General features: G+C 42.6%; 37 protein-coding genes (1 of these 37 only partly in view). 25 read left to right on the top strand and 12 right to left on the bottom strand.

Annotation, left to right across the window (positions count from 1 at the left end; genetic code table 11):
• Positions 1-33 carry the end of an FAD-dependent oxidoreductase gene (locus FQ608_RS01620; RefSeq protein ID WP_158856053.1) on the top strand. The gene continues 1,320 nt to the left of window position 1, outside the view, so 33 of the gene's 1,353 nt are visible here — the last part of the coding sequence; its start codon lies off the left edge, out of view; its stop codon occupies positions 31-33.
• An 8-nt stretch (positions 34-41) separates the two neighbouring features.
• Here FQ608_RS01620 and FQ608_RS01615 read toward each other — a convergent pair whose 3' ends face one another.
• Complete coding sequence (locus FQ608_RS01615; protein WP_158856052.1) at positions 42-956, bottom strand: 1-aminocyclopropane-1-carboxylate deaminase/D-cysteine desulfhydrase; 915 nt, start codon at positions 954-956, stop codon at positions 42-44.
• Positions 957-1,019: 63 nt separating this feature from the next.
• Between FQ608_RS01615 and FQ608_RS01610 the strand changes: the two genes are divergently transcribed.
• The 5 genes from FQ608_RS01610 (at position 1,020) to FQ608_RS01590 (ending at position 12,037) form a co-directional block, all read left to right on the top strand.
• On the top strand, positions 1,020-2,063 hold the full coding sequence (locus tag FQ608_RS01610; protein ID WP_158856051.1) for an RluA family pseudouridine synthase: 1,044 nt from the start codon (positions 1,020-1,022) through the stop codon (positions 2,061-2,063).
• 464 nt (positions 2,064-2,527) lie between these two features.
• Entirely contained in the window at positions 2,528-6,868 is a 4,341-nt protein-coding gene (locus tag FQ608_RS01605; RefSeq protein ID WP_158856050.1) for a hypothetical protein, read from the top strand.
• A 103-nt stretch (positions 6,869-6,971) separates the two neighbouring features.
• Positions 6,972-8,000, top strand: a complete 1,029-nt coding sequence (gene pheS / locus FQ608_RS01600; protein WP_158856049.1) for a phenylalanine--tRNA ligase subunit alpha — start codon at positions 6,972-6,974, stop codon at positions 7,998-8,000.
• Positions 8,001-8,294: 294 nt separating this feature from the next.
• Entirely contained in the window at positions 8,295-9,173 is an 879-nt protein-coding gene (locus FQ608_RS01595; RefSeq protein WP_158856048.1) for a sugar phosphate isomerase/epimerase family protein, read from the top strand.
• 14 nt (positions 9,174-9,187) lie between these two features.
• The gene (locus FQ608_RS01590; protein WP_158856047.1) at positions 9,188-12,037 is read left to right on the top strand and encodes a PVC-type heme-binding CxxCH protein; all 2,850 of its coding nucleotides are present in this window, start codon (positions 9,188-9,190) and stop codon (positions 12,035-12,037) included.
• A 7-nt stretch (positions 12,038-12,044) separates the two neighbouring features.
• On the opposite strand, the gene FQ608_RS01585 is transcribed toward FQ608_RS01590, so the two are convergent.
• The 4 genes from FQ608_RS01585 to FQ608_RS01570 form a co-directional block, all read right to left on the bottom strand.
• Positions 12,045-12,806, bottom strand: coding sequence for a LytR/AlgR family response regulator transcription factor (locus FQ608_RS01585; protein ID WP_158856046.1), 762 nt, complete (start codon positions 12,804-12,806; stop codon positions 12,045-12,047).
• A 7-nt stretch (positions 12,807-12,813) separates the two neighbouring features.
• On the bottom strand, positions 12,814-13,806 hold the full coding sequence (locus FQ608_RS01580) for a sensor histidine kinase (protein WP_158856045.1): 993 nt from the start codon (positions 13,804-13,806) through the stop codon (positions 12,814-12,816).
• 181 nt (positions 13,807-13,987) lie between these two features.
• The gene (locus FQ608_RS01575) at positions 13,988-16,381 is read right to left on the bottom strand and encodes a TonB-dependent receptor (protein ID WP_158856044.1); all 2,394 of its coding nucleotides are present in this window, start codon (positions 16,379-16,381) and stop codon (positions 13,988-13,990) included.
• A gap of 152 nt (positions 16,382-16,533) precedes the next feature.
• On the bottom strand, positions 16,534-25,251 hold the full coding sequence (locus FQ608_RS01570) for a GH36-type glycosyl hydrolase domain-containing protein (RefSeq protein WP_158856043.1): 8,718 nt from the start codon (positions 25,249-25,251) through the stop codon (positions 16,534-16,536).
• Between the two features lie 546 nt (positions 25,252-25,797).
• On the opposite strand from FQ608_RS01570, the gene FQ608_RS01565 reads away from it, so the two are divergent.
• The 6 genes from FQ608_RS01565 (at position 25,798) to FQ608_RS01540 (ending at position 33,141) form a co-directional block, all read left to right on the top strand.
• A complete protein-coding gene (locus FQ608_RS01565; protein WP_158856042.1) occupies positions 25,798-27,951 on the top strand; it encodes an alpha-glucuronidase family glycosyl hydrolase in 2,154 nt (717 codons plus the stop codon).
• Positions 27,952-28,050: 99 nt separating this feature from the next.
• Positions 28,051-28,494, top strand: coding sequence for a DinB family protein (locus FQ608_RS01560; protein WP_158856041.1), 444 nt, complete (start codon positions 28,051-28,053; stop codon positions 28,492-28,494).
• Positions 28,495-28,526: 32 nt separating this feature from the next.
• On the top strand, positions 28,527-29,384 hold the full coding sequence (locus tag FQ608_RS01555) for an N-acetylmuramoyl-L-alanine amidase-like domain-containing protein (protein ID WP_234364005.1): 858 nt from the start codon (positions 28,527-28,529) through the stop codon (positions 29,382-29,384).
• A gap of 144 nt (positions 29,385-29,528) precedes the next feature.
• Positions 29,529-30,611, top strand: coding sequence for a hypothetical protein (locus tag FQ608_RS01550; RefSeq protein ID WP_158856040.1), 1,083 nt, complete (start codon positions 29,529-29,531; stop codon positions 30,609-30,611).
• A gap of 204 nt (positions 30,612-30,815) precedes the next feature.
• Complete coding sequence (locus tag FQ608_RS01545) at positions 30,816-31,655, top strand: alpha/beta hydrolase (RefSeq protein ID WP_158856039.1); 840 nt, start codon at positions 30,816-30,818, stop codon at positions 31,653-31,655.
• Positions 31,656-32,010: 355 nt separating this feature from the next.
• Complete coding sequence (locus FQ608_RS01540; RefSeq protein WP_158856038.1) at positions 32,011-33,141, top strand: PAS domain-containing sensor histidine kinase; 1,131 nt, start codon at positions 32,011-32,013, stop codon at positions 33,139-33,141.
• A gap of 217 nt (positions 33,142-33,358) precedes the next feature.
• Here FQ608_RS01540 and FQ608_RS01535 read toward each other — a convergent pair whose 3' ends face one another.
• Both FQ608_RS01535 and FQ608_RS01530 read right to left on the bottom strand, forming a co-directional pair.
• Positions 33,359-33,766, bottom strand: a complete 408-nt coding sequence (locus FQ608_RS01535; RefSeq protein WP_158856037.1) for a hypothetical protein — start codon at positions 33,764-33,766, stop codon at positions 33,359-33,361.
• Positions 33,767-34,074: 308 nt separating this feature from the next.
• Complete coding sequence (locus FQ608_RS01530) at positions 34,075-35,028, bottom strand: zinc metalloprotease (protein ID WP_158856036.1); 954 nt, start codon at positions 35,026-35,028, stop codon at positions 34,075-34,077.
• A 339-nt stretch (positions 35,029-35,367) separates the two neighbouring features.
• Between FQ608_RS01530 and FQ608_RS01525 the strand changes: the two genes are divergently transcribed.
• From FQ608_RS01525 to FQ608_RS01510, 4 genes are all read left to right on the top strand, one after another.
• Positions 35,368-36,543 carry a serine hydrolase domain-containing protein gene (locus FQ608_RS01525; RefSeq protein ID WP_158856035.1) on the top strand — a complete coding sequence of 392 codons (1,176 nt, stop codon included), beginning with the start codon at positions 35,368-35,370 and terminating at the stop codon, positions 36,541-36,543.
• Positions 36,544-36,629: 86 nt separating this feature from the next.
• Positions 36,630-37,199, top strand: coding sequence for an RNA polymerase sigma factor (locus tag FQ608_RS01520; protein WP_158856034.1), 570 nt, complete (start codon positions 36,630-36,632; stop codon positions 37,197-37,199).
• 1 nt (position 37,200) lies between these two features.
• Positions 37,201-37,929, top strand: a complete 729-nt coding sequence (locus FQ608_RS01515; protein ID WP_158856033.1) for a tetratricopeptide repeat protein — start codon at positions 37,201-37,203, stop codon at positions 37,927-37,929.
• On the top strand, positions 37,926-41,153 hold the full coding sequence (locus tag FQ608_RS01510; protein WP_158856032.1) for a CHAT domain-containing protein: 3,228 nt from the start codon (positions 37,926-37,928) through the stop codon (positions 41,151-41,153). Before FQ608_RS01515 ends, FQ608_RS01510 begins: the two co-directional genes overlap by 4 nt.
• A 196-nt stretch (positions 41,154-41,349) precedes the next feature.
• Here the strand turns inward: FQ608_RS01510 and FQ608_RS01505 are convergent, their stop codons facing one another.
• From FQ608_RS01505 to lysA, 4 genes are all read right to left on the bottom strand, one after another.
• Positions 41,350-42,642, bottom strand: a complete 1,293-nt coding sequence (locus FQ608_RS01505; RefSeq protein ID WP_158856031.1) for a hypothetical protein — start codon at positions 42,640-42,642, stop codon at positions 41,350-41,352.
• A gap of 32 nt (positions 42,643-42,674) precedes the next feature.
• Entirely contained in the window at positions 42,675-44,204 is a 1,530-nt protein-coding gene (locus FQ608_RS01500; RefSeq protein ID WP_158856030.1) for a cryptochrome/photolyase family protein, read from the bottom strand.
• 146 nt (positions 44,205-44,350) lie between these two features.
• Complete coding sequence (locus FQ608_RS01495; RefSeq protein ID WP_234364004.1) at positions 44,351-44,590, bottom strand: hypothetical protein; 240 nt, start codon at positions 44,588-44,590, stop codon at positions 44,351-44,353.
• Positions 44,591-45,084: 494 nt separating this feature from the next.
• Positions 45,085-46,320 (bottom strand): diaminopimelate decarboxylase, encoded by a 1,236-nt coding sequence (gene lysA, locus FQ608_RS01490; protein ID WP_158856028.1) that lies wholly within the window; start codon positions 46,318-46,320, stop codon positions 45,085-45,087.
• A 191-nt stretch (positions 46,321-46,511) separates the two neighbouring features.
• Here lysA and FQ608_RS01485 point away from each other — a divergent pair, with 191 nt between their 5' ends.
• From FQ608_RS01485 to FQ608_RS01445, 9 genes are all read left to right on the top strand, one after another.
• Positions 46,512-48,227 (top strand): sensor histidine kinase, encoded by a 1,716-nt coding sequence (locus FQ608_RS01485; RefSeq protein ID WP_158856027.1) that lies wholly within the window; start codon positions 46,512-46,514, stop codon positions 48,225-48,227.
• Complete coding sequence (locus tag FQ608_RS01480) at positions 48,224-48,919, top strand: response regulator transcription factor (protein WP_158856026.1); 696 nt, start codon at positions 48,224-48,226, stop codon at positions 48,917-48,919. The genes FQ608_RS01485 and FQ608_RS01480 overlap by 4 nt, the downstream gene beginning before the upstream one ends.
• Positions 48,920-49,009: 90 nt before the next feature.
• On the top strand, positions 49,010-49,393 hold the full coding sequence (locus FQ608_RS01475) for a RidA family protein (RefSeq protein WP_158856025.1): 384 nt from the start codon (positions 49,010-49,012) through the stop codon (positions 49,391-49,393).
• A gap of 28 nt (positions 49,394-49,421) precedes the next feature.
• Positions 49,422-49,919: a hypothetical protein gene (locus FQ608_RS01470; protein ID WP_234364003.1), complete on the top strand. Its 498-nt coding sequence runs from the start codon at positions 49,422-49,424 to the stop codon at positions 49,917-49,919.
• A gap of 175 nt (positions 49,920-50,094) precedes the next feature.
• Positions 50,095-51,495, top strand: coding sequence for a class II fumarate hydratase (fumC, locus tag FQ608_RS01465; protein ID WP_158856024.1), 1,401 nt, complete (start codon positions 50,095-50,097; stop codon positions 51,493-51,495).
• Positions 51,496-51,674: 179 nt separating this feature from the next.
• A complete protein-coding gene (locus tag FQ608_RS01460) occupies positions 51,675-52,292 on the top strand; it encodes a hypothetical protein (protein WP_158856023.1) in 618 nt (205 codons plus the stop codon).
• 100 nt (positions 52,293-52,392) lie between these two features.
• Positions 52,393-54,093 carry a single-stranded-DNA-specific exonuclease RecJ gene (gene recJ, locus FQ608_RS01455; RefSeq protein WP_158856022.1) on the top strand — a complete coding sequence of 567 codons (1,701 nt, stop codon included), beginning with the start codon at positions 52,393-52,395 and terminating at the stop codon, positions 54,091-54,093.
• A 3-nt stretch (positions 54,094-54,096) separates the two neighbouring features.
• Positions 54,097-54,828, top strand: coding sequence for an LPS export ABC transporter ATP-binding protein (lptB, locus tag FQ608_RS01450; RefSeq protein WP_158856021.1), 732 nt, complete (start codon positions 54,097-54,099; stop codon positions 54,826-54,828).
• Between the two features lie 13 nt (positions 54,829-54,841).
• A complete protein-coding gene (locus tag FQ608_RS01445; RefSeq protein WP_158856020.1) occupies positions 54,842-56,359 on the top strand; it encodes a GH3 auxin-responsive promoter family protein in 1,518 nt (505 codons plus the stop codon).
• A gap of 492 nt (positions 56,360-56,851) precedes the next feature.
• On the opposite strand, the gene mazG is transcribed toward FQ608_RS01445, so the two are convergent.
• Positions 56,852-57,658: a nucleoside triphosphate pyrophosphohydrolase gene (gene mazG / locus FQ608_RS01440; protein ID WP_158856019.1), complete on the bottom strand. Its 807-nt coding sequence runs from the start codon at positions 57,656-57,658 to the stop codon at positions 56,852-56,854.
• Between the last annotated feature and the right edge of the window lie 13 nt (positions 57,659-57,671).

The following is a 57,671-nucleotide window of genomic DNA, read 5'->3' as shown; positions in this document are numbered from 1 at the left end:
CTTAACAAAGTAGAGACTTCAAAGGCAGTTTAACAGTGTTGTCAGGGGTAAAGGGAGAAACCAAACCGGGCTTCGAATCCCTTTATCCCTTGCAATCCCCCTGAATGAATGATTAGAATTTTACTTTTAGTGGGAAAGTATCCACCCCGGATCTTATCAAATAGCCCGTAAACCATTTTACCTGTGTATATTGGGTCTAGGGGTATACCTGTGTGCTTGTAAAAGTCCTGCATGAACGTTATTAAGTATCGGCTATGTTTTGCATAGCCACCAAAATGGTAATCAGTTACAATATCCAAGGAACACTTTGGAGTTATATTGTGCGTCTCCAATAACTTTCGGATTGATTCCTTTATAAAATCTCCTTTGAGAGCTGAAAAACCCAAAACCGATTGATGTGCCAAGGCTGATGCGGTTATCCCGGCAATCGTTCCCCCAGTGCCTACGCAGACGGCTACATGTGTGGCGTCAGCATGTTCTGTATGAAGAATTTCTTTACACCCCAAGATGGCAAGGGAATTGGTGCCTCCTTCAGGAATCACATACACGGGACCAAACCTTCTGCGTAAATCATCCAATATTTGGGCCTCTTCCTTTTTCTTATAGGTATTTCTATCCATGGGATATAGCACCATTCCAGACTTCTCAGCGGTGTCCAATGTGGGATTGAGGGGGCGGATTATTTCTCCCCTAATGACTCCGACCGTATCCATATTGAAAAGTTTGCCGGCCGCCGCCATAGCATAAATATGGTTGGAATACGCTCCTCCAAATGTTAGAATCCGCCGGAAGCCTTTGTCTTGGGCGTCCATTAGGTTATGGCGCAGTTTGAAAAATTTATTTCCTGATAAATCGGGATGTACCAAGTCTAACCGAAGAATAGATACTGAAACATTTTTTTCATGGAAAAGGGGGAAGGACAGCGTCTGGGTTGGGATTTCGTTGGTTTTCAGCACGGGTTCGAGGGAATATTATTCAAATTTATAAAAATCTCAATGATCAAGGGTTAATTTTGCATTATGGTTGAAGATTTTGAATCAGACGATGACGGTGGAGAAGAAGAGGAATCTTTTGTATCCCAACATACAATTACAGTGGACAAGGGTCAGGATGCAATAAGACTGGACCGATTCCTTACAGACAAAACAGCCAATGCCAGCCGAAACAAAATTCAGCAGGCCATTGATTCTGGAGTGGTAAAAGTGAATGACCTCCCTTCGAAGGCAAATTATAAAATTAAGCCCGGGGACGTAATAACCTACTGGGTTGCACGGCAAAACAAACATACCGATGTTCTTCCTGAGCCTATCCCGTTGGATATTATCTACGAGGATGATGAATTGCTGGTTGTCAACAAACCTGCAGGCATGGTAGTCCATCCGGCCCATGGAAACTGGACTGGGACATTGGTAAATGGTCTAGCTTACCATTTTAAACAGCTGCCTGAGCTGCCTGGCAATTCTGGACGTCCCGGCCTTGTGCACCGTATAGACAAAGATACAAGCGGACTATTGGTAATTGCAAAATCAGAGGTGGCAATGGCCCATCTGGCCCAACAGTTTTACGATCATAGTATAGAAAGGACTTACTTGGCGCTGGTTTGGGGAGAACCGGCTACAGAATCGGGAACGGTAGATATGCCAGTAGGTAGAAGTGCGAAAAACCGAAAATTAATGGACACCTTTCCAGAAGGTGACTATGGAAAACATGCCATTACCCATTGGCAGGTTGTTAAACGCTTGCGTTATGTTTCGCTCCTTTCCTGCAAACTAGAAACAGGTAGGACCCATCAAATTCGCATTCACCTCAAACACCTTGGACACCCACTTTTCAATGATGCCGCATATGGAGGGGATAAAATTCGAAAAGGAACTCAGTTTTCCAAATACAAAATGTTTATCCATAATTGTTTTAAAATAATCCCCCGTCAGGCTTTACATGCCAAATCCTTGGGGTTTATTCACCCAAAAACTGGAGAATTTATGTATTTTGAATCCCCACTGCCTCAAGACATGGAGGATGTTTTACAAAAATGGGAGGAATATGTACAGCATGTGCCTTAATATGGGTTATGGAATCAATAAAAAGATCTCCTTAAAAGATTGACTAATTATTGAATTAATAATAATCAATCGGTTTTATTCGCTATCCTGTAAAAAATTGTCTTTTTTTATCAAATAATTTTCTTAAAAAGAAGCTTTTGTTACATTTGGAGCATCAAAAGCGGATGCGCTTTACATACTGTAGGATGTTGAAATTGGCAGACAAGCCCTCCTGTCTCGGGGGTGAAGGATCCGGTAGCTAATACTGGTGTACAGGATAAAGCACACATCGAGCTCAATGTGTTGCCTAACTGCTTCGTGGAGGTTCGAGTCCTTCTCCTACAGCTAACTAATAGTCAAGGGAAACGTTTAGGACTGAAAGATAGCTACCTTTCAAATAAATGTTTCCTTTTTTTTGTTGATCAAAAGAGAATGAGTGTTTTTTTGAATTATATTAATTTAATTTTGTGCTTCATTGATCTCTTATGCGTATTTCCCCTGAGCAAAAACTCTTATTTACCAATCGGCTAAAGAAGTACCTGAAAGTTGCAGCAGTAGCATTATCGATTCTTCTTTTGCTTCAGGTTGTAGTATATTTTGGGTCGAATTTTTTGTTAAGAGGATATATTCAGCAGCAAGTCGAAAACGTTTCGGATGGAAAATACAAAGTGGATTTTGAAGAGTTTCACCTTTCCCTGTTTGAAAGAGGCTTCTATATCAATGGATTTACCTTAGATCCGGTGGATCCGGTTCTGTTTGAAAAAGAAGACATCCCTTTTTACCGAGTCAGCACGCCAGAATTCAGTATAAAGAAGATCGGATTTAGCTTTAAGAATCGGATTCTTACAATTGGCGAAATCCGTCTTCAAAAACCAGTTGTTGAGTCACGGCAATCCACGGATGAATTGGAAATTACTTCGGAGACAACTCCTCTTCGACAACTTGAGATTGAAGTTCAGCGTTCGCTGGGGGAGAATTTAAAAGATATCGTCATAAAGGAAATTTTTATTGACAATGCGGATTTGTTGTTGGTGAATTTTATCAGTCAGAAGTCAATCAAGGCAGATGAGACCAACCTGTACGTACGAAATTTAAAACTTGCCCAAACGGCCCAACCCATTCCATTCAATGCGGACGGTTTTGTGTTCGACCTGAAAAATTTCGAAATTCTCCTCGCTGACAGCATTCATACCGTTTCGGCTACAGCGGTTAGCATATCTTCACTGGACAATAGAATCACGGCAGAGCGAGTAATCATTTCTCCGGACTTTGATAAACCTTCCGACACATATTACGAAATTGAACTGGACAATTTAGAACTGACTGATGCAGATATTGATCAAATGTTCTATACTTCAGATGTAGGTATCGGTACCTTAAAGCTTGAGGGTCCCACATTTACGCTATATACAGACAGAATCAACAGTGGGGAAGTGAAAAGTGATACCCAGCTGTATGAATTGATTGAGGATATTCTTGCTTCGATTTCCATCAATAACCTGAATATCCGATCTGGAAATTTTCTTCAGCGGGGAATTTCTGATCCCAATAAAAACAGGATTGAGGCAGAAGACATTTGGTTTAAAATGCAGCGGGTTTACATAGGCCCGGATGAATTGCGGCGCCAAAATCAGTTTTTTTATGCCGGGGACGCTGAGTTGGACATTTCAAAAGTTCGATTGGCCCTTGCTGATGGCATACATTGGGTCTCAGGAGAGAATATGTACATCTCTTCCATTTCCGATAAAGTTTCGATGGAAAAAATTCAGTTGACTGGAATTTATGATGAAAACAATATCCCGGACATCACCCTTTTTGAGATTGAAGTCCCTTACCTTAATTTCACCAAGGCAAATTTGAGGAAGATTTACAATGAAAACATAGTTGATATCGAGGAAATGACCATTACCTCGCCAGATGTTATTCTGAAAGACCTCCAGGGCAGTGGGGCAAAAAGCAGTGGCAACCCCCTTCGTGACCTTACTAAGGATTTCCTAACGGGCGTTTATGTCAAGCGCCTTGAAATAACAGAGGGAAGCCTGATTCTCGACAACCATATTCGTGTCCGCCAGGATAGTCTTTCCTTTGGAAAGATCAACCTCGTTTTGGAAAATTTCCAGTTAGACGAAACCATTATCACAGAACAAACCGATAAAATCTTTTTTGCCGATGATTTGAGGCTGGAGATTGAGGACTACGCACTGAAACTCTCCGACAACCTACATCTATTTTCATCTGACAGGATCCTGATTGATACCCAGCTGGACTTAATTGATATTGAAGGATTTCATTTAAAGCCCTCCGCAACTAACGATGTAATTGGATTATTGTCCCGGTATGGGCGAACAACTATGTTGGATATCGAAATCCCCCGGTTTACCGCAAAAGGCGTAGACATCAATAAAGCGTACTTTGACGAAGAACTTTTGGTTAAACACATAGATATTCCCTCCCCAGTCATACAGTGGATAAAATACATTCAAAAATCTGACGAAGAAGAAGACACTGAATCCGTCAAAATGGAGCGCGCAGATATTTTGAATTTACTTACTGCATATTTCAATACCGTCAAAGTGGATTCATTAACACTGGAGGATGGCTCTTTTATCTATGACAACTTCGCCAACGAAAATTTCCGATCCTTTGCCGAAAACGATATTTCCATAAGCATAAAAAATTTCTACCTGGATGAAAACGTTGACCTCTTAGATTCCCGGACGCTTTTTTCTGAGGAAGTGGACGTGAATTTAAACAATTATGTTTTTAACATCGCTGATGGAAAGTATACCGTAGTTGCGGATCGTATAGCGTTCAACTCAGCCAAAGAAGAAATCAGCACATTCAATGTACGCCTTCGTCCCCAACGGGATATTGATTCTAAAGTTTCCATTAGCGCAACCATTCCCAACATGAGTATAACGGGTGTGGACCTGGAGGCGTTTCTTTTTGAAAACACGCTTGCACTTGATAAACTCAGCTTATCAGAAGCGGATGTTAATCTAATTATAAATAGGGAAGTTGACGAGGACAATGAGGGGGAAAGAACAGTAAGACGAAGTACGCGAAACCTCCCCAAGACTATAGATATTGTAAAAGTAGATGAGATAAATGCAGAAAACGCCAAATTGAATATTTCTTATGATGAGGAGGGTAAGAATATCGAACTCATCAAAACGGGCTTAAATCTGACTCTTTTTGGATTTATGCTCGACTCTGCAAAACTAGCTCAGGGAGATATCGCCGCGTTTTTTAATAACATGGCCATGGACGTGGATAATTTTACCCTCGCTTTAAGAGACAGCATCCATACCGTAAACTTTTCTAAAATTGAACTGAATACCCAGGGCGATGAAATTACCCTCGAAAACCTCAACATCATCCCGCAAAGCCTTATCGGGAACATAGGTATTCCCATTATTGCCGCAAGCATACCTAAAGTCACCATCCGAACCCAATCGTTAAAGAGTTTCCAGCGAACCGGAGATCTAGATATTACAAGCATCATATTTACGAATCCCGATGTCACCTTATATCTAGACCGAAATGAAGTTACTTCCATAGTAAAACCCGAAGAGGCGGAAGAAAAATTAAGACAAAAAATCATTGAGGTCCTCAATATTGACTCCTTTGAAATTTTGGGGGGTAAACTTAGCATCCGTGAAAAAAATTCGAACGAGTCCCTGAATTCCTTTGGCAACATCAGCATTTTGTTGAAAGACCTCAATTTCAACTTGACCGAACAACAAACCATTGACAGCAAATTTCTACTTAACAATGACTATCAATTTGAGCTGACCGACTATGAAATCAAATTGCCTGACAGCCTGAACCTGATTTATATCGGTAAAATTCTCCTTTCCGAGAAACAGCTTGAGCTCCAAGATTTTTCCTATATGCCTCGTTATGGTAAGTTCGAATACAGCAGAAAGGTAGGTTTGAGTGTGGACGTTGCCGAGCTACAGGTGGAAAAAATCCTGCTCGACGAGTTTAATTTGGACGAATTTATCAACCATAAAAAAATCATAGCCAACTCCATGCAGGTTTTCAACCCGAAGGCGGTAATTTTTAAAGACAAACGTATGCCGCCAAAGGAGGAGGTTCTGAAAAAGATGCCCCAAGAATTACTGATTGAAATATCCTCGGAGGTCAATATAGGTCACATTGAGGTGTTTAATGGGAATATCCAATATGAAGAATTTCCCGAAAAAGGGATGATACCGGGACTGATCGAATTTGCCAATCTCAACGCAACTCTTGATCCGTTTATCTTGGCAAACGGGGATATGGAAAATAACAAGATGCACTTGAATGGGTCCCTACTTCTCAATGGACAGGCCCAACTCAATGTAAATTCCGTCTTTGGGTTTAAAGCTCCATATCCTATACATGTGGAAGCTTCAATCGGTGAATTTGAACTCTCACTCATTAATTCGATTTTAGAAAGCAATGCCTTTGTGACTGTAGAAAGCGGGATTATACGTGGAGGCGAATGGAATTTTACGGCTGATGATAATCATGCTATCGGTTCTATGTCCTTACGTTACAATGACTTGAAGGTGCGACTTTTGGACGAAAGAACCTTGGAGCATGGAACAGGCAGGAAAAAAATCCTCACCTTTGTGGTCAATGCATTGGCCTTAAGGAGCAATAACCCACGGAAGCTCTTTAATAGACTGATTACTTCAACGATTTATGAGCCAAGGGATAAAACCAAATTTGTGTTTAATTATCTCTGGAAAGCAACTTTCTCGGGATTGATGGGCAGTTCTGGGATTTCCCAACCCAAAATACCGCGGAAGGAGGAGGAAGAATCGCAAGAGCCTTAAAAACAGACTTTATCCTGTAAATTCGCACACATGTGACCATTAAAATAGCTGTCCCCAATTTTTTTTTTTTAGATTTGCACCTTATATAATATGCCGTTGCTCTATGCCTACTGATAAGATTAAGCAAATATTAGCTGAAATATCCTCTGCCACTGTCACTTCCCCGGACGAATTAGAAGCTTACCGGATGCGCTTTATCAGTAAGAAAAGTGTGGTAGGAGAGTTGTTTGCCATGATGCGGGACATACCCAATGAGCAGAAAAAGGATTTTGGGCAGCATATAAATGGTGTAAAACAAGCAGCTGAGGACAAATTTCAGGAGCTAATACAAGCTTTGAATCAGGGTACAAAAAAAGGTAACACCGAAGGCTTGGACTTGACCCTTCCACCAAGTAATTTACCCGTTGGGGGAATACATCCTTTGACAGCCACGCGGCAGCGGATCATAGAGATATTTGAAAGGATTGGTTTCAATCTTTCCGAAGGTCCGGAAATTGAAGATGACTGGCACAACTTTACGGCATTAAATTTTCCAGAAAATCACCCGGCAAGGGAAATGCAGGATACATTCTTTATAGAAAAAAATCCAGATGTGGCCCTTCGTACTCACACCTCTTCGGTGCAGGTAAGGGTCATGGAAAACGAAAAGCCCCCCATTAGGACGCTTTCCCCCGGAAGGGTATTTCGTAACGAGGCCATATCTGCCCGGGCACATTGCATCTTCCATCAGGTTGAAGGTCTCTACGTGGATGAAAATGTAAGCTTTGCGGATCTTAAACAAACCTTATATCACTTTGCCAAAGAAATGTTCGGCAAGGAAACCAAAATAAGGTTTCGCCCCTCTTTTTTTCCATTTACCGAGCCCAGTGCGGAAATTGACATTTCCTGCCTAATCTGCGGAGGGAAAGGTTGTAATATTTGCAAGGGTTCTGGATGGGTTGAAATCGGTGGATCAGGGATGGTTGATCCCAATGTGTTGGAAAACTGCGGCATAGATTCTGAAAAGTATACTGGATTTGCTTTTGGGATGGGTATAGAGCGAATTGCCATGCTCAAATATCAGATCAATGATTTAAGGCTATTTACGGAAAACGATATCCGCTTTTTGCAGCAGTTCCGGCCCTTGCTATAGAAAAAATTTAACCGTGCGATAACACCAAAACGGTAGCAACTGATTCGTCTTGTTTTTACATTCCATTAGTCCGCCAACCTTCCAGGTTTTGGCGATTATCAGCTCGTTGTTCGAATTAAACCGGTGAAACCTAGAAGGTTTTTCTTGATATGTTACCTAAAATACTGCGGATTTTAGGTGTTCATTAAATCTTATGCTGAAAAAGCCGTTAAAGGAGAATTTTGGGTAGTTTCGTATGATCCGGGTGTTATCTTTCACGGGATTTTTCTATATTAAGGGAAATTTGATAGTAAGATGTCACTTAACGTAAACCCTTCAAGAAGATCCTTTCTCAAACGCAGTATGATCCTTAGCTTGGTCTCTACCACCCCTTGGATTAATGCAGTGGCAAGACCAATCAATCCACATTACTTGTTTGGAGCCTGCGATTGGTCCATCGGCAAGACCAGCGATGTCACCTCCTTTGCACTGGCCAAAGAAATAGGGTTGGACGGACTGCAAATCAGTTTGGGACAGGTTAGCAACAACATGCACCTCCGTCAACCTGCAATTCAAGAGGCATTTTTAAAAGCATCCCGAGACACAGGTGTTCAAATTGCCAGTATGGCTATTGGCGAATTAAATAGCGTACCGTACAAATCCGAAGCAATCACCCAGGAGTGGGTACATGACTGCATAGACGTTGCCGAAGTTTTGGGATGTCAGGTTATTTTGTTGGCATTTTTTGGAAAGGGGGATTTAAGGGATGATCCTGAAGGAAAAAGGGAGGTAATTCGCAAATTAAAAGAAGTCGCTCCAAAGGCGGAAAAACAAAACATTTACCTGGCCATAGAATCTTGGCTGAGTGCTGAGGAGCACTTGGAAATCATTGAGGCCGTTGGGTCGCCTAACGTTCGGGTGTATTATGATGTGGCCAATGCTACAGAGATGGGATATGATATCTATCGGGAAATGCGGCTACTGGGCACCCAACATATCTGTGAAATTCATGCTAAGGAAAATGGTTACCTGCTAGGGCAAGGCAAAGTTGATTTTCCAAGGGTAAAGGACACTTTACAAGAAATCGGATACACCGACTGGATTATTATCGAAGGTGCAGTTCCCAAAGGAGCCGATATGTTCCCTTCCTATGTCAGTAACAGGGCCTACCTGCACCAACTTATGAATACCTAAAATAACCACCCCTAATGAATAAGATCGCTGTTTTTGCTGCGTCCATCCTCCTATCGCTTGCGTCCTGCGTTACCCCATCAGACGAAAAGCCTCTACTATTTGTACCGGATGATTTGGAAGTGACTCTATGGGCATCCTCTCCCCAATTTTATAACCCGACCAACATAGACGTAGATATAAGGGGTAGAATATGGGTAACCGAAGCGGTAAATTATCGGGATTTCAGAAATGCAGATGGGCATATGGTCCATGAATCCGGCGATCGGATTGTTATTTTGGAGGACAGTAATGGTGACGGTAAGGCGGATGTCTCCAAGGTTTTCGTGCAGGATGAAGACCTCAGGTCTCCCTTGGGTATTGCAGTGGTAGGCAATCAGGTGATCGTTTCCTGTTCTCCCTCCATCATCATTTACACCGATGAGGACGGTGACGATATTCCGGACAAAAAGGAAGTGTTTTTGACCGGTTTTGGTGGAAGGGATCATGATCATGGATTGCACGCAGGAGTGTTGGGACCCGATGGAAAATGGTACTTTATTGCCGGTAATGCCGGGCCACACGAAGTGACTGACAAATCCGGCTTTACCTTAAGGGCAGGGAGCGTTTACAATGAATACACGCCTTACTCTACCGAAAATATCCCCAATCAGCTAAGTGACGACGGACAGGTGTACACAGGAGGTTTGATTATTCGGGTCAATCCGGATGGAACGGGTATGGAAGTGCTCTCCCATAATTACCGGAATGCATTTGAAGTGGCGGTGGACTCGTTTGGAAATATGTGGCAGAGCGACAACGATGACCAAACCGCATCTTGCCGGACCACCTGGATCATGGAAGGCAGTAATGCCGGGTTCTTCAGTGCAACTGGTGAGCGGACATGGCAGGCAGATAGAAGACCGGGTCAGACTGTGCCGGAGGCACATTGGCACCAATATGATCCCGGAGTCCTTCCAGCCGGAGATATCTACGGGGCTGGGTCTCCTACAGGTATCGTCCGAATGGAAAGTGACGCATTGGGAGAAAAATACCGGGGATTGTTGCTAGCCGCCGATGCGGGAAGAAATATCATTTTTGGGTACTACCCAACACTTTACGGTGCGGGATACCCCTTAGCCGATAGGCAAAATTTTATCTCATCCGTAGATACCGATAATATCAACTATATCTGGCACGAGGTGGAGGATGATGATACCAAATGGTTTCGCCCCAGTGACGTTGCCATAGGTACCGATGGGGCAATTTATGTTGCGGACTGGTACGATCCCATAGTAGGAGGGCATCAAATGATGGATAAGGAAGGCTATGGTAAAATTTATCGCATTGCACCGAAAAAGAAAAAGCTCTATGCGCCGACCATCTCGTTGGAAACAACAGCAGGTCAGGTACAGGCCCTGCTAAGCCCTGCCATTCACGTCCGTGCTCAGGGATATCAGGCCCTTTTGGTAAAGGGTGTACCTGTTATTCCAGAAATACTTCCTATACTCAAGGATTCAAATCCTTTCCATCGGGCTAGGGCTGTCTTTTTATTAGCAGCTTTGGGAGAAGATGGGAGAAAATATATACTTCCTTTACTGAAAGATCCGGATCCGGAGATTGCTGTGGCAACTTTTAGGGCCTTGCACCAGAATGACCGTATGCCGATCCGGGAATTGGCAAAAATAGGCTCCGTTTCAGAGCACCCGGCAGTGAGAAGGGAAGTGGCATTAGCTCTCAAGGACCTTCCTCTTACGGAATCGTTGCCTCTATTTCAGAAACTGTTAGAGGGGTATGACGGCAAAGATCCTTGGTACTTAAATGCGCTGGGTATAGGGCTACAGGGAAAGGAAAGTGAAATTTACTCGCATTTATTGACCCATTATGGCCACCCAGATCCGGAACAGTGGCCAGATGCTTTGGGCAATTTAATATTTGAACTCCATCCTGCTTTAGCATTGGATGCCATAAATGAACGAATTCATTCCCCAAAGGTAGGAAAGCAGCAGAAAGACAAAGCATTGACAACTTTAGCTTTTATGGATCATCCCCAGGCGGCAGAAGTGATGAGGCAATTGGCAGCTATAGGGGAACCTAGGCAGAAAGAGGAGGCACTTTGGTGGCTGCAATATCGCAAAACCAATAATTGGCAAGCGTATTTGATGGATTGGGAGGCTCCGGCTTCTATACTCCCGGCATCACAAGATGCTGCTTTAGCCCTAAGTCATCAAGTTGCAGATACTTTGGCATCTATCGAATCCCGACTTGAATCCGCCTCCGTTTTAGCTGAAAGTTCTCAAGGAAGGCTGCACCTTGTGTGGTTGGCCCACACCGGAAAGCTGGATGACTCCCTTAAGGAACAATTACAGCCATTGTTTGATCAGGAAATGTTTCCAGCCCATCAGGCTTTAATCCGCCAATTTTTCCCAACCCCATCAGCGTCAACTTATGAGCTGGAGAAAATCACTGCTTTGAGGGCTGATGCATCAGCAGGCAAAACCCTGGCTATTCAGCACTGCAGCGTATGCCATACAATCGGCTCCTTGGGGAATGAAATTGGTCCAGACCTGAGTAATATCCATCTCAAACTTGATCGTAAGACGCTTCTAAGTGCAATCATCCATCCCGATGAGGCGGTAGCTTTCGGGTCAGAGGCCCATCTCATTCAGTTGAAAAACGGTGCCATGCTATATGGGATTTTATTGTCCGCCGGATCTGTAGTGACGGTAATGGATAGTAGCGGTAAGCGCTATACCTTGCCTTCCTCGGCCATTGCTGCAAGGCGGCAGCTGAAGCCCAGTTTGATGCCTTCTCCGGATATTTTACAGCTTAGTTCCCAAGACATTGCCCATATTACTGCCTTCTTGTTACAACAGGGAAATGCTTAAAGATTGATCATCTGGAAAGCCAGCCTTTGAAGTCCGGAGTCCTTTCTGTGCTTACAATGCATTCTTTGGGACAGGGGGGATTCAGCTCTATTTTGATCCTGCTTCGGGAATAACTGTGCATTTGTTCGATGGCGTCAATTCCAACCAAAAAAGCCCGATTTACTCTGAAAAACCCATTTGGGTCTACCGCTTCTTGAAGATGATCCAAGGTCTCGTCCAGCACATATCTACAGCCTTCCCTGTCAACCAAAAAAACCGCTCTGTCAGCAGCAAAAATATACGCCACTTCTGCGGTTTTTATGGTTTTAATCTTATTTCCAAAAGCTACTAAAAACCGCTGTCTATACGAAATTTCCTGCTTTTTCATCATCGAAATAAGTGCCTCAATTTCCCCCATCGGACTAGCGTTTGACTCAGTCTTTAATTGCCTAAGCTTGTCCAAGGCGGCTGAGAGCGCTACTTCGTCGATTGGCTTAAGGAGGTAATCAATACTGTTTACCTTAAATGCTTTCAATGCATACTCGTGATAAGCTGTAGTAAAAATAATGGGTGAGGTGACATGTATCTGATCAAAAATCTCAAAACTGCTCCCGTCTGATAAATGGATATCCAAAAGAATCAAGTCAGGAGTGTGGCTTTGTAAATAATTGACTGCCTCTTCTACACTTCTAAGGATAGCCACGACCGTAACGTCTGGAGATACTTTCATTATCAACCGATTCAGTCGGTCAGCGGCTAGCTTTTCATCTTCTATTATTATTGTCTTCATACCTAAATTATTCGCCTAAAACCAAGGGTATCTCAGCAAAGAAGTACCCGTCTTTTTCATAAAATTCTGGAACTCTGTTACTAACCAGTTTCATGCGCTCCCGTATATTTTTAAGCCCCGTTTTGGTGGAGTCTACAATTCCCTGTCTGGCCTGAATCCGATTTTTTACCTGCAAAATATCCCCAACAAGCTGAATCTGAATATGAAGGGGATGTTTTTCGCTGATACTATTGTGCTTTATGGCATTTTCCACCAGGTTTTGCAAAATAAGTGGTGGGATATAATAGCTTTTTCCCGATGAATCGATGTCTTCTGAAATGATCAACTGATCTTCAAATCGAATTTTCTGAAGGTAGCAGTAGGATCTGACAAATTCCAATTCTACCTCCAACGGTACAAACGACTTATCCTTCACCTCCAGCACATACCGATAGTTTTTGGCAAACTCCTGTACAAAACGCTCCGCCCGCACTGGGTCCACGGGAATTAGTGCCGAAAGGGTATTCAAACTGTTAAACAGAAAATGCGGGTTAACCTGGTTTTTAAGGCTTTCGAATTGCAATCGGGCCTGATTTTTTTTGAGCCGTTCGCTTTCCAACAGGGATTCTTTCCACAATTGAAAATAGTAAACTGTTTCGTATATCATGGATATTATTGCCGTAATGATCAATCCTTGAATAACTAAGCTTTTATAATAGTCTGGTCGTTCAGGTGCTAAATCAAACCATTTAAGTAGAAATCCGAGAAGTAAACCTACAGATACCGTATAGATCAGTGCCATTCCTCCTTGAATTCGTATTCTCTTCTGAGAGTCTTCAAATAGCGGGAATTTGATACGGGCAAAGCTCACAATCTGATAGTTTCCTTCCCAGTAGGCGAACGTAAACAGGAGGGTAACTCCCACCACATCAAGAAAAGGACCATCGGAAATAAATACACTAGACAAAAGAGACAAGCCAAGCATCATCAGGTAACGGTCATAGGGTTCCTTGATTTCCATCCTGATACAATTCTTTGTGATTATTCATGATATTTCATTTTTGTTAGATAAATATGTTGCCAATTAACTTATTATTAACCCCAATCCCAAAATAACGAATACTTGGCATGGTTAATAAAATTACTCCGGTCATTAATTTTGCTGCCGGCGTCATACTAAGTTGTTATTTAAGTGAATTTGGTTAAAATGTCAGTCGGTATTGTGGGATGGGAAAAAATCCCAATTGGTAGCTTTTTACAATTTGTTGGGTCATGGGATTGTAGGTTTGGCGAAAGAGATTCTGATTATTGAATACATTTTGGATATCCAATGCCCATTCATGGGTTAACCCTTTTTTATTAACCCGGTAATTGATTTTCAGATCGGTGCGGAAATAGGCTGGGTTTTTTTCTGAATAAGCTAAGTTCTCTTGAAATACAGTCTCATTTGCCAATTGACTTGCTGCAAGATCAATGGGTGTGATGTATTGTCCACCGGCAAGGGTGCTTTTCAGGTCAAGACCCAAGATTCGATTCTTGGATCCGATTTGCCATTCTTTACCGAATAGTCCATTAAAAACATACTGACTGTTAAAAGCCGTGTTTCGCCATACTTGGTCACTCCCCTTATATTTGGAGTCAAAGAGCGATGCAGTTGCCAGAAAATAGGAAGATCCGCTGAAGCTTTTTTCCAAGGTTAATTCCAACCCGTAGTTTCTTCCGCAACCTTCATTGACGAGGTTGTCCACATTCGGAATGCCGAAATCGGCTCCTGCATTCAGCATGGAAAAACTACTGGATTGGGATTCCACCGCCACATCAAAAAGGTGCTGGTAGTATATTTCCGCTTTGAGACGGATATCCGGAGTAACTTGGTGCTGATAACCGCCTACGAAATGATGGGATTTTGTAAAATCAAGGTTTTCATTGGTCCGCATGCCCGGCGTTGCAGTGAGTTCTGCTTCGAGAAAATAGATTGGAAGGGTTTGCAGTTGACTATGCAGGCCGTAACCCAACTGAAACGAGCTGCGTGGAGTGTGTTGGTAGCTCAATCCAGCACGTGGTTCTAGTTGCTGGGATTCATTCAGCATAAAATACTGGTAGTGCAAACCACCTGTGGCACTCCAAGCTGCATTGAACCGATGCTGCCACTGCACAAAGCCCTGCGCCAAACCGGAGTAATCCTGCATATCCCGTAAGTTCACGAACTGGCCTGATGCTCCCCGGTAAATGCTGTCCTGAAGGTTAAAGCCGAGCAAGTCATAGTTCATCCCTACGCTGAAATTGTTTTTACTGTCTACTTTGCTATGCAGATGGTACTGCGCCCGGTATTTTGAAAGGCCATAATGATTTCTATAAAAGGGAACCGCTGCCCGGGTTTCCATACTGAGGGAATCCACGACATTTCCGGAAAAGGCATAATCAGCCGAAAGGGAAAACACCCCATAGGTATTGTTTGAATAGTATTGGGTATGTGAGATTCCAGCCACACCCATTTTGGCGGAGTTATAAATGTTTTGTGAGAGTTCCGAATACAGGTCGGTACTACTGCTGTCCATATCGGAGCCTATCAGGTCTATGTTACTTTTTCCGCCTACGGCAAAAAGGGTGAATCGTCCAGCACGTATTGTTGGTATATCGACTTTGACCGAAAGGTCTTGGTAATAGGGTACGGCATCGCCGGTACCGGGGGAAAAACCGAGACCCTGCATCATGGCCAAAGTTGAATATCTGTAATTAATTAGATAGGAACCACCATTTCCTATACCCAAAGGCCCTTCTGTTCCCGCTTCCACGCCATTAAAGCCCATTTGAAATAAATGTTCCCGCTTGAAGGCATTGCCTTTGCGCATGTTCAAGTCAAATACGCCTGCACTGGCATTCCCAAATTGTGCGGGGAAAGCTCCAGTTAGGAAATCACTTTTGCCAAGAAGGTTATTGTTCAAAATACTGACAGGACCTCCGGTAGTACCCAAGGCACCAAAATGATTTGGATTGGGAATGTCAATGCCTTCCAGTCTCCACAAAACTCCGGTTGGAGAGTTGCCGCGTATGATGATGTCGTTTCGGGAGTCGTTGGCGCCACTTACCCCGGCAAAGTTTTGCGCCATCCTTGCGGGGTCATTTCTGCTACCGGCATACCGGTTGGTCTCTTCCATATCAAATCCCCTTGCTGAGACGACTGCCCATTCGTTTCCTGCGTCCTGGGGATTTCCGGAATCGGTGATAACTACTTCATTCATCTGTGCCAAACTTTCGGCAAGTGAAATTTCGAGCACGACCTCCTTGCCGGAGGTTACTACTAGCTCCCGAATTGTAGTTGGCTCATATCCCAAGAAGCTAATTTTCAAATTCACCCTTCCAGTAGGTACTTTGGCCAAATGAAAATTACCATCCTCATCGGTAGTTCCTCCGATCAAGGGGTCTGTGCCCGGAATCAGGATGTTAGCTCCCGGAAGGCCTACCTTAGAAACTTGATCAAACACTCTACCTCTCACCGCCTGATATAGGTCAGCCGATTTGGTTTCTTGGGCGAGAGATAAGATGCTGCTTGTTGATAAGAGACAAATTGTAAATAAAGTAAATAGATTTTTCATTGTACATGTCGTTAGTTTGATGTTTCAAATGAACAACACTAAGCCAACAGGATAAAAAATAATGAAATGGACAGTGGAATTTAGCTGACGAACCCGTAATGGAAGCGGATGGAAATTATTTGCCGGAAGTGGTTTCCGGCAAATTCCTCCCATTACTCAACTCCCATAGCAACAATGTCTTTTACTCCAATGGTAAGTAATACTTCATGAATCCTACCATCATCGGGTATAGAGATGATGTTGCCCTCTCCATGTAGCTCATCTATTTCCCAAGAAGAAAACGAAATTAATACATCTTGAACGACTGTCAGGTTATATAAGGCATTGCCCACCCTATAGGCAACTTTGACCGAAGGCCAGTGAAGGGGGAAGCAGGGTTTGAAGACCAGTGTGTCCCCGATTTTTCTTATTCCCAACAGGGAACCTAAGATAAACTCATACATCCAGCCAGAGGATCCGGTATACCAAGTCCATCCCCCCCTTCCTTCATGGGATATGTTTGCATAAACGTCTGCTGCCATGACATATGGCTCTACTTTGTACGTGGTGATGGATTTGCTGTCTGAACCGTGGCCAATGGGATGTATCATGGAAAACAATTCCCAAACTTTTCCCCTGTCCTGCAGGGCTGCAAAAGCCATTAATGACCAGATGGCGGCATGCGAATACTGTCCACCATTTTCCCTGACTCCGGGTACATATCCCTTAATATAGCCGGGATTTAGTTCACCCGTATCAAAGGGTGGATCCAACAGTTGAATAAGGTCAAGTTTTCGGTTGACCAGATATTTATCCAAGGATTCCATTCCCTCCTTTGCTCTTTCGGGATTACCAGCCCCTGACAATACCGCCCAGCTTTGGGCGATCGCATCGATTCGGCACTCGGAATTTACCTTTGATCCAAGGGGAGTACCATCATCAAAGTACGCACGCCGATACCACTCGCCGTCCCAAGCAGAGGATTCCAGGTTTTTCTTCAAAACGCCGGCTTCTCTTAAGCAATCCTCTTCGAAGTCGAAATCCCCGTACTGTGACGCAATAGGAGCAAACTGCTTCAATATGTCATAGAGAAAAAATCCCAGCCATACACTCTCCCCCAAACCCTCATGCCCAACTCGATCCATACCATCATTCCAATCTCCAGAACCAATTAATGGCAAGCCATGCCTGCCAAATCGGAAGCTATAGCGGATGGCTTTTACGCAATGCTCGTAAAGAGTACCTGAAGCATTGGCAACTATCGGTAAATCGTAGATTGAATCCTCCTCAAGTGTAAGCTCTCTCGCATCCAGATAACCAACCATTGCGTCCAATAGGGTGTCATCACCTGTGGCCTTTAGGTATCGACAAACTACAAAGGGAAGCCAAAGCATATCATCGGAGCATTTGGTCCTAACACCTCTCCCCTCAGGAGGATGCCACCAATGTTGCACATCTCCCGCCAGAAACTGCCTAGAAGCATGTAAGAGGATTTGGTTTTTTGCAATCTCCGGCCGGGTATGAAGCAATGCCAAAACATCCTGTAGCTGATCCCTAAATCCAAAGGCACCTCCGGATTGGTAAAAGCCGCTTCTTGCAAAAATTCTGCATGCAAGTGTCTGGTAGGTCAACCACCCATTAGCGAGTACATTAAGCGCGGCATCTGGTGTGGTCACCTGAACTGCCTCCATCGTTTCCTTCCAGTATTCATGAACTTCGGCCAATGCCTGCTTAGCGGATCGGGAATTTTGGAATCCATCAAGAAGTTCCCTTACTGCAGCCAAATTTTCCCCACTTCCTAATCGGAAAATAATTTCCCTCTCCTCCCCAGCTAGCAGGTCTACTTTTACTTGAAGCACCGCACAGGAGTCTAGGCCAGCGCCGACCCTGCCGGATAATTTGCTTCTGCTCATGCCTTGTGGTATGGCGATGTTCCCATTACGTCCCAAAAAAGCAGTCCTGTCGGTGGTATAGCTTTGATTACTTCCTCTGACCACCGCAAAGGTCACCTTGTCCGTAAAAGCAGAGTTGTATTTGTTTCTAAAAAGTAGCGCGCCGGTTTCGTGGTCTCTTTCAGATACTATATGTAGATTTGTCTTGGATTTCAAGTCCCCCAAAATCATTTCGAAGTAGGCAGTGGCAGATAATTTCCGTTCCCTCTCCGTATTATTTTTTATTTTTAGGATGAGGTATTTTACAGGAAGCAACTTATCGACAAAGACTGTCAGATTCGAACAAATGCCACCTTCCTCATATTCAAACGTCGAAAATCCAAAGCCATGGGTAACTATATATGGTTGCTTTCCCCGGGTAGGAAATGGAGACGGAGACCAATAATGTGCACTTTCTTCATCACGAATGTATAATGCCTCGCCTCCCTGATCACTAACCGGATCATTTTTCCAAGGGGTAATTCGGTATTCATGTGCGTTGGTTGCCCAAGTGTAGGCCGATCCGGAATCGGAAACTACAGTTCCAAAGTCGGGGTTAGCCAATACGTTCACCCAGGGTGCCGGCGTGGTTTGTTTTTCGGTGAGAATGATTTTGTACGTTTTTCCATCCGGAGAGAATCCTCCCCGTCCGTTAAAAAAAAGTAGATCAGAAGTATCTGGCTGCTGGGCGAAATTACTGTTGGATGGGAATAACAGTGGCTCTATTAAAGCCGGTAATGGAACCGACTTTTGGATTTGATTAACTTGTTCAGTCAAGGTCCCTTTATGGTCGTGCAGAATGACACGTGCCACACTTTCAAAGAGTATCCGATCCTCATAGGATAACTGATCCGCAGTTTTGACAAAAATATTCCCCTGCTTGCCGTAAGGATGGGGATGGGCACCCTCCGTATTAATTAAACCCAGAATTTGCTCCTGTAGTAGCTGTCTGTAGGAGCCATGGTCCTCATTCCAAATTACCAGATCTACAGAAAGCCCTTTTAAGCTCCAATAGGCATGGGCTTGAATCAACTGCTTGATCAATGTCAGGTTTTTTGGATCAAAAACATGTACAAGGACAATGGGTAGATCCCCGGAGATGGAATGACTCCAAAGACTAGACTGACCTCGGGAATTGGATTGGATAACTGTACCGTCTGCCCTGAGCTTTGGGTGGGGATAGATGATGAACGAAGCCAAACTATCAAAAACAAGTGCATCGGCCTCTGTAGCGTTGATCTGACGAAGCATGACCTGCATATGTGTCCACGAAAGCTCTAATGCCCGCTTTCTCAAATTGTGATCCTTATATTTTCGCAGCAATCCCTCACATCCCTCCCGAGTCTCGGCAATGCCAAAAATCAAATCAAAGGCTACTGTTTGCTCAGGCTTCAAGTGGATTCTATATCGGATAGCTAAAATTGGGTCGAGAACAGCTCCGGATTTTCCGGTCAGTCGTGGCGTGTCAAGACTTTGTGGGTGGACCAAGGTGTTGCCCCTACCGATAAATTCCATCCGGTCTGTTTCAAAGGACACAGCTTCCACTTCTGCGCCATAGACATCCATCAAATGAAACATCCAAGGAGGGGTTTCGTTTTTGGAACGTGCTCTTCTGGTACAAAGAATAGCCTTTAGGTCTTCTAGAATTTCAGTTTGTACAAATAAGTTACTGAATGCCGGATGGGCTTCGTCGGAAGCCTGACTAGCCAATACTATTTCGGCATAGCTCGTTACTTCCAATACCTTTGTAACTGTTGACTTGTTCGTGAGTTTGATCCTACGTAGCTCCATATCATCTTCCGGAGAGATGACAATTTGAGTCTTGGTGATGATGCCGTCATCCATTCTCCTGAATTCGACTTGGCCTTGGGAAAAAATGGCTTCATAACTTTGAGGGACCTGGAGGGTAGGTTGGTAGGTATTGGACCAGAATTTCCCATTGGATATATCTTTGATATAGCAGAATATACCCGTATTATCCAAGCTGGTATCTTCTCTCCATCGGGAAACAGCCATGTCTTTCCACCTGCTGTATCCCCCGCCTGCGTTGGTCAACATGACCACATATCGGCTGTTACTTAACAATTGAATCTCCGGCAAGGCCGTGTGAGGTGTGGGAATGGAGCGGGAGAAATTCTCCTCCCTTGCCTGTGGTACAATGTTAAGCTCAGCCGTATGGGCGAAAAATTGGGTAGCTCTTGGGATCTTTTCCTGAAGCAGTAATATCGTAGCCTGAAAGCGTAGTTCTGATAAGAACCTTCTATGCATCGGTTTGTCCAGCAAGGCATACGAAAGAGATAGGAATCCCATTCCCTGGTGGTGAACCATATAGGATTGGATAATTCCGTAATCTTTTCCTCGGGGTATTCGGCTGGGAGTGTAATCAATGGCTTCGTAAAATCCGAGCTCTCCTTCAAATCCATTGGCAGATAAAACTTGCAAGTTTTCGCAGGATTTCCCCAGAGAGACCATGAGTGCCATCATTGAGGCATAAGGAGCAATGACGAGCTCCTCTTCCAGTCCCCGTTTCAGACCTAGACCTGGTACGCCAAATGCTTTATACTGATAATTGAGGCTGGCATCCACGGCATTATAACCGGATTCCGAAATTCCCCAAGGGACGCCCCGCTTCCTTCCATATTCAGCCTGCAACTTCACCGTGGCCTTGGCACTTTGATTTAGAAGGGTATTTTTATAACTTGGCATAACTAAAAGCGGCATGAGGTACTCAAACATGGATCCACTCCAAGAAAGCAAAATCGGGTCACTTCCCGAATTGGTCAGTAATCTTCCTAGAGAAAACCAGCTTTCCTGTGGAAGCTTGCCCTGTGAGATACCCACGAAAATACCCAATCGAGCTTCAGAAGCCAATAGATCGTAAAATCCGTCGTCCCTGCGTTGATCTTCTGTATTAAATCCAATACTTAACAAACTGGTGTTTGAGTCAAACAAAAAATCGTAGGAGACCGTACTTAATTGCTCACATTGATGTCCCAACCGGGTTACATTCTCGATAGTTCTTGCGGATTCTACCGTTCCTTTTTCAATGGATTCTCGGAGTTGAGTTAGGTAGTTTTTAATTGAAACCGGAAGGGTAATCCTTTCAAGTTGATCGATTGCTTGGATAGAGGTAGATACGAGAGGGATTATGGATTTTATCGAAGGTATTTTATCCAACTGTTGAAGTTGGACGAGATCTTTTGGTATAGGCAGTAGGTGCATCCAAGGAATCTGAATATAAAGATCTTCTTTTATATCCCTTAGTTGGCCTATCAACCTGTCGAGCCAAATAGTAGCCAAAATCCCCAAATCTGTAGATCGGGATAGATTCCCAGCCAGCTCAATGAGGTGATTGAGGTGTTGATCCATGGTTGAAAGTGAATATACCTCCTCTGTCAACATACGCTCTAGATAAGCAGAAATATCTAGCAGCATGGCACCATTCTTCGTATTTAGGTAGCGTTCCACGACCTCGACTGTTGTTTTAATGCCCTCAAAATTCTGGTTGGAAATGACAGGTTGGGAGGGAAGTTCAAACAAACCTTGCCGCAAGGTGAGTAAGTGGCCTAGCAGATTTCCACTGTCAACAGTGGAAATGTATCTTGGCATAAGTACGTTCAGCGTTCTTGTATCATACCAATTATAAAAATGCCCCAGATATCGCTCCATGTCTACCAGCGTAGTTACGGTTTGATCAATTTTTTCAATCGCCTTTCTGGCTGAAATATACCCGAAATCGTAGGCAGTGAGGTTTGCCAGCAGTGCCATTCCAATATTAGTGGGAGATGTGCGATGGGCAATTTTTTCAACGGGAGATTCCTGAAAATTGTCTGGCGGAAGCCAGTTTTCTTGGGCTGTTACAAATTTTTCAAAAAAGGCCCAGGTTTTTCGGGCGGTTTGGTGAAGAAATTTTCGTTGATCTTCACTGATTTTCTCCGTTGTTTCATTCAATGTACAGCTTAGCTTCCAAGAAAGGTATGGAGACGCAGCCCACAGGAGTAAAAATGGTGCAGAAACCAACAGGGTCCAAGGTTCAATATACAAATGGCCCACTAAAGTTACAATGGCAAGCCCAGGAGATATCCACATAGTTTTATATCCATACCAGGTTTTATAAGTAGAATTCTGGGATACGGTAGCAGAAGGCGTCCATTGGAGTAGGTGCTTGTGCGTTACCAGTAGACGAAATAGTGTAATTATGATGGCAGATGTAAATCTTAAGGCTTCATATGGCAATACTGAAAGGCCGAAGATAAACCGTAGCAAAGTAAGTCTAACGTTGCCCCATACTTCCAATAGATGTATTTTTAAGGAGATGTCCTTGGGCTTATGTACCATTTGCCATCCGGCCGCAGCCATGGCGGCAAGCAGGATTATCATGGTGACGATTAAGGTCCACAGCCACGGATAAGGCAACACAAACCAGCCCATCAATAAGAGAGAGAGCAAGGCCACAGGCAATAAACTGCGGCGAAGGTTATCAATTATCTTCCATTTGGATAGCGCGGAAAGTCTATTTTTTACAAGAATATGATGGCTGTTCTGTACTAAAGGCAACATCCAAGCTCCGATTTGCCAATCTCCACGGATCCATCGGTGGCTTCGTTTTATATCCGATTCATAGATTGCCGGATTGTCATCATACAAGAACACATCACTTACCATACCAGAGCGGACGTAGCATCCCTCGAGTAGGTCATGGCTTAGGATTCTGTTTTCCGGAAATGCCCTGTCCATGGCCTGTTCAAAAACAGCAACATCGTAAATGCCCTTTCCTATAAATGAGCCTTGGCCAAAAAGGTCCTGATACACGTCTGATGAGGCCTTGGTATATGGGTCCACACCGCTTACATTGCCCTGCATGCTCAAATAAAGAGAAGATACCGGTGGAATGGCAGAGGCCATTCTAGGTTGTAAAATACCGTATCCATCTGTTACCCGTCTTTTGGTAAAATCATAGATGGGACGGTTTAGCGGATGGGCCATGGTGGCGATAAGCTTCCATGCGGCATCTCTGGGAAGTTGGGTGTCTCCATCCAAGGTGATAATGTATTTTACAGATGAGAGCAAAGGCAAGTCTCCGATCATTAGACTGAAATGTGTTTTATCCCTTCCCAAAATCAGGCTGTTAAGCGCTGCGAGTTTCCCCCTTTTGCGCTCATAACCCATCCATTTTCCTTCCTGCTCATTCCATGTTCTAGGTCGGTGCAGCAAAAAGAAATTACCTTGGTCCGAATCCTCATATTTCAGGTTGAGGGACTCAATCCCATTTTTCACTTGATTTAGTAAGCATTCATCAGTTGACATTTTTTCAGTGTCAGCATCCAAGAAGTCCGTCAGCAAGCCATAATAAATATTCGATCCTGAATTAGCCAAGAAACGTACTTCCAAATCCTCGAGTAGCGAATCTATGGCCTCAGGATCAGTTAACATCGAAGGTACAATGACAAGGGTACGCCACGTATCGGGAACTCCTTTTGAGAAATCCATTCGAGGCAAGACTCGCGGAACCACCCAGATCGTAGATAACCAATTGACCAAAGAAACGGCCAGTTGCGATGCCCCTAAGATAAAAAGTGGAATAAGAAATATTAATGCCAGGGTACTAGAGACACCCTGAAGAACCGCATAAATAAACAAGCTGCCGGAAATGGTTACAGTCAAAAAGATGATGGAAAACAAATACAAAAATACGGGCATTTTGCCTGCCGCATTTTTTAGTCTATCCTTCCAAGGATTTTTGGTATTAAAGTATAATTCAATTTCATGCAGCCCCTTGCCAACCAACCAATATCCCAAATGCTCTTGCTTCGGGATTGTGTTTCCGCGTTGCTTTTTTTCTTTAATGTATGCCAGCAGTTTATGTGCCACCTCGGTCTCAGAGTACGCACTTGCTTTAGAAATGCGCTCCACTACGTGTCTGTAACTGTCTCGAGTGGCAAAATCCATCTGCGGATAAATCCCTGTTTCCTCTTCTCTAAAAACCTTCTCCACACTACTAAGAGATTCAACAAATTTCCTCCAGTCCGTAGCTCCTAAAAAACGGAGAGTGCCTATGCTGTTTTTGATGGATACCTGATCGGCAGCCTGTTTCTGGTTTTCTTGCCATACGAGGTCTTTAGCAGTTGTTCCCAAGATGTTCAACTGCTGCTCCATCCAACTTAGAGGGAGCTGAAGTTCCGGACCTTTGCCTTGTAAATATCGGGTAAATCCGGCCACAAATGGACCATCAAGAATTGGGGATGACCGCGCCATATCCGCAATGGTTAATATCAAATCCGCTGGTTCATCTCTAACGGTTTCCATCATTCGTCCAGCCCAAAAATCCGCCAAATTATTGTCCAGCATGTCAAGGGCAATCATTCGGGATACCCGGCGAAGGTTTTCGATGACTGCCAAACGGAGCATAATGGGTATGGCCCATAGCTCACCTAAAGTTAGAAATGTCTGCGTCTGATAAGCTGAGATAAAACTGCTCAGGTTATCCTGATCTATCCTTCCATCGCTGTGCGATATTATTTCCAACACGATATCGTAGACGCGCGGCATGCCAGCAGAAGCACCTTCCGCCAAATTGGGAAGTGCTTCACTATAGCCTTTTGGAAGGTGTTTTCCTGCGAGAACTACCTGCTCTTCGATCAAGTAAAAATTGTCCAACAACCAATCCCCAGCCGGTGAGATGGTTTTTCCAGATTTGATTCCATCGACGAGCAAATCCCTAACTTCCAAAAGTTTCTTCTCATTTTCCTCCAACCTTCCTAGTAGTTGATCCTTTGAACTTCCCACCTGCAATTTGTGTGACTTTGCAAGAATCTTTCCATGTCGGTCATTTTGTTCAGAACTGTATAATTCCCCCCGGTAGGGTGTTTCCCTATCCCGAGTATTAAGTTGATCTTTGTGAAAGTAATCCCTAAGTCGGGAAAATCCCTCAAAAACGGAAGATGTTGAAACATTTAGCATAGGTAACGTATGGACTTAATATTAAGGCTAAGACTCCAATTTCTGGCGACTGTAATGGTAATCAATATAAACAGGCTGAATGGGAGATGAAAATCTCAGCACTGGGCTAATTGGAAGGCTGTGAGATGGTAGCCCCACAGAATTGAGCAATATAAAAAAGTTGTGGCACAAAAGTAAAATATGATAGCATAATTATATTGTATATTTTATTTAAAAAGTTACATCTTTCACAGGTCGTGGGGTAATACGGCCTGCTGACGCATATAGTTGTGGGGTATCTTTTAAATGAATCTTACGGGAAAATCGCAGATGCTTTTACTGAGCTCTGGGATTAGCATCGCAAAGCAAAATCGGGCTTTGCGCAAAACGATCGCAAAGATTGTGGAAGGTTAGGCCGAAAAGTGGGTTAGGGTATATCAATAGAGTTGAATCCCCGGGCTATTAAATTGGCAACCACTCTAGGGATTTAAATTAAAAACTTCTAATTTGTGTCAATGTCGGAAGATTTGGATTTTTCCGAAATGTTGTCATATCAAACCTATATCTATGTTTACACGTTTCCTAAAATCTCTCTTTTTCGCATGTTTTTTTGTGCTATTGGTTTTTACCGCCACCGCCAATGACGGCTATAAACTTTGGCTGCAATATGCACCGTTTGAAACCCATACCGAGGCCCATTATTACCATGAATATCTATCCGATATCAGCTTGGTCGGCCAATCTCCCACCCATGAGGTGATTAGTAAGGAATTTCAGCTGGCAACGGAGGGGTTCTTTAAAGGATCACTTACACCCAGAATCGATTCGTCAGGCAATGGGAAGATTTGGGTAGGGAAGATTTCGGATCTACCGGTAAAAATTTCACGTTCATTTAAAGATCAGTTAGAGAAAATTGGTGACCAAGGTTATCTGCTCCTCTATGTGAGCGGTCAAGTGATCGTAACCGCCAAAAAAGATGTCGGTTTACTATATGGTACTTTTGCTTTGCTAAAAGCCATTCAAACACGGGAGAGATTGGATGAATTGGATCGATTGGAAAATCCCAAAATACAGACCCGCATGCTGAACCATTGGGACAACCTGAACCGGACGGTGGAGCGGGGTTATGCGGGGTTTAGCATCTGGAACTGGCACCGTCTGCCAAACCACATCGACAAGCAATATATTGATTATGCCCGTGCCAATGCCTCTTTGGGCATTAATGCCACTTCTATTACGAATGTTAATGCAAATGCTTTGGTGCTCACACCAATTTATTTGGAGAAGGCTGCCGCTATTGCAGATGCCTTTCGTCCTTATGGAATCAAATTATATTTGACAGCTAGGTTTAGTGCGCCGATGGAGCTGGATAAGCTGCCTACTGCAGATCCGCTGGATCCAGCGGTGCAGGCGTGGTGGAAGGACAAAGCAAAGGAAATCTACGAATACATTCCAGACTTTGGAGGATTTGTGGTAAAAGCAGACTCTGAAGGACAACCCGGCCCGCACAACTACGGCCGCACCCAAGCTGACGGCGCAAATTTGCTGGCGGAAGCCCTGCAACCGTTCGGAGGGCTTGTCATGTGGCGGGCCTTTGTCTATAGTGAAAATACACCAACCGACCGGACAAAACAGGCTTATGATGAGTTTAAGCCGCTGGATGGGAAGTTTTTGGATAATGTTATCGTGCAGGTGAAAAACGGTCCTTTGGATTTCCAGCCCCGGGAGCCTTTCCACCCTTTATTCGGAGCAATGCCTGAAACTCCGTTGATGATGGAGTTTCAAATTACAAAAGAGTATCTGGGGCAAGATACCCACTGGGTTAACTTGGCTTCTCTTTGGAAAGAAGTGTTGCAAGCTGATACCTATGCCAAGGGGCAGGGGAGTACGATAAGTAAGGTGCTGGACGGAAGTCTCCATGGATACAAACACACGGCGATCACTGGCGTGGCCAATATCGGAACAGACCGAAATTGGACTGGGCACCCAACGGCTCAGGCTGACTGGTACAGTTATGGCCGATTAGCGTGGGATCCGCATACGGATATTGGTCAAATTGCCGAGGACTGGTTGAAAATGACCTTTACTACCGATGCTACATTTGTCTCTACCGCAAAAAATATCATGCTAAAATCCCATTCCATCGCAGTGGATTATATGACCCCACTGGGTCTACACCATATTATGGCAAGGAGCCACCATTGGGGGCCAGGCCCTTGGGTGACAGGAGGACGAAGGGATGACTGGACAGCAACTTATTATCACCGGGCTTCGGAAGACGGAATCGGTTTTGACCGGACTTCGGCGGGCAGCAATGCCTTGGAGCAGTATAACCCCGCAGTGCAAAAACAATGGCAAGATTTGGAAAGCACTTCATTGGATTACCTGCTTTGGTTCCACCGGGTACCTTGGGATAAGGAACTGTCTTCCGGAAATACCTTATGGATGGAAATGGCCCTTCGTTACCAGCGGGGTGTGGAAGGTGCAAGGTGGATGCAGGCCGAATGGGATTCAATCGAAGGAAAAATCGATGAAGAGCGGTTCGGACATATTCGGTCATTTTTGAAAATTCAGGTCAGCGAAGCGGAATGGTGGCGGGACGCCTGCCTGCTTTATTTCCAGCAGTTTGCCCAGCAGCCATTGCCTGAAGGGGTGGAGGCACCGGAAAAGGATTTGGAGTATTATATGGGATTTAGGAGGTTTTTCGTACCGGGAATTTGATAATTTTGACCAAAGGGATGGTAAGAATGTAGGACTAAATCAAACTAAATCTGATAATCCCTGAATCATAGATCCAAAAATATAACTCTATATAAACATATGAAGGAATTTTTCAAAGAGCTCTTTGCGTACGGCCACCATTCCAATCAGCGATTATGGGAGGCCATGATGGAAAACCGGGGTATAGTACCTGAAAAATCTATTAAACTATTCAACCATATCCTCAACGCCCATCAGATTTGGAATACCCGGATCGATCAGAAAGATGCTGCATTTGGCGTATGGGAAAGCCGTGAAATTTCTGGCGAGAAGGAGATCGATCAACAAAATTATACTAATACCCTCACCATACTGGATATCTATGAATTAGAGAGCGTCGTTCAATATACCAATTCCACTGGTAAGGCGTTTACCAATAGCGTACGGGAAATTCTATTCCACTTAGTTAATCATTCCACCTATCACCGGGGACAGATCGCCAGCGACTTTAGGCAGAATAGCTTGGAGCCTTTGGTTTCAGATTACATTAAGTTTAAAAGATAGCCATTATTGTAAAACGTCAATTGTCTAGAAATTTGAAACATATAGCCGGATTCTTTTTCACACTAATTTTAATTTTGCCCTTTTGGGTGGAAGGGCAAACAGTTTGTACCCCTGAAAGCCGGGCTCGACTTGATACCGTTTTAATTCGGCTTTCCGAGATGGACGTTTCCAACCATCCCATAAGCGAACTGACAGTGGAAATTGGTAGCTGGTTTCTCCAGACACCTTATGTGGAGAAAACTTTGGAGCTTCCCGGTAAGGAAAAACTGGTCGTGAATTTGATGGGATTGGACTGCACCACTTTCGTTGAAACGGTTGTGGCACTGACTCGCATTGCCACCCGCGGAGATTTTACGGTTGAGTCCTACGAGCGGGAATTGGAATTGATCAGGTACAAAAAGGGGAAGCTCGGGGAGTATCCGTCGAGGCTACACTATTTCTCAGACTGGATTTTTATAAATCAGGAGAAGGGTATACTGTTGGATGTAACCAAGGAAATTGGCGGGAAACGCTATGAAAATTCGCCTTCCTTTATGTCCTCCAACCCCAAATTTTATGCGCAATTAAGTAATCCCGATTATGTGGCAGAGCTTCGGGAGGCTGAGGCTGTCATTGGTTCTCGTGCCTACTATTATATCCCAAAAGCAGATATCAGTAAATACGAACATGAAATACAGTCCGGGGACTTGATAGCGATCACCACATCCATTCCAAACTTGGATATTGTGCATGTGGGCATTGCGATAGAGAAGGATGGGAGGATACACCTTCTGCACGCAAGCACAGGTTCGATGGAGGTGGAAGTTTCTCAAAAGCCACTCCATGATTACCTTAGCGGCAATAAATCGCAATCCGGAATTATGGTAGCAAGGTTAGTAAGCGAAAATTGAATAGGATTTACATACTATGTAACAAAGCAGAACAATGCATTTTCTTCGTGGAGGGGTTATTTCCTCTGTCTGAAATTTATGTAATTTGTTTTTTGTTAATTGACGAATAAGTTCCGATTTTTATCTTTTCAGCAATTGATTCCCATGGCAAAAACTAATAAAGACAATATCCAAAAAGGTAAAGACCGGGAAAAAAATCTCAGTCATTTAAGAAACCGGGGGGAAGAAATTTTCCATTTGGATAAGGAATTGGCTTTTTCACGGGATGAAAAAGGGAAACGATTACTGATAACCCATTTGGACAAGGGTCTAATTGTAGAATTGGACGTTCCCTTTGATGAGGAATTTGCGGTTGAAATGGTGAAGATGGATAAGGATCGAGATGGCTTTACCATGTCTGGTCCGCAGGGTGAGGTTTGGTTTGATCTGGAAAGTTGCTGGCAGCTTGCAGAACCGCTGGAAATACCAAGGCTTTCACCTTTTCCGGAGATCATGATCGATCAGGAAATGCCGTTTTCCATCTATCAGGAAATGGATGAATTAACCATTGAATGTCCCCTATCACTTGCGGGTGAAATTCAACTAAAGGTTGGTGAAATGGGCCTGCTTCATTTTGGGAGTGTTTTTAAATTCCAATGTTATCCCAATACCGAAAATGCTGAGATTGACTATATAATGCCCGTTCCCCTAAAGGAAAATCCGAATCCATTTAAGAACCAATCAGAATTAACTACAGCAAGCGATTTTACTGGTGAAGAGTTGTTGATGAATGAAATTGCCAACGAGGTATTAGAAGAGGTATTGGATGGGGTATTCGACGAGGATGAAGATGAATTGGGAATACAACTCGATCGGTTACATTTTAAATGGACAATGCAGGGCATGTGTTTTGAGTGTGAGACGGATAATGTTAGCTTTAGTTTTTCCAATCAGGCTTCCTTATGGGGAGTGGAGGCTGATGAGTTTCTCGATACGGTTTTGATAGAATCGGATTCATTTGCTAAAGATGATATCCGCGTAATGGTGGATTATTTCCGAACTTATGAGGGAGATGAGATAATGAGGACTATTCATCAGGAATTGGCCGGATTTCTAAATCATCCCGATTGGAACTCCTTTCTGAAGTGGAGTTACGATGGGACTTTTACAACAATTGAATTGCGAAAAATCTTGGAAAATATACTTCGCCATTCAACCGAATATATGGAGGAACTTGGATTAGACTAAATCGGTTGGGAGATAGCTCTTTAAACGCACAAACCTTCCAGGTGTTGCTGATAATCAGCTTGTTGTTCAAATTTACGTGGGAAACCTGGAAGGTTTTTCTTCTTAAGGACCATATCGTTGCAGGAAAATGCCTCTGATTTTAGGTAATTACCAAATTATCAATCAAATCAACGAGATTATTTTTGTTTACTTTATACATTTGTCATGAAAAAAATAGCTTTATTTTTCTTCCTTCCTTTTTTTATTTTCTCCTGCTCCCTTACGGATTCTATTCCTGAACCGGATTTGCCGCTGGAATATACGGCGTTGGCCAATGTATCCTATGGAAGTCAACCTCGTCAAGTGTATGACATTTATTTACCCGCAGACCGTACTTCTTCCACCAAAACCATGATTCTCATTCATGGAGGTGGATGGAATTCGGGATCTAATACGGATATGAACGCTTTCAGGGATTTCCTACAGGAGCAATTTCCCGAGCTAGCCGTGGTAAACATGAACTATCGGTTGGCCGGACCAAGCCTATCTCCCTATCCCATGCAGATCGAAGATATCACTTCTGTAGTTAACGATCTACGGGAGAAGAAAGGTGAATATACAATTGGGGAGGAAATCGGATTTATCGGAGCGAGTGCCGGAGGGCATTTGGCATTGCTGTGGAGCTATGGGTATGATACCCGGAAGCAGGTGGAGATGGTGTGCAGCATTGTTGGCCCCACCAACCTTACGGATGGGGCCTATTTAAGCAGTACCAATCAGGAGCTGGAGGAAATGTTGGACCAGTTTGGATTTACCGAAAGCCAGTTGGAAACAGCTAGTCCCCTTCATCGTGTTGGTGCGGATGCGCCTCCTACGATTTTGTTCTATGGTGGGAAGGACCCCCTGATTCCCAATTCACAAGGAATGGACCTGCGGGATAGGTTGGAGGAGCTCGACGTTCCCCACGCTTTCTACTTTTACCCCAACGAAGGGCACGGCTGGATAGGCCTGAACCTGTTGGATTCGATTGTAAAGCTGCGGGCGTTTATGCGGGATTATATTTAAGAGGTTTGGAAGGAGATTTTATTCAGGAAGGAGCTCATTATTGACTCATAGTCTGCATCTGTTATCAAATCATTTTTTCAGATTGAAGGTCGAGACGGACTCTGGCTCAATAGTTGTATTACAGTCTCTTATAAATTGGAATTAGAAAGTTCATTGGTTAACCTTACCAAATGATGTTAATTTCAAAGAATTCACTTCCCTCTAAAAGCATCTTTAAATGTGATTCTAATTAGAATTCAGCAATGTTTCAAGTAGGTTTTTCGGTATCCTAAAATATCATATTAGCCTTTTAAAATTAAATTAAGTTTAGAGGGATATTGTTAATTGATATTAATCAGCAAAACTAAATTACTTTATGCCTTTAAAACAAGGATTGTCTGCTGTATCAAATAATAAAGTAACCCAGACCCAAAAAGACAATGCTTGTTATAAGTCAATAGTTGAAAATAACTCATTTTTTATCGTTAAAACCGATCTTCAAGGTAATTATACCTATATGAATCCTTATTTTTGCGAGATTCATAACATAATTACCGGGGATTATTTGGGCAAAGAATCGCTTAGTCTTATCGTACCAGAGGACCATGTTAGTTGTATAGAGACTGTTCAAAAGTGTTTTGCGGAACCCAATGTTTCACACTGGGTAAATTTAAAAAAACCATGCCCAAATGGGGAACTTTCTACCCGTTGGGAGTTTAAATTGATAAAAGACCCAAATGGCAACCCTATTGAAATTCTTTGTGTCGGACATGATATAACCCCCCTAATTCTTAAGCAGGAAGAACTGCAAAATTTGGTAGACATCACTTCCAAACAAAACCAACGCCTTAAAAATTTCGCATACATCATCTCTCATAACATCCGTTCACATGTTGCCAACATTATCGGAATATTAGAAGCTGAAGACTTGATGAAAAATGTGGAAGAAAGTAAGTTGGCATGGAGCATTTTGAAAGAGAGTGCTATTAGCCTCGATGACACGTTACATAATTTGAATGATATTGTGAGCATACAATCCTCTACCAACCTTCCTTTCAGACCTATATCGGTTTATCGGGAAATAAACCGGGTTGTTCGAAGTATACAGGTTATTGTAGACCAAGGGGAGTCTACCATAAACTATAATTTTGGTAACGAAGAAATCGTCAAGTCCAACCCGGCATATTTTGAAAGCATTGTCTTAAACCTGTTAACTAATTCGTTAAAATACAAGTGTCCCTCCCGGCCCTTAGTGATCGATATAGGTTTGGAGAAGCAAGGAAAATACCGGTTGTTGGATTTTAAGGATAATGGAGTGGGCATCAACCTAGAAAAACATAAAGAGGACGTATTTGGGATGTACAAAAGATTCCATAGCAACATAGATGGGAGGGGTCTGGGTCTTTTTATTATGAAAACCCAAATCGAGGCGATGAATGGGAAAATTGAAGTAGAAAGCGAAGTGGGGGTCAGTACTACATTTAAGCTTTATTTTCCTGAAAAATAACTCTTGTAGATTGCGGAGATAACTTTAAAATGTTTGTGCGTCTGCCATAGCAAAAACAGTAGTTGTTTTCGCCAATTTATTCATAACAAAAAAAATTACAAAGTGGAGCATTTTAGCCCCACCTTAAATTTTCTCATCTCCTTTCAACAGTAAACCTTCCTTGAACTACTTCCAACTCTTCACCCGTCTGGGGGGCGAGGATGGTAAATTCAAAATCCTACCTTGCGGCTACAGCAAGGTTATTGGCAAACCGCATTTTGTAATAGGGCGCAACTTTTTTCTCGTTTATCAGGTCCAACGCATGTTGGTGAAGAGGAATGGCCTGTGCGTATCGGGAATGATATCGGTGCAGCAGACCCAAATTGTCCAAGCTTTCGGCCCAAAGCAGGATATCCCCATAGGATTCAGCCAGGTCGGCAGCTCTTTGTGCATACAAAAAATCATCTTCATCGTTAGCATTTTCCCGATGAATTTGCCGGGATAGTTGGATCAATGTTTTTATTTTGACAGAATCATTTTCCAGCAGATCGATGGCATGCTTTAGACTGTCCAGATCTGTTTGTCCGAATGAATAAAAATGAAAAAAGTAGCCGAAAAAGAAAAAAACAATAAATTTATAAATCATTCAAATAAGTCTTTCACCCCCAAAATCCACCAACTCTTTATAGTTTTACGAAACTAATTCAATTTAGGCTATTTTTTTAAGTTTCATTTGATTTTTGTTGTTGGATTTGATGGGAATGATTTTGTGAAAAAGATAATCCAGGGGTTTTCCGAAAGTATTTTTAGAATTAGCGAAAAAGAGAATTTATTTCATAGATTTAATCATCTTGAAATTGTATTGATTTCAGAAAAGAAAACGATTTAACGATTACTTATATTAACACCCGGAACAAGGATATGCCCTTACTCCGGGTGTTTTTTTCTAAAACCTTATTTATTAGGCCAATTGGCCCAGTTGCTGCAATGTCCACCCAAATCGGTGCCCGAGATGCGGGTCTGTATGCCTGAGTACGCCGCATTCATGACCGCTCTAGGTGCAAATTGAATGTCTCCTTTCTTCTTGATAAAACCCTTGCCGAAATGAGCTTGACTAAGGCCATGTCCCATTTCATGTAATGCAACCGTCTCCACATCAATGGCGGAACCGTCATCGCTCCAAGAGAAATTGTCGTTATAATAAATTTCCCTTAATGCAACATCCCATTTGCCGTCCTGATTGGTATCTACTAAATTTCGGTCCCCATCTATCAATAAAAAGGTAAAGGTCACTCCCAGGATAAATCTAGAACCTCCGGGGGCAAGGTTTTCGAAAAAAGACCCCGGCATCCATCCAGCATGGTTCACGTCTGCTACGTAGGCGGGTTCTCCAGGAAACCCAAAAATCGCCGCAACGATTCCTATGGGTATAGGAATATTGGATACGCGATTTAATCCTAAATCGGAACACTTAACACTTTCCCAAGTTTTTACAACTCTTTTTAAGGCTGATTCGGTCTGTGAAAGGGAAATGCTGGATGAAGGTCTTGTTTGGTCCAAATAGTAAGAAATATCACTGGATCCATCCAAACTGGCAAATGGAGAAAAATCATCCTCCAATTGTTTATTTCCCCTATCGCTGAAAATGACCGTTGTTCCCTTTTGAGCACTTCCGGGTGCGGTAATATACTCCGCCTTATGTAAAACCAGGTTGTATACTGATTCATGCTGAATTCTTCCCATTGGATTAATGCTGCTCAGGCGAATTGGATCAAGATCCAGCTGTTTATAAACTACATCCTCGCCTACTACAAGAGAGGGATCAGCCTCATTTAGGGCTTGGTCAGTCTGGCAGGAAGTCAACCAGAGTCCGCTGACAATAAATGAATACACAATAATGCTTTTCATACTTTTTATTATTTTGGGTTAGATAAAATTTAGTTTGATAGAAAACAATGAAATCTAATAAAATTGTTTACATACTCAATATGGTTTAGATTTTTTTTTTAAAATTTTATATTTAAAAATAAAATGTACGAGATAATAAGGCATCAATATCAAAAAATACAATTTTAATATAATTCTCCCTGTCCAAAGTACTTAGAAATTCAAGAGAAAATGAAAAGTAAAAACAAACTGTTTTTTTGGGTATTTATTCCGGTTGGATTGGTTTTGATTTAAAAAATACTTTGATGACATCCCCCCGCCGTTTCCGATGGTATAATAAAACGACTTAACTGCATACCTATGAAAAATTTTCTAAACCAATGGATTTTATGTTTAGCACTTGTGCTTCTTTCCTGTGATACGGATAGGGAGGAACCCGCGCCGGAGATTAGACAGGAAAGCATCTCGGCAATTGACAGCAGGATGGGGGATATGATGAATGAATTTTATTTTCCCGGGATTTCCATTGCCATTGCTAAAAACGGGAAACTCGTGTACGCCAGAGGATACGGCACCGCCAATCAACAAACTGAGGAGGCGGTGACTCCTGAAAGTATATTCCGATATGCCAGTTTTGCAAAAACCATTACAGGGATTGCTGTAATGAAATTGGTTCAAGACAATAAACTTTCCCTGGAGGATAAAGTGTTCGGTGCCGATGGAATTTTGGGAATGGAATATGGGACCAAAACGTATTCCAATAGAATAACAGCCATTACGGTCGACCATTTGTTGCACCATGTTCCAGGGGGATGGAGGAATTTTATGGATGACCCTGTCTTTGATGGACCTGCCAATTTATCAAGAGATGAGTTGATTTCGTGGGGACTCGACAATGTACCTTTGGCAACTAATCCCGGATCAACCTACCACTATTCCAATTTTGGTTACCTGATACTGGGAAGAATAATCGAGAAAGCAAGTGGCAAATCGTATGGGGAGTATGTCAAGGAAGAAATATTGGACAGAGTTGGTGCGACAAGTACCTTTTTGGCACGTAATGGCAAAAATGAAAAGAGATCAAAAGAAGTGGAATACTACAGCCAGGACAGCACCGATCCCTATACGTCCACTGCTTACAATATCGAAAGAGGAGATGCTACGGCAGGATGGGTAAGTACACCAAGTGATATTGCAAGAATACTATCTTCGGTAGACTTACAGCCTGGAAGGCCGAATTTGCTCAACCAACAACTAAATAATCTTCGGGGCACTCCGCTCAGCAATTCGGGAAGTTATGGAAAGGGAGTTTACAGATTCAATCACCCCGAATTAGGGGAGGTGCATTGGCATGATGGACTCTGGCCTGGTTCCCAATCCTTATCTGTTTCCAAAAAAGGGGAATTCTGTATATCCGTGGTTATGAATTCCGGGGTCTTTCAAAACTACACGCAGTCAATGAATAATATAGCAGGTACCCTTTTCGAAATCATGATGGATGATACGATTGAATACCAAGATATAGATCAGTTTTAAGCTTCAAAGAAAAAAACCGACTAATTTTAAATAAAAGGTTGGGACAAACAGCATTTAATTGTATATTTCTGCATTAATCGGGAGATATGCGGGAATATATTTTTAAGAAGTACAGTCAGGCGGAGATAATTGCGGGGGTCAGGGAAAACGATTCCGAGGTGCTTAGGTGGCTTTATAAATCCCAGTATCCAAAGGTGGAACAATATGTAACTGCAAACCGGGGAGACTCGGACCAAGCAAAGGATATCTTTCAAGAGGCGTTTGTAGCCGTTTGGAAAAAACTTAAATCAGAAGATTTTATTCCACAAAACGGAACGGCAGTCACCGGATTTCTCTATCAAATAGCCAAAAACAAATGGCTGGATAAACTTAATTCCACAAAACATAAAAATACTGTTCCCCTTGAAACTTATCACGAAGTAAAAGAAGAGGAGAATGAAGACAGGGAGTTTAAATTTAAACATATAGAGGCTTCATTTAAGAAACTTGGAGGGAATTGCAAGGAGCTGCTTACACGGTTTTACTTCGAAAAGCAGTCCATGGCAAAAATAGCCCAGGCTTTTGACTGGACAGAGGCAACTGCCCGGAATAACAAATACCGATGTATTCAGCGGCTTAGAGAAAATTTGGATACCAAAACTAAACACAGCATTTAAGGTGAGTAACCAAACCAATATATCGCAGGAAGAATTTGAACGGTTCGAAAGCTATTTTCTCAACGAAATGCCTGTTGATGACAGGTTCGATTTCGAAAAGGAACTGGAGACAAATAAAGCATTTTCCGCTAAATTCCAGTCTGCCAAAGCTATTTTGGAAGGTATCGAAGAAAACGCTCTGAGGGAAAATTTGGAAAGTTTTCACCATGAATTAAGTGATAACGAAACCATTAAATCCAAAAGGTTTCCTTGGCTTGGTGTCGCTGCCTCCTTTATTCTGTTGTTGGGACTTTTTACCTGGGTGTTTTTAATCGGTCCCAATGAAGAAGAGCAGTTGTTTTTGACCCACTACCAACCCGACCCTGGCCTTGTCACCGCAATGGGAAGCAGTATGGAATACGAATTTGACCGGGGAATGGTGGATTATAAACTGGGAGACTACGAAGCGGCAATAGTACGATGGGAAAAAATCATTCAAGAAAAGCCCGAAAACGATACCCTTCAGTATTTTCTTGGAGCAGCTCACTTGGATTTGAAAAATAGCGATAAGGCTCTATTTTATTTTGAGCGGGTATTGGAAGTGGAAACCAGTAAATTTACAGATGAAGCTACCTGGTATTTGGGTTTAATCTATTTGTTGAAAAGGGATTTGGAACAGGCAAGAATAATGCTTGAAAAATCCAGTCATCCCGATGCCGAAAAGCTTCTCAAGAGTCTCCCTGAAAAATGAACCGCCTTTGCTTTATATGGCTATTTATCTCAATATACCCAATCTGTGGTGTGGCCCAAGATGTGGATGCCCAACTTTCATCAATACAGAAAGCACTCAGTGATGAAGATCCTGTATTGGCAAAAAGCATTTTTGATAGAGAAACCGAGCCTTATATATCCAACAGGGATTTTTTGAACCTAAGCTATTTTATCCCCTTTGCCGGCTATATTGCCGATGCCGAAATGGGGAGCCAAAGCGGAATGGATGCAGTACATTATTGGCTTGATTTCATCAAAAAGGAAAGTTCGGACCCAAGGGAATTAAGACAGGCTTATCTGGAAATTCACACATACTATATCAAAGCAGGAAAGCCGGCGATGGCCTATGAAGCCAATGAAACGGCATTGGCCTATACCAATCAGATTCCAGACCACAGGCCTGCGGAATGGGCCGTGATCGAAAGCAATTTGGGAGTTATATCCAATCAGATGGGAAATCCGGAAAAGGCCAGATCACATACCCTCAAAGCAAAGGAAGGCTACGAACAGGATCCTAAGACAAGTCCCGTAAATTATTTTAATTTACTCAATGACCTTGGAGCACGGTATTGGTTTTCAGCTATGTGGGATTCGGCAGAATATTATTGGCAGGAGGGAATCGAATATTTAGATAAAATGGAACCGACCCCGACCAACCAATATTATCGCAGGGCCATGATTGAAGGCAACCTTGGAGCGGTGTACGATGTCAAAGGTGAGGTGCGGGAAAGTATTCGGAGAGTCAAATCTTCCATTGCCAATACGCAATATTTCATTGACAATGCATTGGATGATCCAAAAAGAGAAAGGGCATTTTTATCGCTTTTTCATGGCTCAATGAATCTTGCTTTGGTTTATAAGAGCATTGGTAATTATCAGGAGGCATTAAGGCTCCAGGAACATACCCTGAAAGCTAAGGAAAAATTTTTTCCCCCAGGACATCCTGAAATCACGGAAAGTTTGATTCATGTGGGACAAACGCACCGATTTGTCAGCAATTACGGGGAAGCCAAAGTCTTCCTTGCCAAAGCCCTAAAGGAATTGGAGAAGGCTGATGGAGACTATTATATGCAGTTTGCCGATGTTCATTATACCCTGGCTTTGATTCACGAAAGTGAAAAGAATATTTCCCTTGCGAAACACCATTATCTGATGGCCAAAGACCACTTTGAAAAAGCTTACCGGGAAAAGTTTGATTTTGTTTACCTAGATTTTTTAGGCAATGCCGCTGAGTTTTTTTCCAAAAACAATGAACCTCAATATGCGCTTAACTGGTCCAAGCTGGGTTTGGATTATATTTCCAAGGTAAACGGCCGCAGCTCAATGTCAGGGTTTTTACAGGTACTTAATCAGGGGCGGGTTTATTATAATTTGGGAGAGTTTCAAAACGCATTAATCCATGCCAATGAAAGCCTTACTATTCTGGATGAAAGATTGAATCAGGCTGAATCAGGCATTGATTCCATTCGAATAAATTACGACAAACCACAATCTATTCTACTTTCGGAAAAATCCCAATACGAATTAAACCCGGCAAAATCTATTGCCAATTTGGAGCATATCCTTAAAAGGCTTTTAGATGCAATGGAGATACTGGAAAAGAGAAAAAGCTATTTGTCAGAGAGCGAAGACCTCACTGTACTGGTAGCCCAAAACGAAGATTTGATGGACTTTATAAAGAAAATCCAGTTAGAGCTATATGAGAAGACGGGAGACAAAAAATATTTGGATGATTTAATAGCGGTTCAGGAAGCTAGTGTATATAGTCGCATCAGAACGCAGCTAAATCAACACACAGACATTCGCTTTGCAGGTGTTCCCAAAAACCTGCAAGATCAGGAGTCTCTACTCAAAAAGGAATTGAACGAGCTATTTGATGGAGGAGGTGATTTGAGTGAGTATCATAGATTAAGCAGTGAATGGGAGAGTTTTTTGGAAAAGTTGAGACTTGAATTTCCAGATTACTATCACATGCGCTATGCCGAAATCAGCCCTGAAAACATGGAAATTCCATTTGACGCACAGATTGTAAGGTATTTTTTTGTGGAGGAGAAATTAAAAGCCGTTGTTTTTTCCAACGGTAAAAAAAAGCTGTTCCACCTTGATTTTGATCCGGAACTCATTCCTGCTTTGCATGGCAACTGGGACAATCCTCGAGACCTGGGAAAAATCACACACGCACTTTATCAGCAGCTTTGGGAGCCATTTGCTTTAGAATTTGATAAAGATAGGGTTTTGGTTATTCCTTCCCGGGTTCTTTTTAATCTCAATTTCGACGTTTTGACTGAAAGTGACTTGGTGGATTATAGCGAGTATAGCTCAATTGGGTTATTGGGAAGGCATGATATTTCTTACCACTACAGCCTTCGGCTGCTGAATGGGGAAAGGCATAGTCCTATACCTACCAATTATATTGCCTTTGCCCCTGGGTTTATGGACTCGATGAAGGACAATTACCTGAATTCAGCCAAAGACTCGCTAAGCTTGGACAAGGCCTATCTTTCACTTTTGCCCCAACCTTTCTCCATACATTTGGCAAAACGTGCCTCCGAACTTTTCAGCGGTAAAAGTTATGTGTATGAGCAATCCACTCCCGAAGTATTCAGGAAGTATGCCGGCAACAATAAAATCATCCACATCGCAACCCATGCCGAATCCAACAATATCAGCCCGGCTTTTTCCAGGCTTATCTTTGCCAAATCCGATAAGCCAGAGGAGGACAACTCAGTATACGCCTATGAAATTTACAATACAGAAATGAAGGCTCATTTGACGGTATTGACTGCCTGCGAAACCGGAAAACCGATATATAAGCCTGGTGAAGGCATGATTTCTCTTGCGCATGCTTTCCAATATTCAGGTTCGGAAAGCCTGTTGACCTCTCTTTGGCGGATCGATGAAAAATCCAGTATGGAGATCACAGAACACTTTTTGGCATTTTTGTCAGAAGGAATGGCCAAAGACAAGGCACTGAAGCAGGCAAAGCTGAAATACCTTTCTGATGCAAATGGACGCACGCTCTCCCCGCAATATTGGGCAGGGTTGGTATTGATAGGAGATCCAGAACCTATAGAAGGATTGGGTCCAAATAAATTTTGGATGGCTTGGGTTTTTATTCTGTTGACACTGTCCGGAATAGTAGTCTATCTAGTCAGGAAAAAGAGAGGTAAATTTGGTAAAACTTCGGATTTGCATATTAAATAACGCAGGCGGTAGGGGCCACAATCCAAATTTACTCAATAGGTTACAGGCAATCGGAGGGATGGTAGAGGCGAAAAACACACTGAAGCCGGATTAAATTATAATTAAGGAATTAATGAAACAAAACCCGGGGAAAAATCTCGGTTTTTTGACTAGCTTTCTTCAAGCTAATGATATGCTATTGGCTGATAAATATACCTTACTCCAGCCGGATCTGATATTGCAGAATCACTGTACTCCTTCGATCTACTTGCTGAATACCATGCAGTGGGTTATGGTCAAAGACCGGACGGTTCTGAAATGCCAAACTTAGTTTGGACCGCTGCCCATCCAGCAGTAAGTTGATGCCTGCCTCGTAAAAGGTCATCGGTCCTTGTAATCCATCGTAATTTGCGTACTGGCCGGAAACGAAGGGTTGTATTTTCTCCGCACGCTTATCAAAACCAAAAAGGTACCCCAATTGAAAATAACCAATATGGCCTGTCCCGATTGCAGGAAAGGAATTGCCTGTGCCGCTGAAGGTACCTTCAGAATTGACCCCGCCGCCGACATTATTCAGTCCGATTACCCGGATATAATCCGGTCCTAAATCATAATAAAAATAGCCTGCATAGAAAGTCATGGCTTGTTTGTTTACCAACGGTAATTCTCCAAATATATCCAATGCAAACATGTTCATGGGAGTAATTACTGTATCTGCCGCAGCGTTCAGGTGCCACATTGCCCGCTGTTGAGTTTCAAACCCAGCTCCCAGTGCGAGCACTTTCTTAGTACCACCATAAGTTCCAACATGAAAGGGAGATACCAGGGATTCATGCTCAAAAAACTGATATTTAATGTACGCTGCGGTCTGCACCCCGCTTTTTACATAGGAGAAGCTGGATACTTGTCCGATTTGGGTGTTGGCAATAGGAGCATAGGGTCGACTAAAAATAAGTCGATAGTCCCAATGCTGCCATTGCCCGTTCACATAGGCACTGAGCTTCCGCAGGATATTGTCAGTCTGATTGATCGTGGGCATCACCACGGCAGGTACATCGAGCGTCAACATTCTGCCGGTATGTGGGGAAGCATATCGGGACACACCGTTCCATCCCGACTGTCCGCCACCGACTGTCAAGTATCGGTGTAGCTTGTGGTCGATATAGAAGTCAAGCAGACGGATTTCGCCGGAGCGGGCAGTGAGGTAATTGATGTTGTTTTGCCCGAGCGTTAGGGTCAGGTTGGTACGGTCATTAAGGCGGGCATAGGTTTGAAAACGAATTCTTCGCACTGAAATGTCAAAAAAACGGGAGGCTTCTTCTCCATTAATTATGGTACCCGGATTATTGTAATTGTAGCGCATCCAAACCTGCCCATTTACCCTAACGCCCGCATAGGAGGAACTGTCCGGTGTAAGGTAAATCCGGAGGGGCTTTAGCTGAGTTTGTGCCAGACTATCAAAACAAAGCCCAGTTAGAAAAAAAAGAAGGAGTACAATCCTGACGTTCATTAAAGGCAAATATAAGTTATTTGCCGTTTTGATTACAGTTTTTCCAAATTTGCCAGATATTCGTCGGCTTGGGCAAGGATTTTTTCACTGTCTTTCATCCGGTCCAAGGTACGGTAAACGAATCCAATGCGTGGATTACTCTCCAGTTTTCCCCTGTTTCTGGCGTAAAATGACCAGTATAAACTATTGAATGGGCAGGCCTTTTCTCCAAATTTTTTGGATTTGTTGTAATGGCAACTTGAACAATAATTGCTCATTTTGTCGATATAATTGGCACTTGATACGTAAGGTTTGGTACCGACAATTCCACCATCAGCATACTGACTCATCCCTCTGGTATTGGTTATCTCTACCCATTGTATGGCATCAATATAAATTCCCAAATACCACTCGTCCACTTCGTTAGGGTCTATCCCCGCCAATAAGGCAAAATTTCCCGTGACCATTAGCCGTTGGATATGATGGGCATATGCGTGATTCAAGGACTGGGTGATACTCTTGGACATACAGTTCATAAGGGTGTCACCAGACCAATAGTACCCGGGAAGATGTGTTTTGTGTCCAAAGAAGTTATGGTCTGCAAAATCCGGCATTTCAGCCCAATATATCCCCCGCATATATTCCCGCCACCCCAATATCTGTCGGATAAATCCTTCTACCTGGGCGATTCCGTATCTTTCTGGGTCTTGTTTCCACTTATTCTCCACTGCATGGATTACTTCCAGAGGGTGAAGAAGCTTTGTATTCAAGGCAAAACTCAACCTGCTATGAAATAGAAACGGATCATCAGTGTGCATGGCATCCTGATACCTGCCGAAAAATGGAAGCAATTCCTCACAAAAATAATTGAGCAATTCTATCCCTTCTTCACGGGTACACGGCCAATTCAATCCCTTATTTGAAATTTCACCGATGGTAGATACACCTGACTTTTCAACCATTTGATGCATCTGTTCCACCTTTTTTGGTTGATCTGGGTGGCCCACCAGTATGGAAGTATCCTTTAGTTTTGACCTGTTTTCCGCATCATAGTTCCAATTTCCGGTAGAAGGGTTTTCCCCATCCATCAGAATATCAAAATCCCGACGCATATGCCGGTAAAACGACTCCATCAAGTATGTCTTTTTGCCGCTAAAGAATTTTTTCAGGTCACTGCGTTGTGTCAAAAAATGCTCCGTATCGACAAATTCGGAAGAAATAGAAAGGCCTTTGGCATAATCTGTCAATTGGGTATCTAAGCGATACTCATCAGGGAGTTGGTATTCAAATTTGTCCCCGTCGTTCTCTTTTATAATCCAGTTCAGATTGTCGGTAAGCGTCTGGGTGTTTTTAGGATCATCCAACTGAAGGTATAGGATTTCATGCCCATTCGCCTTTAGCCGGTCTGAAAAGCCCCTCATCGCTGTAAAGAAAGCCAGAACCTTTTGTATGTGGTGGTGGGCATAATCCGTTTCCTGTCGGATTTCCATCATTACATACAGATTGTCTTTTGAAACATTTTGGTACCAACTATGAGAGCTATTTAGTTGGTCGCCTAAAATAAGACGGATGGTTTTTCCCATTTATCCAATACTATGATTCTGATTGAATAAGATAAAAGTATCCTAACTTGTTCAAAAAATAGCTAAGCTTTCCAAAAGTTTATTTGATAAATAAAGTTTAGCCCTTCCCTAAGAATACATAGGTTTTTGCTGTTTTTCAGTCATTATCATTTATTAAGAACTGTATTGTCCGTATCTAACAATTCGATATATTCGCCAAAATAGCTGTTAAAGGTTCTAAACAAATGGGGTAGATCACTACTTGTCATCTCCTTCATAATCTTCTGGTTATCCATTCCCAATGCCTCGCAAAGAGTCTCAGCATACTCCAAGAGATCTTCCCCTATCTTTTCCGCGTCATTTTGATCCAGTTGGATTTGCATTATTGCTTTTGATTTGATTGCCATTAGTGACATTTTGTTGCGTTTAATTTTTTGTCAAAGGAATCCTTACCACACTATTTAACTGGGTCAATTGAATTTGCCCGCTTTTACCCTTGTCTGCCTTGAAATTCTATTGTCTCCATATTCTAAATACTTCACTATAAATGAAGAATTGGCGAACGGAGACGTATCATTTCCCTATTTTTTTGTTTTACAAAGTGAGTTTTCTGTATTTCAAGATTTAAAATATTATTTTATGTTTTTTAAATACACCTTAATGATATTTTCAAATCTATCTTAACTCCTATAATAAATGGAATAATATCGGTATTGACAAAAATAATTGTGCTATTATTTTCTAAAAATTTGAAATAAAAATTTAATTACAATTTTTTGTGTACAGAAGTGATATAGATGTATTATATCAGGCTATGGGGCTTTTTATATAAGAATGAAAAAATGTGCGAAATAAAAAGCCTCTATCCGATATCAATTCGGTAGAGGCTTAAGCTGCAGTGCTAGTCCATTGTCACTAAAATTTGGTTTCTCAGGAGGTCTTCAAATGTTTCCCGCTTTCTGATCAAATGAGTTTTACCATTCAGCAATAAAACCTCCGGGGGCCTAAGTCGCGAATTATAGTTGGAAGACATACTAAAACCATATGCTCCCGCATTTTTGATGGCCAAAATATCACCTTCTTTCACCTCTTTCAATTTACGGTCGGCTGCGATGGTATCTGTTTCGCAGATATACCCAACAATAGTATAGACACGTTCAGGTCCGGTAAGAGTTGAGATGTTGATCACTTCGTGATAGGCATCGTACATCATGGGCCGAATAAGATGGTTTAGCCCTGAATTTACGCCTACAAAAGTAGTAGCGGGCGTTGGCTTGACCACAGTAGCGGACACTAGCAGGTAACCGGATTCGCTGACAAGGAATTTGCCAGGCTCAAACCATATCTCAAGTTCCCGCCCATATTCGCCGCAAAATTCCTGAAATGCCTGCGAGACTTTATTGCCTACATCCATTATATCCGTGGTCACGTCTCCGGTTTTATATCCCACTTTGAATCCACCGCCGAAATCCAAAAAGGTAAGATCCTTAAATTCTTTTGCGGCTTCAAAAAGTATTTCGGCGCCTTTTAAGAAAACATCCGCATCGAGGATATCCGATCCTGTGTGTACATGAAGACCTGTGATCTGCAAGCCATAGGCATCGACTACTTTCAATATATGCTTAAGTTGCAGAATGGATATGCCGAATTTACTGTCAATATGGCCGACAGAAATCTTCGCATTACCACCCGCAAGGATGTGGGGATTCAGCCGGATACATAGCGGGATTTTCCCTCCATAGGTTGTTCCGAAATGTTCCAACATGGGAATGCTATCAATGTTGATCATCACGCCCAGTCCCACTGCTTCCTGAATTTCCGCAAAGTCCACACAGTTTGGTGTATACATAATTTCCTGAGGCTCAAACCCCACATGTAGGCAAAGGTGTACTTCCTCAATCGAAACTGCATCCACGCCAGTGCCGGCTTGCTTCATCAGTTTTAGGATATTGATATTAGAAAGCGCCTTGGTGGCGTATTTTATCTTGAGTTTGACCGTGGAAAACGCAGTTTTAATTGCCTCCACTTGGCTAAGAATTTTTTCTCCGTCATAGACATAGAGCGGAGTGCCGTATTGCTTGGCCAGATCGGTTAGAGATACTCCCTGTATCCTGTAAGATTGATCGTTAATTTCCATGGTTCAATTTTTGAATGGACAAAGATAGATATTGCCTGTAAAACAAAAAACCCCGAAACGCGGCAGAAAAACAAAATTCCAAACCCAAGGGATTGTTTTCTGTCCCATCTTTGTTTCTATATACTACTTGCTGTTGTGTTAAAATAAGTTAACGGACTCATTATCTGTTCCATATCTGTTAAATTTGCTTCATGTCAAAAACCAATATTAAAATCATCATACTCATGATGTCTTTGGGCTGCCTGGGTCTACTGGGATTTCAGTTGTATTGGGTAAGCAACCTATTGAAAATCAACCAGGAGCGGTTCCAGCAAAACGTTTTTCAGGCTCTTGCGGCTACGTCAGACAAATTGGAAAAAGGAGAGACCAGCGATATTTTGAGGAACTCATTGGCAATGGACACGACTTTACAACGGGCTTTGTTTCAAAAAATAGAGCCAATTGAGGTACGAATTAGACGGAGGCCCATTGCAATGCAGCGACCGTCAATGGTGGATTCAATGTTCAGTCAGCCCATGCCTCAGATTTCTTCCACCTTTCAGCGGTTGATAGCTACCAAAGAAGGTGAGCCTAAGAATTTTCGGGACATAGAAAAATACTTTTTGATGCCTCCTTTAGCAGCTTCTTCTGTGTTCACTCCGGATGAAATGGCCATTTACCTACAGGAAAAGGAAAAATGGCTTGAATTTATTGACAATCAGGACAGGTTTGCCAGTAAAAGGAATTATGCTTCGAGCAGGCAGGCACTTTTGGTGGAAGAATATAATGTGTCAAGAGATGTAGCGCAGACGATCGTCAAAACAAATTGGAAAATTGCCCTTGTGGAAGAGGTAGTTCATCAGCTATTAAATCCCGGCCAACAGAATATCTTGGCTCGAATAGACACGGGTATGGTAAAGGCAGAGATACGATCGCAGCTGTTAAAGCGTGGGATTGATGAACCCTTCGAACTTGGTATTCTCAGCAATACCGCTGATTTGGTGACGATCGGACCGGTAAACGACCTAGCCCCCTTAAAAGAGAGCACTATCCGGGCTGAGTTGTTTCCCAGCGATCTGATGGGAGTAAATAGTTTTTTGGTAGTTAAGTTTCCAAATGAGAAAAACTATTTATTTAAACAGATTTGGGTCCCTTTATTGAGCTCTTTGCTGTTTTTGGGAATAATCATTTACTGCTTTATTTATGCCATTCGGGTGATCATTCACCAAAAGCAAGTCTCGGAAATAAAAAATGACTTTATCAATAACATGACGCACGAATTCAAGACGCCGATTTCTACTGTAAGTTTGGCTATAGAAGCATTGCAGGATCCGGACATTGGGTATCAGGAATCATTCCGAAACAGGTATTTGGGAATCATAAAGGAGGAAAACAAGCGATTAGGTACCCAAGTAGAGCAGGTATTGCAGGCTGCGGCGTTGGACAAGAAAGATTTTAAGCTAAAATTTGAAAAGGTTAATATTGACCAATTAATTGATTCCGCATGCGTTCATTTTGGATTGATAGTGGAAAATAGAGGGGGGAGTATTGAAGTCATTTCCACCGTTGACCAACTTGAAATTGAAGCGGATGTGTTTCATCTTAATCATATTATCAACAACTTGCTTGATAATGCAAACAAATATTCACCACTATCTCCTCAAATACAGGTGAAAATAGAAGAACGGGAGGATACGGTCCACATCGCATTTAAGGATAAGGGCATAGGCATGAACAGGGATTCGTTGAAAAGGATTTTTGATAAGTTTTACAGGGTGCCCACAGGTAACCTTCACGACGTGAAAGGTTTTGGACTGGGCCTTTCCTATGTTAAGACCATGGTAGAGGCGCATAAAGGAACAGTCCTAGTGGAAAGTGAATCAGGCAAAGGCAGTACGTTTACCATCATTTTACCAAAAAAACAATGAGTAAAACAAAAATTTTATTAGCTGAAGACGATCCCAATTTAGGGGATATTTTACATGAATACCTGAATATGAAGGGGTATGATACGCTGCTTTGCAAGGACGGAGAAGAGGCATGGAATAGGTTCAAGAAAGACACTTTTCAACTCTGTATTTTGGACGTTATGATGCCTAAAAAGGACGGTTTTACACTAGGGAAAGAGATAAAAAAAGTGGAAGAAAACATTCCGATTATTTACCTTACGGCAAAAAATCTCAAAGATGACGTCATACAAGGGTTGAAAATCGGAGCGGATGATTACATCACCAAGCCATTCAGCATGGAGGAATTGCTGCTCAGAATTTCGGCGATACTGAGACGTACTGCGACCAAAGTAGAAACTAAATCTCTCAAAACGTATACATTTGGTGACTTCACCCTGCATTATGACAGGCAAATGCTGGAGAGTCCCTCCGGAGAGCATAAGCTCACTTCCAAAGAAAACGAATTACTTCGATTGCTTGCATCGGAGCTCAATCAGACAGTTAGTCGGTCCCACGCGCTTAAGATAATTTGGGGCGATGACAGTTATTTTAATGCTCGAAGTATGGACGTCTACCTAAGTAAGATCCGTAAGTTGCTACGAGAAGATCCAAACATGCAGATCGTTACACTCCACGGGGAGGGGTTCAAATTGGTGGAAACTGTTGTTTAATTATAGTATCGGACCAATATTTGGGATTGTTCTTTTAATATTGCGTTTCTTATTCGTTATTTGATGAAATATCAGCATTAATCTTTCCCAATGGCAAAAGAAATCATCTATACGGACACTGCTCCAAAACCTATCGGCCCTTACAGCCAAGCGGTCAAAGTGAATGGCACCCTTTTTGTATCCGGCCAGATAGCACTTGACCCTGAGACCGGTGAATTAGTCAATGAGAATATTACCGAGGAGACGCATGCTGTAATGAAAAATCTGGACGCAATTCTTCAGGCAGCCGATTATACGTTTTCGGACGTGGTAAAATGCTCCATTTTTGTCCGGGATATGAATGAATTTGGAACAATAAACGAGGCTTATGGTAGATACTTTAAATCAGATCCGCCTGCCCGGGAAACCGTGGAAGTAAGTATGCTTCCCAAAGACGTTCAGGTGGAGATTTCCTGTATTGCCGTGAAAGGTTAAACTATATTACAGAACTGACGGTTGTTTTATGGTGAGGATCTCTCCTACATATAGTGAAATATTGGTGTCATCACTTCCGGCCGAGGAGGTGATGAAGAAAGCTTTGCGAGTGACAAGGGAAATGAATTATTTGGATCCGATATCATTCGAATCCCATGAAAAGCATCTATTCAACGGTACTGTTCACAACGACACCTTTCATCTTTCTCTCAAAACCGAAAATGCCGACAGCTTTATCCCACTAATTCGGGGTAAGGTAGAGACCACCCGAAAGGGATGTATCCTTTTTCTTCATTATAGTTTTTTCCCAAGTACTGTTTTTTTTCTCGGATTTTGGATTGTAGCCACTTTTTTTATGATGCTGTTTTTCTTGACTTTGCAGCTTGATCTAAAATTAGCCGCATTATGTCTAGTTGCTGGTATGGGCAATTATTGGTTTTCCAGTATGCATTTTATGCGTAAGGTGAAACAAAGCCAAAAAGCACTGCATCACATGCTGGACCTCCAGCCGAATGATCCCCGTTAAGCTAGATTTTAACCCGTAGGGTATGGATTCTAGCCGTCAGATTGTAATTTAGCCGTCCTAAAACATTACTCATTAAAATAAATACCATGAAATCGAGCATGACGAAAACGTCACACAGTGGGATGATTATCGTTGCGAGATTCCATCTGACCGTTAAAAATCAAATTATAAACAGATGAAATATAGAATAGAGAAAGATACGATGGGGCCCGTTGAAGTTCCTTCCGACAAGTATTGGGGTGCCCAAACGCAGCGGTCAATCAATAACTTCAAAATCGGTGGTGCCAAACACCAAATGCCTATCGAAATCATACATGCATTTGCTATATTAAAAAAATCAGCCGCATTAACGAATGCGGAATTAGGGGTGCTTGATGAACAAAAAGCCCAAAATATAGCAGCAGTATGTGATGAAATTCTTGCTGGAGACTTGGATGAGCAGTTTCCCCTCGTCATTTGGCAGACGGGATCAGGTACTCAATCCAATATGAACGTGAATGAGGTGGTGGCCAACAGAGCCCATGTCCGTCAGGGAGGGACGCTCACTGATGAGAAGAAATCCATTCATCCAAACGACGACGTCAATAAATCCCAGTCGTCCAATGATACCTTTCCAACGGCCATGCATATTGCGGCCTACAAAATGGTGGCGGAAACAACTATTCCAGGCGTAGAGCTGCTGAGAAACACCCTGAAGGAAAAATCTGAAAATTTCATGCAGGTAGTGAAAATTGGCCGCACACATTTTATGGATGCGACTCCATTGACCCTGGGCCAGGAATTTTCCGGATATGTTGCCCAACTGGATCATGCGCTTCGTGCCATAAAAAATACGCTTTCTCACCTGTCGGAACTTGCTCTGGGCGGTACGGCGGTGGGAACCGGACTGAACACGCCTAAGGGGTATGCAGAAAAAGTAGCAGAGAAGATAGCGGAGCTTTCGGGTAACCCTTTTATCACTGCACCAAACAAATTTGAATCCCTTGCGGCTCATGATGCGATGGTAGAAACACACGGTGCTTTAAAGCAACTGGCTGTTAGCTTAATGAAAATAGCTAACGATATTCGGATGCTTTCTTCTGGTCCCCGCTCTGGAATCGGAGAAATTCTTATCCCCGAAAACGAACCCGGATCTTCCATCATGCCAGGCAAAGTAAACCCCACCCAGGTAGAAGCAATGACCATGGTCTGTGCCCAAGTGATGGGTAACGATGTAGCGCTATCCATCGGAGGCTCAAACGGCCACTTCGAGCTCAACGTATTCAAACCCATGATGGTAAATAATTTGTTAAGTTCAGCGAGACTTCTGGGCGATGCCTGTGTTTCTTTTACTGAGAACTGCGCAGTGGGAATAGAACCAAATGTTCCGTTTATAAAGCAACATTTGGAAAATTCCCTCATGTTGGTTACGGCACTTAATCCCCATTTGGGATATGAAAATGCAGCTTCCATTGCCAAAAAGGCACACAAGGAAGGAACAAGTCTTCGGGAAGCGGCTGTTTCACTCGGTCTGTTGACCAATGAGCAGTTTGACGATTGGGTAAAGCCCGAGGACATGATCGGAGGTCTTAAGTAAATTTGCGTTCACTAAAGGGCCCTCAGTGTTTATGCCGTGGGTCCTTCTTTTACTTTATTATCGATTTTACTCTTCTGATACCCGTCTTTATTTTGGATAAAAGGGATTACTTCATTATTTTTTGTAATTTGTAGGCAAATGATTCGTTTTTATGTATTCACTGAAAATCATAAATGTGTATGAGAACCTATAAATTTCTGTTTTTACCTGCCCTGCTGGCATTATTTTTATTTTATTCCGGAACTTCTTTTGCCCAGCTTGACAAACCTGAAAGAAGGACCTATAAGAAGATGAAACGTAAAATGCCTCCTGAGGATTTCAAAAAGTTGCTCGAGGATAAGGCCAGGTTTTCCGCAAGTACGGATTCTCTCACCGCTGAAACTGAAAACTTGCTTCGCACACTGCGTGAAAGGGACAACAGCCTCCAACGGACCCGGGAGACAGAAGCAAGATTAAGTCAACAGCTTTCAGAATTTCGCCAACAACTTTCCGAATTGGAAACTAGGGAAGAAACCAATGAATGGGATCAGGGAATTGCTTTTCGGGTTCAATTTGGTGCCTTTGAAGACCATGACATCAGCGAGATGGTTGCTGATAGTCCGGATTTGGAATTGGTCAAGGAAGATGGGTTTAATAAATATGTTCTAGGCCAGTTTAGAGACTATGAAAAGGCGGATGAGCTGAAAAGGTACCTTCGAAAAATCGGCGTGAAGGAGACCTGGATTGTACCGTACAAAGACGGCAAACGTGTTCCGCTGAAATCCGTCATGGACGAGACAACTGTAGGAAAACGATAATCTATTAGTGCTGCGTTGTTTATGTTTTTCATTTTTAGGAAGCTCAATATTATTGTCGATATATAAGTTGTATAGCTTCAATCTTTTGTAATTTAGCCTTATGGACTTTAGATGGAGAATAAAAGAAAAGGCCGATTTCAACACGGTTGAATTTCTCAGTCAGGAAATCAATGTGAATCCCACTTTGGCTAACATGCTTGCAAATAGGGGGGTGACGAATTTCCAAAAAGCCAAGGACTTTTTTAGGCCCGATCTGGATAAACTGCATGATCCATTTTTGATGCAGGACATGGACAAGGCCGTTGATCGGTTGATTTTGGCAATTTCGAACGGTGAAAAAATTCTTGTTTACGGGGATTATGATGTGGATGGCACCACTTCTGTAGCCTTGTTTTATGGGTTTTTAAAAGAATTTTATGATAATATCGGATTTTATATTCCTGACAGGTATAAAGAAGGATATGGAATCTCCGACAAAGGTGTGATGTATGCTGCGGAGAACGGGTTCTCCTTAGTCGTATCATTGGATTGCGGGATCAAAGCCATTGACAAAATTGATTTGGCCAATACATTGGGGGTGGATTTTATCATTTGTGACCACCACACTCCCGGAGATGAACTGCCTCAAGCAATTGCCATTCTTGATCCAAAGCGGACAGATTGTTTGTATCCATATAAAGAGCTTAGTGGATGTGGGGTTGGATTTAAACTGATTCAGGCATTTTCCATAATGACACAACGAAACCCTACCAACTTGTACGCTTATTTGGACTTGTTGGCTGTAAGTATAGCCTCAGACATTGTACCTATTACCGGAGAAAACAGAATTTTGGCATTTTATGGACTAGATAGGGTTAACAACAACCCTCGTCCGGGTCTAAAGGCGTTGATTTTAAAGGGAAAGCTGGAAAAAGATATAGACATTACTGACATCGTATTCAAAATTGGTCCACGCATCAATGCATCCGGAAGGATAGAGCATGCCAAGGCATCGGTGGAATTACTAATTTCCAAGGACTTGGAGACAGCCGTACGAAGGGCGGAGCTCGTGGAAGACGTCAATGCCGCAAGAAAAAACTTTGACGAAAACATCACTAAAGAAGCCCTTCAGATGATAGAGTTGCGCGAGTCAGAAGGGATTTTTCGAAGCACCGTTCTTTTTAAGGAAGACTGGCACAAAGGGGTTATTGGTATCGTAGCCTCCCGCTGCATAGAGCGCTATTACAGACCTACCATTATTTTGACAGAATCCAATAATAAAGCAACGGGCAGTGCCCGTTCTGTGTTTGATTTTGACATTTATGAAGCTATTCAGGAGTGTAGCGAATTGTTGGATCAATTTGGAGGGCATAAATATGCTGCTGGGTTGACCATGTCGGTTGCCAACGTTCCGGCTTTTCAGGCAAAATTCGAACAGGTGGTAAGCGAACGTATTCACGAAACGCACCTCAAGCCTACTTTGGAAATTGACGACGAGTTGCTTCTTGATCAGATCAACTATAAGTTTTATAATATCCTAAAGCAGATGGCTCCCTTTGGTCCAGGCAACCCTGAACCCATATTCTGCGTCAATCAGGTCTATGCGGAAAATGTCAAGATATTAAAGGAAAAACACCTACGGTTTGAAATTATTCAGGATGGGCAGCAGACCCGCCCGATTTGTATAGGTTTCGGATTTGGCGAATATTTCGATTTTCTTAATAGTAAAATGAGGTTCAATATGGCGTTTGAGCTGAGAGAAAATACATTTCGGAATACAAGCAGTCTCCAACTCTATGTGAAGGATATTAAATTTGATTAGTACATGATTTTAAAGGCAGATAACCTCGTCAAGATTTACAAAGGAAAGCGTGTCGTCAATGACATATCTGTAGTGGTGGAGCAAGGTGAAATCGTTGGGCTGCTAGGTCCAAACGGTGCGGGAAAGACTACATCATTTTATATGATAGTAGGACTGATAAAGCCTAATGGAGGCAAGGTATATTTGGATAACAAAGAAATCACGCCGCTTCCGATGTATAAGCGGGCCAAGTTGGGCATCGGGTATCTGGCGCAGGAGGCTTCTGTCTTTAGGAAGCTTTCCGTGGAAGAAAACATCTTGGCCGTCTTGGAAATGACAAAGATGCCAAAGAAAGAACAGAAGGAGAAAATGGAAACCCTGCTGGAAGAATTCAGCTTAACACATGTTCGCAAAAACCTGGGTATGGTCTTGTCGGGAGGCGAAAGAAGGCGTACCGAAATTGCCAGGGCGTTGGCGGTTGATCCTAAATTTGTCCTACTGGATGAGCCATTTGCGGGAGTGGACCCAATTGCTGTGGAAGAAATTCAATCCATTGTGGCCAAACTGAAAGATAAAAATATAGGCATTCTGATTACCGATCATAATGTAAACGAGACCCTGTCAATAACTGACCGCGCCTATCTGATGTTTGAAGGGACGCTTCTTAAGGCAGGAACGGCCGAAGAGCTTGCCGCCGATGAGCAAGTTAGGAAAGTTTACCTTGGTAAACATTTTGAACTAAAGCGGAAAATTTAACCCACGTTTACCTATGGAAGTCATCAATTCATTTATGACCTGGATCCTAAAAAACAGGATAGGGCAAATAGACCGGTTTAAGGCAAAGCCTTTGGAGGTACAGCAAGAGATTTTATTTAAGCTGGTCACCACAGCTAAAGGAACCGCATTTGGGAAAAAGTACGGATTTTCCCATATTACAACCTATGCGGACTTTGCCCGGCAGGTTCCGGTACACGACTATACACAACTGACTCCGTATATAGAGGAGACAATGAAGGGTAACCAAAATGTACTTTGGCCATCGGAAATTGTTTGGTTTAGCAAATCATCCGGCACTACCTCTTCGCGGAGTAAATTTATTCCCGTTTCCCAAGAATCCCTAGAGGATTGTCATTTCAAAGGAGGCAAAGACATGCTGTCCCTTTATATTAACAATTATCCAGACACAAAACTTTTCACCGGGAAAAGCCTGACCATAGGAGGGAGTAACCAAGTAAATAACTTCGATGAAAATCACAGCAGCTTCTATGGGGACATTTCTGCTGTGATCATGCAAAATTTGCCGATGTGGGCCCAGTTTGCGCGAACGCCAAGCCTAGAGACTGCCTTGATGAGCGAATGGGAAGAAAAGATCAACAAAATGGCCCATGAGACAATTAAGGAAAATGTTACCAGTCTGACGGGAGTACCCACGTGGACATTGGTACTATTGGAGCGGGTTTTGGAAATAACCGGGAAGCGGGATATTTCGGAAGTGTGGCCGAATCTTGAGGTTTTCTTTCATGGAGCAGTGGCATTTGGGCCGTACAAAAGCCTCTTTCAAACCCTGATACCATCGGACAAAATGCATTATATGGAGACGTATAATGCCTCAGAGGGATTTTTTGGTATACAAGACCAGACGGATTCCGATGAACTCCTACTGATGCTGGATTATGGGATTTATTATGAATTTATCCCTCTTGAAGATTGGGAAAGTGACGACCCTAAAGTCATCCCTTTGGAAGATGTCGAACTGCATACCAATTATGCCATTATCATCTCTACCAACGGAGGCTTATGGAGGTATAAAATAGGGGATACAGTAAAATTCACCTCCCTCAAACCCTACCGGATTAAAATTTCCGGCCGCACTAAACATTTTATCAATGCATTTGGGGAGGAGGTCATTGTGGAAAATGCAGAGCAAGCCATTGAATCCGCCTGTCTGCAGACAGGCGCTGCGATCAAAAATTTCACAGCGGCACCAATCTATTTTAAAGATCGTGGAAATCAAGGAGCACATGAGTGGGTAATTGAATTTGCGCAGGCCGCTGCTGATGAAGAATTGTTCAAATTAAAATTGGATGCTGCACTTCGTGAGCTCAACTCTGATTATGATGCCAAACGATATAAGGATATGGTACTCCTCCCGCCCATCATTCATTTCGCCAAGGAAGGTACTTTTGACAACTGGCTTAAATCCAGAGGAAAATTGGGTGGGCAGAATAAGGTGCCCCGTCTTTCCAATAACCGCGATTATATGGATGAAATTTTAAAATACCTGTAAGGTATGCCATAGCTATAAGCAAGCATGTTTTGTGTCATGGTATCATTTAGTGGTGGATGGAAAAAAACTACGGAATGTTTGTAAATTTTTAATAAAAAGTATTCCTTCAAGGAAAAATATTTTTGGGAAATAAATGGGAGATTAAATACCAGTTTGGGATATTTTAGGGTTAATCTTTTTCCAAAACCTGCCCTAAATTTATCCATTGCCACTAATGGCAAAAACAAGTACTATTTATCCACATTTGTCAACACTTATCCACATGACAATTCGGTAACATGTTAATTTACTGGAAAACAGTTAGATATGATAATGTTTGAAAAATACAATTTGTGGATAAAGTTCTGTAAATGAGAATGTATATACATTGGCGTTGAAAAATCGCAATAAAAATCAAGCCAATAACTCAGAAATTTGCAAAAATCTTCTTAAAAATATTAGTTGTTGATTTCTAGGTTTCCTTAATCGATCGGATAGTTTTTAACTTTTGTTTTACTTTCGATTTTTAGCTTCCTCCCAATAGCGATCCATCTCAGCAAGGGTCATTTGATCAAGTTTTTTCCCTGCATTGGCCGCAGCTTTTTCTAGGTATTGAAAGCGATGGATGAATTTTCGGTTTGTCCGCTCCAAGGCTTCTTCCGGATTGATATCAATAAACCTGGCATAATTGATAAGTGAAAAAAGCAGATCACCAAACTCAGCAGTAGCTTCCTCTTTGTTTATATTAGGTCCCCCGCCGTTAAAGGCTGATTTAAATTCTTGCATTTCTTCTTCCACCTTTTCCCACACTTGGTTAGGCTCCTCCCAGTCAAATCCTACTCCACGTGCCTTTTCCTGAATACGCATGGCTTTGATTAGGGCGGGTAATGAACTGGGAACTCCACCAAGGACTGATTTATTCTTTTCACCTTTTTCTTGAAGTTTGATTTTTTCCCAATTTTGTTTTACAGCCTCTTCATCTTTGGCCTCTACGTCACCATAAATATGGGGATGTCTTCGAATAAGTTTTTCATTCAGGCTTTGGATTACGTCCCCTATGTCGAAGGACTCCATTTCAGAACCAATTTGGGCATAAAAGACAAGATGCAATAAAATGTCACCAAGTTCCTTTTTAATTTCCGGCAGGTCATTTTCCAGAATAGCGTCTGAAAGCTCAAATGTTTCCTCTATCGTCAGATGTCTGAGACTTTCAAGTGTTTGTTTCCGGTCCCACGGGCACTTTTCCCGCAATTCTTCCATGATGGTGAGCAAATGCTCGAAGGCGGCCAGGGATTTGTTTCTATCTTTCTTTTCGGTCATGGCTGATGGGAAA

The organism is Lunatibacter salilacus (genome assembly GCF_009797935.1).
Lineage (GTDB): Bacteria > Bacteroidota > Bacteroidia > Cytophagales > Cyclobacteriaceae > Lunatibacter > Lunatibacter salilacus.
Note: the sequence above shows the minus strand (reverse complement) of the source record. Positions and strands in the feature narration are given on the sequence as shown.

Bases quoted from the DNA above. Each gene is read 5' to 3' on its own strand.
- FQ608_RS01610 (WP_158856051.1), top strand. From the start codon at position 1,020: ATGGTTGAAGATTTTGAATCAGACGATGACGGTGGAGAAGAAGAGGAA.
- FQ608_RS01605 (WP_158856050.1), top strand. From the start codon at position 2,528: ATGCGTATTTCCCCTGAGCAAAAACTCTTATTTACCAATCGGCTAAAG.
- pheS (WP_158856049.1), top strand. From the start codon at position 6,972: ATGCCTACTGATAAGATTAAGCAAATATTAGCTGAAATATCCTCTGCC.
- FQ608_RS01595 (WP_158856048.1), top strand. From the start codon at position 8,295: ATGTCACTTAACGTAAACCCTTCAAGAAGATCCTTTCTCAAACGCAGT.
- FQ608_RS01590 (WP_158856047.1), top strand. From the start codon at position 9,188: ATGAATAAGATCGCTGTTTTTGCTGCGTCCATCCTCCTATCGCTTGCG.
- FQ608_RS01585 (WP_158856046.1), bottom strand. From the start codon at position 12,806: ATGAAGACAATAATAATAGAAGATGAAAAGCTAGCCGCTGACCGACTG.
- FQ608_RS01580 (WP_158856045.1), bottom strand. From the start codon at position 13,806: ATGGAAATCAAGGAACCCTATGACCGTTACCTGATGATGCTTGGCTTG.
- FQ608_RS01575 (WP_158856044.1), bottom strand. From the start codon at position 16,381: ATGAAAAATCTATTTACTTTATTTACAATTTGTCTCTTATCAACAAGC.
- FQ608_RS01570 (WP_158856043.1), bottom strand. From the start codon at position 25,251: ATGCTAAATGTTTCAACATCTTCCGTTTTTGAGGGATTTTCCCGACTT.
- FQ608_RS01565 (WP_158856042.1), top strand. From the start codon at position 25,798: ATGTTTACACGTTTCCTAAAATCTCTCTTTTTCGCATGTTTTTTTGTG.
- FQ608_RS01560 (WP_158856041.1), top strand. From the start codon at position 28,051: ATGAAGGAATTTTTCAAAGAGCTCTTTGCGTACGGCCACCATTCCAAT.
- FQ608_RS01550 (WP_158856040.1), top strand. From the start codon at position 29,529: ATGGCAAAAACTAATAAAGACAATATCCAAAAAGGTAAAGACCGGGAA.
- FQ608_RS01545 (WP_158856039.1), top strand. From the start codon at position 30,816: ATGAAAAAAATAGCTTTATTTTTCTTCCTTCCTTTTTTTATTTTCTCC.
- FQ608_RS01540 (WP_158856038.1), top strand. From the start codon at position 32,011: ATGCCTTTAAAACAAGGATTGTCTGCTGTATCAAATAATAAAGTAACC.
- FQ608_RS01535 (WP_158856037.1), bottom strand. From the start codon at position 33,766: ATGATTTATAAATTTATTGTTTTTTTCTTTTTCGGCTACTTTTTTCAT.
- FQ608_RS01530 (WP_158856036.1), bottom strand. From the start codon at position 35,028: ATGAAAAGCATTATTGTGTATTCATTTATTGTCAGCGGACTCTGGTTG.
- FQ608_RS01525 (WP_158856035.1), top strand. From the start codon at position 35,368: ATGAAAAATTTTCTAAACCAATGGATTTTATGTTTAGCACTTGTGCTT.
- FQ608_RS01520 (WP_158856034.1), top strand. From the start codon at position 36,630: ATGCGGGAATATATTTTTAAGAAGTACAGTCAGGCGGAGATAATTGCG.
- FQ608_RS01510 (WP_158856032.1), top strand. From the start codon at position 37,926: ATGAACCGCCTTTGCTTTATATGGCTATTTATCTCAATATACCCAATC.
- FQ608_RS01505 (WP_158856031.1), bottom strand. From the start codon at position 42,642: ATGAACGTCAGGATTGTACTCCTTCTTTTTTTTCTAACTGGGCTTTGT.
- FQ608_RS01500 (WP_158856030.1), bottom strand. From the start codon at position 44,204: ATGGGAAAAACCATCCGTCTTATTTTAGGCGACCAACTAAATAGCTCT.
- FQ608_RS01495 (WP_234364004.1), bottom strand. From the start codon at position 44,590: ATGGCAATCAAATCAAAAGCAATAATGCAAATCCAACTGGATCAAAAT.
- lysA (WP_158856028.1), bottom strand. From the start codon at position 46,320: ATGGAAATTAACGATCAATCTTACAGGATACAGGGAGTATCTCTAACC.
- FQ608_RS01485 (WP_158856027.1), top strand. From the start codon at position 46,512: ATGTCAAAAACCAATATTAAAATCATCATACTCATGATGTCTTTGGGC.
- FQ608_RS01480 (WP_158856026.1), top strand. From the start codon at position 48,224: ATGAGTAAAACAAAAATTTTATTAGCTGAAGACGATCCCAATTTAGGG.
- FQ608_RS01475 (WP_158856025.1), top strand. From the start codon at position 49,010: ATGGCAAAAGAAATCATCTATACGGACACTGCTCCAAAACCTATCGGC.
- FQ608_RS01470 (WP_234364003.1), top strand. From the start codon at position 49,422: ATGGTGAGGATCTCTCCTACATATAGTGAAATATTGGTGTCATCACTT.
- fumC (WP_158856024.1), top strand. From the start codon at position 50,095: ATGAAATATAGAATAGAGAAAGATACGATGGGGCCCGTTGAAGTTCCT.
- FQ608_RS01460 (WP_158856023.1), top strand. From the start codon at position 51,675: ATGAGAACCTATAAATTTCTGTTTTTACCTGCCCTGCTGGCATTATTT.
- recJ (WP_158856022.1), top strand. From the start codon at position 52,393: ATGGACTTTAGATGGAGAATAAAAGAAAAGGCCGATTTCAACACGGTT.
- lptB (WP_158856021.1), top strand. From the start codon at position 54,097: ATGATTTTAAAGGCAGATAACCTCGTCAAGATTTACAAAGGAAAGCGT.
- FQ608_RS01445 (WP_158856020.1), top strand. From the start codon at position 54,842: ATGGAAGTCATCAATTCATTTATGACCTGGATCCTAAAAAACAGGATA.
- mazG (WP_158856019.1), bottom strand. From the start codon at position 57,658: ATGACCGAAAAGAAAGATAGAAACAAATCCCTGGCCGCCTTCGAGCAT.